General features: G+C 25.4%; 64 protein-coding genes (1 of these 64 running past the window's edge). 42 read left to right on the top strand and 22 right to left on the bottom strand.

All coding sequences use genetic code 4. From position 1 onward, the window contains the following. The 7 genes from LT335_RS00310 to deoC all read left to right on the top strand — a co-directional run. A protein-coding gene (locus tag LT335_RS00310; protein ID WP_249727721.1) for a thymidine phosphorylase crosses the window boundary here: on the top strand, positions 1 to 755 show its 3' portion. It extends 553 nt beyond the left edge of the window; only the last 755 of its 1,308 coding nucleotides appear in the window; the start codon falls outside the window, past its left edge; its stop codon occupies positions 753 to 755. Between the two features lie 63 nt (positions 756 to 818). Further along, a complete protein-coding gene (locus LT335_RS00305) occupies positions 819 to 2,171 on the top strand; it encodes a hypothetical protein (protein ID WP_249727715.1) in 1,353 nt (450 codons plus the stop codon). Between the two features lie 132 nt (positions 2,172 to 2,303). After that, complete coding sequence (locus tag LT335_RS00300) at positions 2,304 to 3,050, top strand: segregation/condensation protein A (RefSeq protein ID WP_249727713.1); 747 nt, start codon at positions 2,304 to 2,306, stop codon at positions 3,048 to 3,050. Positions 3,051 to 3,089: 39 nt separating this feature from the next. Beyond that, on the top strand, positions 3,090 to 3,692 hold the full coding sequence (gene scpB / locus LT335_RS00295; RefSeq protein ID WP_249727711.1) for an SMC-Scp complex subunit ScpB: 603 nt from the start codon (positions 3,090 to 3,092) through the stop codon (positions 3,690 to 3,692). Then, complete coding sequence (locus LT335_RS00290) at positions 3,679 to 4,419, top strand: pseudouridine synthase (RefSeq protein WP_249727710.1); 741 nt, start codon at positions 3,679 to 3,681, stop codon at positions 4,417 to 4,419. Before scpB ends, LT335_RS00290 begins: the two co-directional genes overlap by 14 nt. Before the next feature lie 54 nt (positions 4,420 to 4,473). Further along, on the top strand, positions 4,474 to 5,190 hold the full coding sequence (locus LT335_RS00285) for an RsmE family RNA methyltransferase (protein WP_249727708.1): 717 nt from the start codon (positions 4,474 to 4,476) through the stop codon (positions 5,188 to 5,190). Between the two features lie 20 nt (positions 5,191 to 5,210). Then, positions 5,211 to 5,888, top strand: a complete 678-nt coding sequence (gene deoC, locus LT335_RS00280) for a deoxyribose-phosphate aldolase (protein WP_249727706.1) — start codon at positions 5,211 to 5,213, stop codon at positions 5,886 to 5,888. Positions 5,889 to 5,924: 36 nt separating this feature from the next. Here deoC and LT335_RS00275 read toward each other — a convergent pair whose 3' ends face one another. Next, entirely contained in the window at positions 5,925 to 6,668 is a 744-nt protein-coding gene (locus LT335_RS00275) for a hypothetical protein (protein WP_249727699.1), read from the bottom strand. Next, positions 6,661 to 7,536 (bottom strand): ABC transporter ATP-binding protein, encoded by an 876-nt coding sequence (locus LT335_RS00270; RefSeq protein ID WP_249727697.1) that lies wholly within the window; start codon positions 7,534 to 7,536, stop codon positions 6,661 to 6,663. The genes LT335_RS00275 and LT335_RS00270 overlap by 8 nt, the downstream gene beginning before the upstream one ends. 269 nt (positions 7,537 to 7,805) lie before the next feature. Here LT335_RS00270 and LT335_RS00265 point away from each other — a divergent pair, with 269 nt between their 5' ends. Beyond that, complete coding sequence (locus tag LT335_RS00265) at positions 7,806 to 8,480, top strand: phosphotransferase (RefSeq protein WP_249727692.1); 675 nt, start codon at positions 7,806 to 7,808, stop codon at positions 8,478 to 8,480. A 287-nt stretch (positions 8,481 to 8,767) separates the two neighbouring features. Here the strand turns inward: LT335_RS00265 and LT335_RS00260 are convergent, their stop codons facing one another. The 3 genes from LT335_RS00260 to LT335_RS00250 are packed head-to-tail and all read right to left on the bottom strand — an operon-like array spanning position 8,768 to position 9,905. Further along, positions 8,768 to 9,058, bottom strand: a complete 291-nt coding sequence (locus LT335_RS00260; RefSeq protein ID WP_249727690.1) for a PQ-loop domain-containing transporter — start codon at positions 9,056 to 9,058, stop codon at positions 8,768 to 8,770. Between the two features lie 6 nt (positions 9,059 to 9,064). After that, entirely contained in the window at positions 9,065 to 9,508 is a 444-nt protein-coding gene (locus tag LT335_RS00255; RefSeq protein WP_249727688.1) for an SWEET family sugar transporter, read from the bottom strand. Continuing rightward, positions 9,498 to 9,905, bottom strand: coding sequence for an SWEET family sugar transporter (locus tag LT335_RS00250; RefSeq protein WP_249727683.1), 408 nt, complete (start codon positions 9,903 to 9,905; stop codon positions 9,498 to 9,500). The genes LT335_RS00255 and LT335_RS00250 overlap by 11 nt, the downstream gene beginning before the upstream one ends. 310 nt (positions 9,906 to 10,215) lie before the next feature. Between LT335_RS00250 and LT335_RS00245 the strand changes: the two genes are divergently transcribed. The 30 genes from LT335_RS00245 to LT335_RS00110 all read left to right on the top strand — a co-directional run bounded on the left by LT335_RS00245 (position 10,216) and on the right by LT335_RS00110 (position 36,312). Next, entirely contained in the window at positions 10,216 to 11,337 is a 1,122-nt protein-coding gene (locus tag LT335_RS00245; RefSeq protein WP_249727672.1) for a rod shape-determining protein, read from the top strand. Between the two features lie 19 nt (positions 11,338 to 11,356). Next, a complete protein-coding gene (locus tag LT335_RS00240; protein ID WP_249727670.1) occupies positions 11,357 to 12,574 on the top strand; it encodes a rod shape-determining protein in 1,218 nt (405 codons plus the stop codon). A gap of 168 nt (positions 12,575 to 12,742) precedes the next feature. Further along, the gene (locus tag LT335_RS00235) at positions 12,743 to 13,492 is read left to right on the top strand and encodes a PP2C family protein-serine/threonine phosphatase (protein ID WP_249727668.1); all 750 of its coding nucleotides are present in this window, start codon (positions 12,743 to 12,745) and stop codon (positions 13,490 to 13,492) included. A 100-nt stretch (positions 13,493 to 13,592) separates the two neighbouring features. Continuing rightward, positions 13,593 to 13,841: a hypothetical protein gene (locus LT335_RS00230; protein ID WP_249727666.1), complete on the top strand. Its 249-nt coding sequence runs from the start codon at positions 13,593 to 13,595 to the stop codon at positions 13,839 to 13,841. A gap of 10 nt (positions 13,842 to 13,851) precedes the next feature. Continuing rightward, complete coding sequence (locus LT335_RS00225) at positions 13,852 to 14,862, top strand: serine/threonine-protein kinase (RefSeq protein WP_249727665.1); 1,011 nt, start codon at positions 13,852 to 13,854, stop codon at positions 14,860 to 14,862. 30 nt (positions 14,863 to 14,892) lie between these two features. After that, the gene (gene rsgA, locus LT335_RS00220) at positions 14,893 to 15,759 is read left to right on the top strand and encodes a ribosome small subunit-dependent GTPase A (protein ID WP_249727663.1); all 867 of its coding nucleotides are present in this window, start codon (positions 14,893 to 14,895) and stop codon (positions 15,757 to 15,759) included. Between the two features lie 23 nt (positions 15,760 to 15,782). Continuing rightward, complete coding sequence (locus LT335_RS00215; protein WP_249727656.1) at positions 15,783 to 16,469, top strand: ribulose-phosphate 3-epimerase; 687 nt, start codon at positions 15,783 to 15,785, stop codon at positions 16,467 to 16,469. Then, positions 16,469 to 17,134, top strand: coding sequence for a thiamine diphosphokinase (locus LT335_RS00210; RefSeq protein ID WP_249727654.1), 666 nt, complete (start codon positions 16,469 to 16,471; stop codon positions 17,132 to 17,134). Before LT335_RS00215 ends, LT335_RS00210 begins: the two co-directional genes overlap by 1 nt. A 57-nt stretch (positions 17,135 to 17,191) precedes the next feature. Further along, positions 17,192 to 18,250 carry a MupG family TIM beta-alpha barrel fold protein gene (locus tag LT335_RS00205; protein WP_249727646.1) on the top strand — a complete coding sequence of 353 codons (1,059 nt, stop codon included), beginning with the start codon at positions 17,192 to 17,194 and terminating at the stop codon, positions 18,248 to 18,250. A 20-nt stretch (positions 18,251 to 18,270) separates the two neighbouring features. Further along, the gene (locus LT335_RS00200) at positions 18,271 to 18,618 is read left to right on the top strand and encodes a hypothetical protein (protein WP_249727644.1); all 348 of its coding nucleotides are present in this window, start codon (positions 18,271 to 18,273) and stop codon (positions 18,616 to 18,618) included. After that, a complete protein-coding gene (locus LT335_RS00195) occupies positions 18,545 to 18,958 on the top strand; it encodes a hypothetical protein (protein WP_249727642.1) in 414 nt (137 codons plus the stop codon). The genes LT335_RS00200 and LT335_RS00195 overlap by 74 nt, the downstream gene beginning before the upstream one ends. A gap of 292 nt (positions 18,959 to 19,250) precedes the next feature. Beyond that, complete coding sequence (locus tag LT335_RS00190; protein ID WP_249727640.1) at positions 19,251 to 19,571, top strand: hypothetical protein; 321 nt, start codon at positions 19,251 to 19,253, stop codon at positions 19,569 to 19,571. 97 nt (positions 19,572 to 19,668) lie between these two features. Continuing rightward, complete coding sequence (locus LT335_RS04665; RefSeq protein WP_374982210.1) at positions 19,669 to 19,866, top strand: plasmid recombination protein; 198 nt, start codon at positions 19,669 to 19,671, stop codon at positions 19,864 to 19,866. A 19-nt stretch (positions 19,867 to 19,885) separates the two neighbouring features. Further along, complete coding sequence (locus LT335_RS00185) at positions 19,886 to 20,140, top strand: hypothetical protein (RefSeq protein WP_249727638.1); 255 nt, start codon at positions 19,886 to 19,888, stop codon at positions 20,138 to 20,140. Between the two features lie 302 nt (positions 20,141 to 20,442). Beyond that, positions 20,443 to 21,636 (top strand): DUF262 domain-containing protein, encoded by a 1,194-nt coding sequence (locus LT335_RS00180; protein ID WP_249727635.1) that lies wholly within the window; start codon positions 20,443 to 20,445, stop codon positions 21,634 to 21,636. A gap of 32 nt (positions 21,637 to 21,668) precedes the next feature. Then, complete coding sequence (locus LT335_RS00175) at positions 21,669 to 22,523, top strand: hypothetical protein (RefSeq protein WP_249727633.1); 855 nt, start codon at positions 21,669 to 21,671, stop codon at positions 22,521 to 22,523. An 805-nt stretch (positions 22,524 to 23,328) separates the two neighbouring features. Beyond that, positions 23,329 to 23,589, top strand: a complete 261-nt coding sequence (locus tag LT335_RS00170) for a hypothetical protein (protein ID WP_249727631.1) — start codon at positions 23,329 to 23,331, stop codon at positions 23,587 to 23,589. A gap of 280 nt (positions 23,590 to 23,869) precedes the next feature. Next, positions 23,870 to 24,088: a hypothetical protein gene (locus LT335_RS00165; protein ID WP_249727625.1), complete on the top strand. Its 219-nt coding sequence runs from the start codon at positions 23,870 to 23,872 to the stop codon at positions 24,086 to 24,088. Positions 24,089 to 24,210: 122 nt separating this feature from the next. Beyond that, positions 24,211 to 24,672 (top strand): rRNA maturation RNase YbeY, encoded by a 462-nt coding sequence (gene ybeY / locus LT335_RS00160; protein ID WP_249727623.1) that lies wholly within the window; start codon positions 24,211 to 24,213, stop codon positions 24,670 to 24,672. A 39-nt stretch (positions 24,673 to 24,711) separates the two neighbouring features. After that, positions 24,712 to 25,137 carry a cytidine deaminase gene (gene cdd, locus LT335_RS00155; RefSeq protein ID WP_249727607.1) on the top strand — a complete coding sequence of 142 codons (426 nt, stop codon included), beginning with the start codon at positions 24,712 to 24,714 and terminating at the stop codon, positions 25,135 to 25,137. A gap of 1 nt (position 25,138) precedes the next feature. Further along, a complete protein-coding gene (gene era, locus LT335_RS00150; RefSeq protein WP_249727599.1) occupies positions 25,139 to 26,026 on the top strand; it encodes a GTPase Era in 888 nt (295 codons plus the stop codon). Between the two features lie 39 nt (positions 26,027 to 26,065). Next, positions 26,066 to 26,191 (top strand): hypothetical protein, encoded by a 126-nt coding sequence (locus LT335_RS04005; protein WP_283778538.1) that lies wholly within the window; start codon positions 26,066 to 26,068, stop codon positions 26,189 to 26,191. Between the two features lie 173 nt (positions 26,192 to 26,364). After that, entirely contained in the window at positions 26,365 to 27,756 is a 1,392-nt protein-coding gene (locus LT335_RS00145; RefSeq protein ID WP_249727593.1) for a glycine--tRNA ligase, read from the top strand. 24 nt (positions 27,757 to 27,780) lie between these two features. Further along, the gene (dnaG, locus tag LT335_RS00140; RefSeq protein ID WP_249727591.1) at positions 27,781 to 29,589 is read left to right on the top strand and encodes a DNA primase; all 1,809 of its coding nucleotides are present in this window, start codon (positions 27,781 to 27,783) and stop codon (positions 29,587 to 29,589) included. 23 nt (positions 29,590 to 29,612) lie between these two features. Next, complete coding sequence (locus LT335_RS00135) at positions 29,613 to 30,932, top strand: sigma-70 family RNA polymerase sigma factor (RefSeq protein ID WP_308699462.1); 1,320 nt, start codon at positions 29,613 to 29,615, stop codon at positions 30,930 to 30,932. 2 nt (positions 30,933 to 30,934) lie between these two features. Beyond that, positions 30,935 to 31,714, top strand: coding sequence for a Nif3-like dinuclear metal center hexameric protein (locus LT335_RS00130; RefSeq protein ID WP_249727587.1), 780 nt, complete (start codon positions 30,935 to 30,937; stop codon positions 31,712 to 31,714). A 175-nt stretch (positions 31,715 to 31,889) separates the two neighbouring features. Next, the gene (gene radC, locus LT335_RS00125) at positions 31,890 to 32,579 is read left to right on the top strand and encodes a RadC family protein (RefSeq protein WP_249727569.1); all 690 of its coding nucleotides are present in this window, start codon (positions 31,890 to 31,892) and stop codon (positions 32,577 to 32,579) included. A gap of 190 nt (positions 32,580 to 32,769) precedes the next feature. Then, on the top strand, positions 32,770 to 34,503 hold the full coding sequence (ptsP, locus tag LT335_RS00120) for a phosphoenolpyruvate--protein phosphotransferase (RefSeq protein ID WP_249727561.1): 1,734 nt from the start codon (positions 32,770 to 32,772) through the stop codon (positions 34,501 to 34,503). 78 nt (positions 34,504 to 34,581) lie between these two features. Continuing rightward, the gene (locus LT335_RS00115) at positions 34,582 to 35,112 is read left to right on the top strand and encodes a PTS sugar transporter subunit IIA (RefSeq protein WP_249727560.1); all 531 of its coding nucleotides are present in this window, start codon (positions 34,582 to 34,584) and stop codon (positions 35,110 to 35,112) included. 126 nt (positions 35,113 to 35,238) lie between these two features. Then, positions 35,239 to 36,312 carry an alpha/beta fold hydrolase gene (locus LT335_RS00110; protein WP_249727558.1) on the top strand — a complete coding sequence of 358 codons (1,074 nt, stop codon included), beginning with the start codon at positions 35,239 to 35,241 and terminating at the stop codon, positions 36,310 to 36,312. Positions 36,313 to 36,461: 149 nt separating this feature from the next. On the opposite strand, the gene LT335_RS00105 is transcribed toward LT335_RS00110, so the two are convergent. The 5 genes from LT335_RS00105 to LT335_RS00085 form a co-directional block, all read right to left on the bottom strand. After that, positions 36,462 to 37,538, bottom strand: coding sequence for a hypothetical protein (locus LT335_RS00105; RefSeq protein ID WP_249727557.1), 1,077 nt, complete (start codon positions 37,536 to 37,538; stop codon positions 36,462 to 36,464). 216 nt (positions 37,539 to 37,754) lie between these two features. Continuing rightward, on the bottom strand, positions 37,755 to 39,557 hold the full coding sequence (locus tag LT335_RS04430) for an ABC transporter ATP-binding protein (RefSeq protein ID WP_249727555.1): 1,803 nt from the start codon (positions 39,555 to 39,557) through the stop codon (positions 37,755 to 37,757). 23 nt (positions 39,558 to 39,580) lie between these two features. Next, positions 39,581 to 40,687 (bottom strand): nicotinate-nucleotide adenylyltransferase, encoded by a 1,107-nt coding sequence (locus LT335_RS00095; RefSeq protein ID WP_249727553.1) that lies wholly within the window; start codon positions 40,685 to 40,687, stop codon positions 39,581 to 39,583. A 14-nt stretch (positions 40,688 to 40,701) separates the two neighbouring features. Next, positions 40,702 to 41,592: a deoxyribonuclease IV gene (locus LT335_RS00090; protein ID WP_249727551.1), complete on the bottom strand. Its 891-nt coding sequence runs from the start codon at positions 41,590 to 41,592 to the stop codon at positions 40,702 to 40,704. A gap of 22 nt (positions 41,593 to 41,614) precedes the next feature. Next, positions 41,615 to 42,922 carry a DEAD/DEAH box helicase gene (locus tag LT335_RS00085; RefSeq protein WP_249727549.1) on the bottom strand — a complete coding sequence of 436 codons (1,308 nt, stop codon included), beginning with the start codon at positions 42,920 to 42,922 and terminating at the stop codon, positions 41,615 to 41,617. 111 nt (positions 42,923 to 43,033) lie between these two features. On the opposite strand from LT335_RS00085, the gene LT335_RS04425 reads away from it, so the two are divergent. From LT335_RS04425 to glpK, 4 genes are all read left to right on the top strand, one after another. Beyond that, a complete protein-coding gene (locus LT335_RS04425; protein ID WP_249727542.1) occupies positions 43,034 to 44,536 on the top strand; it encodes a DUF2130 domain-containing protein in 1,503 nt (500 codons plus the stop codon). A 180-nt stretch (positions 44,537 to 44,716) separates the two neighbouring features. Next, positions 44,717 to 45,811 (top strand): type 2 glycerol-3-phosphate oxidase, encoded by a 1,095-nt coding sequence (glpO, locus tag LT335_RS00075; RefSeq protein WP_249727540.1) that lies wholly within the window; start codon positions 44,717 to 44,719, stop codon positions 45,809 to 45,811. Beyond that, positions 45,812 to 46,576, top strand: coding sequence for an MIP/aquaporin family protein (locus LT335_RS00070; RefSeq protein ID WP_249727538.1), 765 nt, complete (start codon positions 45,812 to 45,814; stop codon positions 46,574 to 46,576). A 39-nt stretch (positions 46,577 to 46,615) separates the two neighbouring features. Next, complete coding sequence (gene glpK, locus LT335_RS00065) at positions 46,616 to 48,181, top strand: glycerol kinase GlpK (RefSeq protein WP_249727537.1); 1,566 nt, start codon at positions 46,616 to 46,618, stop codon at positions 48,179 to 48,181. Positions 48,182 to 48,221: 40 nt separating this feature from the next. On the opposite strand, the gene LT335_RS00060 is transcribed toward glpK, so the two are convergent. The 12 genes from LT335_RS00060 to LT335_RS00005 all read right to left on the bottom strand — a co-directional run. Beyond that, on the bottom strand, positions 48,222 to 49,391 hold the full coding sequence (locus LT335_RS00060; protein WP_249727535.1) for a DMT family transporter: 1,170 nt from the start codon (positions 49,389 to 49,391) through the stop codon (positions 48,222 to 48,224). A 16-nt stretch (positions 49,392 to 49,407) separates the two neighbouring features. Further along, a complete protein-coding gene (locus LT335_RS00055; RefSeq protein WP_249727534.1) occupies positions 49,408 to 50,151 on the bottom strand; it encodes a lysophospholipid acyltransferase family protein in 744 nt (247 codons plus the stop codon). A 12-nt stretch (positions 50,152 to 50,163) separates the two neighbouring features. Next, positions 50,164 to 50,655 carry a dihydrofolate reductase gene (locus LT335_RS00050; protein WP_249727532.1) on the bottom strand — a complete coding sequence of 164 codons (492 nt, stop codon included), beginning with the start codon at positions 50,653 to 50,655 and terminating at the stop codon, positions 50,164 to 50,166. A gap of 13 nt (positions 50,656 to 50,668) precedes the next feature. Beyond that, positions 50,669 to 51,538, bottom strand: a complete 870-nt coding sequence (thyA, locus tag LT335_RS00045; RefSeq protein ID WP_249727530.1) for a thymidylate synthase — start codon at positions 51,536 to 51,538, stop codon at positions 50,669 to 50,671. A gap of 120 nt (positions 51,539 to 51,658) precedes the next feature. Beyond that, positions 51,659 to 52,405, bottom strand: coding sequence for a hypothetical protein (locus LT335_RS00040; RefSeq protein WP_249727528.1), 747 nt, complete (start codon positions 52,403 to 52,405; stop codon positions 51,659 to 51,661). Positions 52,406 to 52,450: 45 nt separating this feature from the next. Then, the gene (gene nusB, locus LT335_RS00035; RefSeq protein ID WP_249727526.1) at positions 52,451 to 52,858 is read right to left on the bottom strand and encodes a transcription antitermination factor NusB; all 408 of its coding nucleotides are present in this window, start codon (positions 52,856 to 52,858) and stop codon (positions 52,451 to 52,453) included. A 17-nt stretch (positions 52,859 to 52,875) separates the two neighbouring features. Beyond that, positions 52,876 to 53,433, bottom strand: a complete 558-nt coding sequence (gene efp / locus LT335_RS00030) for an elongation factor P (RefSeq protein WP_249727524.1) — start codon at positions 53,431 to 53,433, stop codon at positions 52,876 to 52,878. A 13-nt stretch (positions 53,434 to 53,446) separates the two neighbouring features. After that, a complete protein-coding gene (locus LT335_RS00025; protein WP_249727523.1) occupies positions 53,447 to 54,508 on the bottom strand; it encodes a M24 family metallopeptidase in 1,062 nt (353 codons plus the stop codon). Positions 54,509 to 54,577: 69 nt separating this feature from the next. After that, positions 54,578 to 54,727, bottom strand: coding sequence for a 50S ribosomal protein L33 (gene rpmG, locus LT335_RS00020; protein ID WP_249727521.1), 150 nt, complete (start codon positions 54,725 to 54,727; stop codon positions 54,578 to 54,580). Between the two features lie 92 nt (positions 54,728 to 54,819). Continuing rightward, complete coding sequence (locus LT335_RS00015; protein WP_249727516.1) at positions 54,820 to 56,061, bottom strand: YitT family protein; 1,242 nt, start codon at positions 56,059 to 56,061, stop codon at positions 54,820 to 54,822. 45 nt (positions 56,062 to 56,106) lie between these two features. Further along, a complete protein-coding gene (locus LT335_RS00010; RefSeq protein WP_249727515.1) occupies positions 56,107 to 56,907 on the bottom strand; it encodes a hypothetical protein in 801 nt (266 codons plus the stop codon). A gap of 153 nt (positions 56,908 to 57,060) precedes the next feature. After that, positions 57,061 to 57,671 (bottom strand): hypothetical protein (locus tag LT335_RS00005; RefSeq protein ID WP_249727514.1); only part of this gene is annotated, 611 nt, incomplete at its 5' end.

The raw sequence follows: 57,671 nt of genomic DNA, 5'->3' as shown, positions 1-57,671 counted from the left end.
TGAGTAAAAAAATTGCGCTTGGTACTGATTTAATTTTGTTAGATGTTAAATGTGGAACCGGTGCTTTTGCTCAAGATTTAGCAGCAGCAAGAAAACTAGCTAATTTAATGATTGATATTGGTCAAGGTTTTCACAAACAAGTTATTGTTGTTATTAGTGATATGAATCGACCTTTGGGTCGAGCAATTGGTAATGCTTTAGAATTAAAAGAAGTGGTTGCGAGTTTAGAAAATCAAGGTCCTGATGACTTAAAAGAATTAGTTGTTAACTTAACAGGTTTAGCATTAGCAGCAAGTAATAAAAAATTAACTTTAGCAGCAGCAAAAAATCAAGTAATTAAGACTTTTAACTCACCAAAACCTTTAAAACTTTTTTATGATTTTGTTGTTGCTCAAGGTGGTGATTTGAATTACATTAAAAATCTTAATAAGTTACCAGCAACAAAACATATTTTGTTAGTTAAAGCAAATAATGAAGGTTATTTAGATTTTAATAATATTTATTTTTTGGGTGAACTTTCAGTTTTATTAGGAGCAGGTCGAATCGTTAAAGATGATATTATTGATCCTTTGGCGGGAATTATTTTAAAACAAGTTCATGGTGATCAAGTTAAAAAAAATCAAGTTATTATGGAATTACATACTAATAAAGAAATTACTAGGGAAAAGGAATTTCAAGAATTAGCTTTAAAGACTTTTACTATTAAAGGAGAAAAACCAAAATTATCAAAATTAATTTTGGAAATAATAATGTAATTTAATAAAATCATTAGTATAATAATAATAAATTTTGCTTTAATAAGTATGAGGTGTTTTTTAGTGAAACGATATTTAAAGTTTTTATTATTATCAACATTGACAACAATGCCAATTGTTAGTGTTGTTGCTTGTTCATCTAGTGATTCAAGTAATTTTTCAGATCGTGATGTTTTAAATTCAGCTGAAGGTGTCGTAATGGCAAACCAAACCTTTAAGATGAATGCAGATTTAAGTTTAATTAATATTCCTAATGATGGAAGTAATTATAATGCTATTAATGCTAGTGTCAGAACTATCATTAGTAATCATTATAGTGGTTTAATAAAATCTGGTAATTTAAGTTGACCTTATGAAACAGTTTCAGTCAATATTCGTAATGTTAAAACTACTTATGAACTTGATGATACAACTGGTACAAATAAACCAGTAGAATCTGACACAGCATTTTCTGCTAAATATGGAGCAGATGTTGAAGCAAAAATTGATTTAACAGCTGATTTATCATTTAAAAATTTGACTAGTTCTGTGCCAATTGTTGTTATCATTACTAATGATACAGTATCACCACAAACAAGAATTGATGCGATTGGAACTTATTTAACAACTTATTTAAATAGTCGAACAGAGTCTTTTGAATTTCAAACTTTATTTAAAAATAATTTATCAAGTGATGACAATGAAGCAAAGAATGTTTACGGTAAAATTGCTACTAGTTTAAAAGATGCTTTATTTAGTTCAGATGACCCAATAATTGATGTTGAAGGATTAGAGTTTACTGTTTTACCGATTACTGCAGGTCAAAATCAAACTATTTATAATTTAACTGATGTTTCAGAAATTACTGATCCAGATGATAGTACAGCAACAATTGGTGTCATTAATGGTACTTTACAAAATTTAACTTTGGAAATATCTGATAAAAATGCTTTTTCACATGATATTGCTTTAAGTAGTTTGACAAGTACAAGTCTTAAAATTAGACAAAGATTTAGTGATGCTACTAATCAAATTTCAGGGATTTTAAATCAAGGACCAGATGCTTTATGATTTATTAATAGTGATCTTCCAAATAGTACCTTGCCAAATCCTGGTGATACTTTAAGTACTTATGATGGTGATGGTAAAACCTTTACTGCAAAAGTAGCGCAAAAGCTTTTTGATCTTATTAGTCAGATTTATCCAAGTGCAACAATGGGTAGTGCTTGAACAGTAGATGCAATTACATTTCCTAATGCAAATTCAAGTCAATTTGTCCTTGAAACAGATCCAGATGATCCTAATAGTGATGGAACTAATAATGGTTATTTTACTATTAATGTTCAGTTTTCTTGTACCATTGGTAATGACAGTATTTTGTCATCAATTGGTGATTTAAGATTAAACCTTAAAACAACTACAACAACTTCAAATTAATAATTAATTAAAAATAAAAGTCATTATTGTTAATAATGACTTTTTTAAAATTTAAATTTCAAAATTGTCAGCTTTATTTATTATATAATTAGTAAGGAGAATCTAAATTATTTTCAGAAAAGGTAGTAACAAATGAAAGAATTAATGATTGATATTGAATCATTTCAAGGGCCAATTGATTTATTATTACATTTAATTAAAGAAAAACAATTAGATATTTTAAATTTAGATTTACAAGTTGTAACAGAACAATATCTTGCTTTTATTTTTCAAGATAAAAATCTTAATCTTGAAATTATTAGTGAATATTTACCAGTTGCTTCATATTTATTAGAATTACAATCAAAGCAATTATTACCAGTTCCAAAAGATGATGAAATTGATAGTGATTATGAAGCAGAAATTAATCGCCAAAAATTAATTGCTCGGATTTTGGAGTATAAAAAATTTAAAGAGATAACTGGCTATTTTGTTAAGCAAGCTCAAGATCGACAAAAAATCTTTTTGAAAGATGCTAGTGATTTAGATCAATACTTTACTGATGAACAAAAAGTTCCAATTTTAGCAAAAAATAATATTAATCAATTAAGTCAAGCAATGCTAAATTTATGAAAGCAATTACAAGCAGAAAATAAATTATCAGTTAATTTAAATTTGAATTTAATTTCAACTGAAGACCGAGCTTTGGAAATCAAAAATATTCTTAAAAAACATAAAGGCGAATTTATTAAGTTAGAATCATTATTTTTAGTAGCGGAATTAAATTTACACTATTTTATTATTACCTTTATTGCTATTTTAGATTTAGCAAAACATCAATTTTTAATAATTGAACAAAAAGATAATTTTGGTTCAATTATGGTTAAGTATAAAGGTTAATTATCAAGTTCGTAAAAACTAAAGGAGAGAAAGAAATTAATGCAAGAAACCAAAGAACTTAAAAAAGAGAAGTTATCTGATTTACAATTAATGGCGATTATTCAAGGATTATTATTTATTGCTGGTAATGAAGGGTTGGATATTGATGCAATTGCTTTTTATTTAAGTTTAGTTAAGAAAAAAAATAAGGTTATCGCCTTAGTTGAACAATTACAAGTAAAATTAGATATTGATGAAACTTCAGGTTTAACAATTATTAAGTTAGGTAATTTATATAAATTAACAACTAAGCCAGAACATCATCAGTATTATCAAGTTTTAAAAGCTCAGCCAATTACGCGTTTATCACAAGCTGCTTTAGAAACTTTGGCAATTATTGCTTATAATCAGCCAGTAACAAAGACTAAAATTGAAGAAATTAGAGGTGTTAATTGCGATAGTATCATTAATAAATTAAAAAGTTTAAATTTTATTAATGAATCTGAAAGAAGTGAATTACCAGGAAGACCATATCTTTATGTTATTACTGATGAATTTATGGATCACTTTCAACTTGAATCTTTGGCACAATTACCTGAATTACCAAACTTTAATTTAGAGATTGAACAGGAGATTTATAATTACTCTAATGACAAAAAATAATCAAGGTCAAAGATTACAAAAGGTTATTGCTAATGCTGGTTATATTGCTCGTCGAAAAGCAGAATTGTTAATTACTTCTGGTAAGGTTAAAGTTAATGACCAAGTTGTGACAACACTAGGTACTAGAGTTTTACCAAATGATGTTATTAAAATTAATAATAAAATTTTAGAGTTTAATGATTATCTTTATTTCATTTTTTATAAACCAGTTAATTGTTTAACTACTTTAAATGATCCAAGAAATCGCCCAACAATTATGCCATATTTTTCAAAAATTAAAGTTCGGATTTATCCCGTTGGTCGCTTAGATTTTGATACTTCTGGCTTATTATTAATGACTAATGATGGTGATTTTAGTAATCAAATTTTACATCCAAAATATAAAATTGATAAAGTATATCAAGTTACTTGTCAAGGATTATTAAGTCAGGAACAAATTAAGCAATTAACAAAAGGTGTTCAAATTGAAGCAATGATTATTACTGCACCTGCAAAAGTAAAAGTTATTAAAACTGATTTCCAAACTGAAACAACAATAATTAATTTAACAATTCATCAAGGTTATAAAAATCAAGTAAAAAGAATGTTAAAAGGTGTTGGCAGCAAGGTTTTAACATTAAAACGAATTGCAATTGGCAATCTTAATCTAACAGGTTTAAAACCAGGTGATTATCGTATTTTGACAACAAAAGAAAGACAAGATTTATTGTCTTTAGTATCACAATAAAGATTTAGTTTTTTTAAATTCTAAATTTACAATTATAATTAATTGAGGTGAATAATGGAATCTTATTTTGCGACAATTAAAAATAAAAAAGGACAATTAGTATTAGATCTTGATGATAGTAAACATATTATTAAAGTTTTACGACATCAAATTAATGATGAAATAATTGTCAATTTTCAAGCAGAAAAATATTTAACAAAAATTGTTGCCTTAATGCCTAATGTTATTTGTCAAATTATTGAACCATTAAAAGAAAATAATGAGTTACCAATTAAAGTAACTTTAGTAATGGCTTTGTTAAAAGAACAAAAATTTGATTTAGTAATTCAAAAAGCTGTTGAATTAGGCGTTAATAAGATTGTGCCAATTCAATTAAAATATTGTGTTAGTATTGTTAATAATAAAATTACGCAAAAAGTTGCACGCTGACAAAAAATTGCTAAAGCAGCAGCAAAGCAAGCTAATCGTAATATCATTCCTGAAGTTACTTCAGTAGTTAAAAATATTGAAGATTTAAAACAATATCAAAGTGAAGTTAATTTTCTTGCTTATGAAAATGAAAATTTTCAAGATTGAACTCAAAACTTAACAAATATTAATAGTATTACAATTGTTGTTGGTCCAGAAGGTGGTATTAGCCCTGATGAATTAACTAGTTTTAAAACTTTAAATTTTACTAATATTAGTTTAGGTTTGACGATTTTACGAGCTGAAACAGCACCACTTTATTTTTTATCGGTTGTTAATTATCACTCATTATTAAAGAAATAAAAATTTAAGGAAGAATAAAAATGATTAATAATTTAAATCAATATATTGATCAAACAATATTAAAGGCAGATGCAAAAATTCAAGAAATTGAAACTTTAATTGCCGAAGCTAAAACTTATAAATTTAAAGCAGTTTGCATTAATCCATATTATGTTAAATACTGTGCTGAAAAATTAAAAAATACTAAGATTAAAATTTGTACCGTAATTGGTTTTCCTTTAGGTGCTAATGCAACAACAACAAAAGTTTTTGAAACTAAGACAGCAATTGCTAATGGTGCTAATGAAATTGATGTTGTTATTAATATTGGTGCTTTAAAAGATCAAGAAACTAATTATGTTTTACAAGAATTACAAGCAATTCGGCAAGTTTGTTCTAAAGATATTATCTTAAAAGTTATTATTGAAACAGCATTATTAACAGAACAAGAAAAAATTATTGCTTGTAAGTTAGTGAGTGAAGCAAAAGCAGATTTCATTAAAACTTCAACTGGCTTTGTTGCCAATGGTGGAGCAACTGTTGCTGATGTTAAGTTATTGAAACAGCATATTGCCAAAAACATTGCTATTAAGGCTTCTGGTGGCATTAGAACTCAAGCACAAGCGTTAGCAATGATTGCTGCTGGAGCAACAAGAATTGGCACTTCAAATGGCATTAATATTGTTACTAATCAAGTAAAAAATAGTAATAGTTATTAAAAAAAGAACTTCCGATTTTGGAAGTTCTTTTAGTTCTTATTCATATCATTTTAAGTATTTTCAGGCGATATAATAAAGTAAAACACTAATTAAACTAACACCAATAAAAATACCAAAGAAAATTGCTAGTAAGATTGGTAAACTAACTTGCACAAATAAACCATTGTCAGAATTAGTAATTGAATTTAAGAAAAAGATTAAAATAAATAAAGGAATCGTAATTAAGAAAGTAACAATTAGTGAAGAAATGGTATGACCTGTTCTAGTTTTAATAAATACTGCCATAACTAAAGCAATGCTAGTAAATAAAACTAAAAAAGCAAGTGTTACTAAAATTACTAAAACCAATTGTCAAATGAAGATTGAATTGATAATTGCAGTTTTATGAAAAGCCAATAATAAAATTATTGCAACTAAAAAGATAAATATATTAGAAATTATCATTAAAATTAAATTAAATAGTGATGACATAATTAAGAAATTGATTTTTTTTATTCTTGTTAAACCAATTCTGCGAAAAATAATTGATTGTTTAAAATCTAATAGAATTGCTAAAAAACTTTGTAAGGCAAATGATGATGACTGAATTAATCATAAAATTAAAATTGTCATGATGCCATTTGCTTGGGAAAGAATACTTTTATAGTTAAGAGCAAGAATAAGAATAAAAAGTAATGGTAAAACAAACATTGAAACAATAACGGCTTTATTTCGTTTTAAAAAACTCATAAAGAAACCTAAAAGTGATCAGCTATTAATTTGATTTGCTTGATTATTCATCGTTAGAACCTTTTTCTTTTGATTTATTATCATTTTTTTTATTATTTTTATTTGCTTTATTTTTTGTTTTACTTAAATGTTTTTCTCATGCTTGTGCTCATTTTCCAGTATTTACTTTTTGTAATTTTTGTGTCACAACTGCTTTATCATACATGCCAATTTTGTAAGCTTTAAATTTTTCTTTGACAAATGTTTCAACACTATGATATTGCTTAATAATATCTTTTATTTCAAAAATCCCAATAATTTCACCATTTAACATAAAAATTAATTGTTGACAAAATTTTTCAATTTCATTCATATTATGTGAAACAATTAGTAATGATAAATCTTTTCGTTTTAATACTTCTTTTTCTAATAATTGATAAATTCTTTCTCGTGCTTCTAAATCTAGACCAGTTGCTAGTTCATCTAAAATTAATAAATCAGGTTGAATAATTAAAGCTAAGAGAATATTAATTTTTTGTTGTTGACCACCAGATAAATTGCTAATTGGTTTTTCAATAATTGTTTCAGCGTCAAGAAAATATAATAATTTTTGAATCTCGGCAACTGATGTTGTTAAACGATAAGTTTTTAAATAATAATTAACAATATCTCAAGCAGTCATTCCACGAGGATATTTTGCTTCTTGGATTTGCATGCCAATTTTTAAATTTTCTTTTAAAGTAATTTCACCACTAGTTGGTACTCTTAATTGAGCAATCATTTCACAAAGTGTTGTTTTACCAGAACCATTTGGTCCAACAATTGCAATCCGAGCATGATTAGGAATTGTTAAATTAAGATTTTTTATTACTAAATTATCTTTATATTTTTTAGTAACATTAGTAATTTTTACGACATCCGTTTGTAAACTCTTTTCCATTTTCGTTCCTTTCTTTTAAGGTAATTTTAACATTAATTATTTTTTTATATAAATTAATTATCAATGTTTTAAAAACTATAAATTGCAATTACAAGTCCAGTTATATCTTTAAAAGAAACAAAAACATAATTTCAAGAGAAATTAAAAATATCATAAAATTAATTTATTTTTAATTTTCTCAAATTTTATCTTATTTAAATCAACTTCGCATGTAAAATAATTAGAAAGTTTATTTTATCTTTATTTTTGATGTTTGGAGAAGAATAAAAATGTTAGAAAATGTATCAAAAAACTTTAAAAGTAATGGTTTATCAAATAACAAAATATTAATTAGTGATAATAAAGTTTTTAAATATGTAAAACTAAATCGTAAAACCCAAAATATTCTTAATTGATTACAAACTAATAATAATCAATACTTACCAATTTTAACTATTACACGAGATTGACTTTGTTATGATGTGATTAATGGTTATACTTTTGTAAAAATTGGATTAACTAATACTAAACATCTAATTCAAATTTTAATAACAATTCAAAATATTCAAAAAATAAAATATAAAAGAAAATATATTGTTCATGGTGATCTAAGTCCTGTTAATGTTATTTTTGATCAAAATTTACATGTTAAAAAGATTATTGATTGAGATAATGTTAGTATTGGTTCAAAGTATCAAGACCCAGCATATGTTTTTTGACTATGAATCAATTTTGGTTCAGAAAAGAAAACATTACAACAAATAAAGTATGAAGCTAATATCTTTAAAAAGATAATGAATTATAATAATAATGATTTGAATAAAATTAAAAAGTGAATTTATAAAGTTATTAAAAAAGAAATGAAAAAGCATTATAATCAAATTAAAAATGACAAAATTTTATTAAATTGATATTTTGAATGCATCAGATGAGTCAAGCAGCAATGGAATATGCTATGAAATTAAAAAAATTTTGAAAAAACTACAATTAACTTTTTATTTTTACTGTCTATTTTATAGCTATCATCTCATGTTGCTAAAGAAACTAATTTTGATATTTTCAAAGAAAGAGAAGTACAAAATATTTTTAATGAAATAAATAAAAATGCCTCGTGAAATCTTTCGATATTTATCTTCCAAAAATCGATACGAAGCATTTATTTAAACTTTAAGGTAAGTGTTGCACTTATAACTTATAGTTTTTAAAACATTGATTAGGATAATTTTAACTTTTAAAATAAAAAGACTTATTGCTATTTTCCTTTCTTATTATGTAATAATTTTAATGTTAATAGAATAACAGCACAAGTTAAACTAATTGAATTAACAACAATTAGTGCTGGTTGCAATTCATTAAATCCAGTTGCAATTTGCATACTAGTTGCCACAATTCAAAAAATACAACTTGAAATATTAATCGTAATCATAATTGTTGATATGTCTTTGGCACTATTTGTTTTAATAACTTTCACAATTTGTGGAATTAAAATACTTGCTGTTAATAAACAACCAATGCCACTTAAAATATAAATTGCTATTTGCATATTAAATTAATCCTTTCTATCTTTCATGATCTCATAAATGTTTGATTGAGAAATATCATTTTGATTTTTTTTGCCTTTTCATTTTTTACAATCTTCACCATAATAATAAATATTATGAATTTTAATTGCTAGAATAATTGCTGCTCATAAAGCACAAGGGACATTAGCAGCAATAACAATTGAATCTTTTAAAATTGTAATTAAATCTTGATTACCATTAAAAACTAAATCTAAAATTCCTCAAATAAATCAGAGACTATTAGCTAAAGTATAAAAACTAAAAGTAAGCACTGATACACCATTAGTTTTTTTACTTTTAAGAGTTTTTAGTGATTGTGGTAAAAAAGCAATAATAGCAATGCCTGTACCAAAGAAACCAATTCCCATTACTAATCAAAAGAGACTTGAATTGATTTTTTCTTGATTATTTAAGATGCTATTAAATCACATTATTTATTTCCTCAATTTCTTGGTTTAATTCTAGTTCAATTTGATTAATTTGTTTTTTACTTTTATTAGCATATTCACCAAATTTACGAATATTTTGAACTTTAATGAAAATAATACAAGAAACACCAATCATAGTAACAGTATACGGAAGAATTATTGTAATACTTCAAATAATGATTTGACTTATTGCAGCATTTTCTGGATGCATAATTGGTAAAACAATCGAAAGAATTGCTAATAATAAAAATAAAAAATTAGCTAAATTATAAATAATATAAGCTTTTAAAGAAATTTCTTTAGTATTTTTTGTTTTAATAGTTTTAATTGTTTGAGGAATAAAAGCAATTACTCCAAAAAAACCTGCTAAATATCCAATAATTGCAATAAAAATTGTCATGATTTGTTTCCTTTATTATATTTTTCTTAATTATAATCATTCTTTATTTAAAAAAATTAATTTAATTAAAAAATTTTAAAAAATTTTTTTAAATGAATTTACAAACTCAAGCAATTTTACTAAATTGTTTTTTTATTTAATTTGAGATTAAATAATTATTGATAATTTTAATAATTAATGTAATTAAAATATAGTGTTAGGGTAATAAATTATACTCTGATTTTTTTTAAATAAAAGACTTGTTACAGTATTTTTTTAAAAGTAATATATTAAAAACATTCTATGAAATTTTTAGAAAGGAGAATGTCTGATGAAAAATGTTAATATGGTTTCTATTGATTTAGGAACAAAAAATTTGATTGTTAAAGTTAATGATCAAATTGTTTATGACCAACCTTCTATTATTGTTTTCGATAATGAAAGTGGTCAAGTATTTATTGGTGAAGAAGCATTAACTATGCGTGATAAAACACCAGTTAACAAACTTGTTAGAGAACCATTAGCAAACGGAGTAATTTCTGATGTTAATGCTTTGATTGCATTGTTAACAGAAATTTTTGTTAATATTGTTCAAGTTAATAACAAGAAAATTTGAAAACGAGGTAGTTTCTGAAAGAATTCAGTTGTTTTAGTAGCAGTTCCATCTAAAATTTATCGTTTAGATGAAGATGTATTAAGACAAGCATTACACGGAAAGCAACCTGCTAGAATTCCTAGTTTTAGTGAAAAGTTTAGAAGATACGAATACTTTAGTAAAGTTATGAATGCTGAAAAAATTGTTATTATGCCAGCTGTTAAGTTAGCAACAATTGGAGCTGGAGTTTCAATTTGAGATTCACAAGGCGCATTTTTACTTGATATTGGAGCTGGAACTTCTGACTGTTCAATCGTTGCTACTGGTGACATTATTGTTCAAGATTCAGTTAATGTGGCTGGTAATACAATTGATAGTGCAATTCAAAAGTATTTAGAAGATATGCATTATGTTTCAGTTACTAGAGAACAAGCAGAAAATATTAAAATTGAAGTTGGAATTAATATTGAAGGTCGTGATGACTTAAAAGAAATTGATAAACAAATTACTATTTATGGTAAAAGTTTAAAAACTGGTACTCCAACAAAAATTATTTTACAAAAGGCAGAAATTCAAAAAATTATTATTGAATCAATTGAACCAATTGTTGATCTTTGTAAATCAATTATTCTTCGTTCTGCAGCAAGTTTTGCTAAAGTTATTCAAGAAAATGGTTTAATTTTAACAGGTGGTACTTCTTTATTAAAGAACATTGATGTGTATTTAAGTCAAAGATTAAACCTTGAAAAAGTTATCATTGCTCCTGAACCAAAGCATTCTGTAATTAAAGGAACAGAGATTTACGAAATGTATAAAAATGATTTATATGATAAAGAATTTATTAGACCAAGTAGATAGGGAAGGAGAATTTTAAAAAATGACACAATTTAAAAAATGACAAATTAAAAAAAGCCGTACTTTTAATGATTCCATTGCAGGATATGAATGATTATGTATGGATGTTGGTACGGAAAATATGAAAGCTCGTTATGTTAATACTGGGTTAAGATTTGATGAACCTTCTTATATTGCTGAAGATTATGAAAAAAATCGTGTTTATTTTGGTGAAGAAGCTAAAGCTTTAGTTGATAAGACTAATGAAAATATTATTATTAAGCGACCAGTTCGTGATGGTAATATTGCCGATCCACAAGCTTTAGAAAGAATTCTTATTAGAATTTTTGATCATTTCAAAATTTCAAAAGCAACAAAGAAAAAGTTAATTGTAATTATGGCAACACCAAGTGATATTAATCCTGTACAAAGAGCAGCATTAGAAAGTATTGTAACAAAATTAGGAGCTAGTCGTGGTTTTGTTCAAGAAGAAGTAAAAATGTCAGCTTTAGGTGCCGGACAAGATATTTTTGGAACTTCAATTATGTCTGTTGACATGGGTGGAGGATCAACTGATATTGCAGTAATTAGTAAAGATTCAATTTTACATTCAACTTCAAGTTATTGTGCCGGTGATTACTTAACAGAAAAAATCCGTGAACATATTCTTAGAACTAAAGCTGTTCATATTGGATTGAAAGAAACTGAAGAATTAAAGAAAGCAATTGCTTCTTTAGTTCCTGGACCAAATGAACAACCTTATCGTGTTAGTGGATTATTAATTCCTAAAGATAGTGCAAAATCAGGAGAAGTGTTAGCAATTTCTAAAACAATTTATGTTACACCAGAAGAAATTCGTGAAGTAATGCAACGTGAATTCCGTGAACATATTATTCCAGCAATTAGAAAAGTATTAAGAATTTCTACTGAAAAAGCACTTGGATCAGTTGCTGATTTGAAAAAATTAGGTAAAGGAATCACAATTTCAGGTGGTGGAGCTTACATCAGAGGAATTGATAAATTCATTCAAGATGAACTTTCAAAAGAATATCATTTAGAAGCTTATGACGAACACGGAAACATTGTTTCTGATGAAGTTTATGAAGGTGATGAATTTGAAGTTCGTTGTTCAGCAGAGCCATTATATGATGTAATTAATGGTTGTGTAAAATATCGTGATGAAATTTATCGTGAAATTTTAGAAGAAAAGAAATTTAATCTGTTTAGAAAATCAAAAAGTAGTATTTATCGTTTAAGATAGTAATACTTTAAAACAAGAAACTCTTATTATAAACGATAAGAGTTTTTTTATTTTAATTAGAAATTTTTTTCTTTGTCTGATGCTAAAAAGCAAATTATTATTTAAATTACTATATAATTAAAAATAGTTAAAAAACTGAAAAAAAGATAATGGGAGTTTTAAAAAAATATGAATATCATAGCTAGTTATAAAACAGATACTGGTACTTTTAGAAAAAATAATCAAGATTCTTTATTATTTTTAAAAAATAAAACTGGTCAAGTTTTAGCTGTTGTTTGCGATGGTTTAGGTGGTCATAGTTGTGGTGATATTGCGAGTTCAATGGCAGTGTCTTTATTAAAAGAATTTTTTAATGAAACAAAATGATTAAGATTACAAACTGATGAACAAGTACATCAATGATTAAATACCAGTGTTCTTAAAATTCAGTCAGCTATGAATCAATATAGTCTTAATAATGAAGAAGCAAATGATATGGGTACAACAATGGTAATTACCTTAATTACTAATCGTAAAGCCTATTTAGTTAATATTGGTGATTCAAGAATATACTTATTTAATAATCAAGGTTTAAAACAATTAACTTCAGATCACAATATTTTAAATTTATATTTAAAAAATAACCCAAAACAAGTAGCAGATGTTGATGTTAATCAAACTTATTGAAAAGCATTAACAAGTGCCTTAGGACCAATTAAAAATTTAACAATTGATATTTTTGATTTATCATTTGAAACTCCATCGTATTTTTTATTAACAAGTGATGGTGTTCATGACTTTTTAGAAGAAACAGAAATTACTCACATTTTAGAAAAAAATAATAGTTTAAAAGCAAAAGTTAAAATGTTAATTAAACAAGCAATAAATAATGTTTCAACTGATAATTTATCGGCAATATTAATGTTAGTTAAAGATTAAGAATGAAATAATTACTTTTTAAGCAAAAATAAACTTGTTAATAAAATTTATATTAATATAAGTAGTATATTAGTAATATTTTAAAGAAGGTTTGATTTTTATGTTTAAAAGATTACAAAAAAAGCAAATAAAAAATTTAAAACGCAAATATCATAAGTTGTTGAGACGAGGCAAAAAAATTTTTGCAACTTGAGATCAAAAAAGTAAACCACCAGATAAGTTAATTGTAATTCAAAAACAATTAAGGCAATTATATCAAGAAATTGAACAGCAAAAAATTGATGATGAATTACAATTTTTTGCTGAAAATCCGGAAGTTTATCAATTTTTACCTAGTGAATGAACATAATTGGTGCATTATGAAAACAAAAGAAATAACTAAAAAATTAAATAATCGTTATCAAATTGTTAATCAAATTGGCGCAGGTGGAATGGCAAAGGTTTATCAAGCGGAAGACTTATATTTAAATCGTAGTGTTGCAATTAAAATTATTAACCTAGATACTAATAAGATTGATGATTTGAATAAAGAACGCTTTTTACAAGAAATTAAAGCCGTATCACGAATTAGACATCCTAATGTTATTTTAGTTTATGATATTTTTATTGACCAAAAAAATTGATGTTTAGTATTGGAATTATTAAAAGGCAAAACTTTAAAAGAATATTTAAGTAATATTGGAGTTTTAAGTGTCAATGAAACATTAAATATTATGCAAAAGATTTTATTAGGTGTTAATGCTTGTCATCAAGTTGGAATTATTCATCGTGATTTAAAGCCCGATAATATTTTATTAACTGATAATGGCGCAATTAAAGTTTTGGATTTTGGAATTGCCATGATTGATGGTAAGGAAGTTAAAAAACATGCTCATCAAGTTGTTGGAACAATGAAATATATTGCTCCAGAAGTTGTTAAATTTGAACCAGCAACAGTCCAAAGTGATATTTATTCTTTAGGAATTATTTTATATGAATTATTAACAGGTCGACCACCATTTTTTCATAAAAATCCTCAACTACTAGCGAACAAACATATTAAAGAACCAATGCCATTAATTCGTGATTATAATCAAAAAATTCCTCAAAGTTTAGAAAATGTTATTATTAAAGCTACTAGCAAAAATCCTAAAAATCGTTATCAAACCATTAATGAAATGGCACAAGATTTATTATCTTGTTTAAATTCTAATCGTCGAAGTGAAAAACCTTTATCTAATAAACAAAAAGTAATAATTAAAAATAAAGGAATCAAAATTAATAATTTAAATTTCTTTTTACCTTTCTTTTTAAAAAAATGATTTTTAGTTTTCATAAGTTCATTAATTTTTTTAATTCTTATTGCTGCGATATTAATTATTGTGCTTTAATCATATTATAAAACTTTAAAGGAGTGATTTATGAAGTTAAAACAAGGTATTGTCATTGCTGTTGCTAATAATTATGCTGATGTTAAAGTTAATGATAAATTCTATCAAGCGCATATTAGACAAAAAATTAAGACGAATGGTGCTTTATTAGTTGGTGATCAAGTTGGTTTAACGATGATTGATGATAATCAAGCAGTTATTGAAAAAATTTTTCCAAGAACCAATGAATTGTATCGTCCAAGAATTACTAATATTAATCAAGTTGTTATTGTCAATGCTTTAACAAATCCAACTTTTAATACTTTGATTTTAAATAAATTATTAACATTGTTTAATTTTTATCAAATTGATGTTATTTTAGTATTTACTAAAACTGATTTAGTTAAAAAAACTGATTCAGTTTGAAAGAAAATTGAATATTATCAAGCATTAAAATATCCTTGTTATTTTGTTTCCAATAATAATCAAGTTGGGATTAAAGAATTAAGAACAATTTTTAAAAACAAATTTTCATTGTTAACAGGAGTTTCAGGTGTTGGTAAGAGTTCTTTGTTGAATAGTTTAGAACCAGGTTTGAATTTAACAACTAATGAAATTTCTCTTACTTTAAAACATGGTAAACATACAACAACAACAACGAAACTTTATTTCTTACTAGATGGAATTATTGCCGATAGTCCTGGGTTTATGGTTTTAAAATTACAAGGTTTAACAAAGTTTGATTTAGCATTAAATTTTCCTGTTATTAAAGAATATGTTAATAAGTGTAAGTTTAATAATTGTTTACATCAAAATGAACCTGGATGTGCCGTTATTAAAAATTTAAATGATAAATTAAATAAATATTTTTACCAAGATTATTGTAAAATCTTATTAGAATTTATTAATTTACATTAGTAATAAAAGATGAAAGGTAAAATATGGAAAAAGATACGACAATTGCTGTTAGTATTTTGACAGCTGATTTTTTAAATTTAAAAAATGAACTTGATCGAATTATTGCTGCTAAAATTCCTGCTTTGCATTTTGATGTTATGGATAATAATTTCGTTCCTAATTTATCTTTTGGCCCAAAAATTCTTGCTGATGTTAGTAATTATTTAAAAGATAAAGCAGTTATGATTGATTGTCATTTAATGATGCAATTAAAGCCAAAAGTTAAAGTTAAAGACTTTTTAAAACCTTTTATTATTTCAGGAGTTAATAGTATTACTTTACATTATGAAGCAATGAATAAAAAACAATTATTAGAGTTTATTAATTGAAAGAATGCTGGTTTTAAAAAAGGTTTAGCAATAAAACCAAAAACACCAATTAAAGTTCTTTTTTCTTATTTAGCAAATTTAGATTATGTTTTAATTATGAGTGTTGAACCAGGTTTTGGTAATCAAAAATTTATTACTGGCTCTTATCAAAAAATTAAAACTTTAAAACAATATTTAGTCACAAAAAATTTCAAAGCACCAATCATTGCTGTTGATGGTGGTATTAATGATAGTACTGCTGCTTTATGTATTGAAGCGGGTGCTGATTATTTAGTTTCAGGTAGTTATTTACTTAATAATCAAACATCAATTACTGAACAATTAGAAAAAATGTGAAAATAATGCATAAAAATTCGCAATTGGTTATTGTTTGTCGTGATATTTTAGTTGATTGAAAACAATTTTTTCAACCAGTTTATGTTGGTGTTGAATCAGGAACAATTGCTTTAATTAAAAATAAGTTACCAATTAATTTTGTTTGTGGTGATTTTGATAGTATTAATGACAAAGATTGACAATTAATTAATCAAGCACAAGAAAAAGCTAAGTTTAAGATTTTCAAAGTTAATCAAGCAAAAGATTATCTTGATAGTGAATTAGCAATTACGACAGCACTTGAATTAAAATTACCATTTCAACAAATTATCATTATATCTAATGGTAATCGTTGAGATATGTTATTGGCACAAATTAATTTTTTACGAAAATATCAACAATACCAACCAATTTTAATTGATCAAGAAAATTATCTTTTTACTTTAAAAGCAAAGAGTAAATTTATTTTTTCAAAAAATCTTTTGAAATATCATTATATTTCTTTTTTTTGTCTTAACAATCAAAAAGTTATTTATAACTTTACGGGTTGCAAATACTACTCAGGAACTGATATTATTATTAATAATCAAGATGTTTTAGCTATTAGTAATGAATTTGATTTAAAAATGAATCAACAGCCAACAATTGAAATTAAATCAGGTGATTGTATTGTTGTTTTATCAAAAAAATAATTGATTAATTTACAAATACTTTTAACAAAATCATATTAAGTAATAAGGAGCAAAGTTATGAGTCTTTTTGGTTTTTCAGTTGATTTACATTCAGCAACAAAAGCACAATTAACTAATTATATTGAATTATTAGCAAAATATCAAAAACAATTAATTTTTACTAGTTTAGTTGGTTTTGCTAATAATCAAGAACTATGAGAAAAATTAGCTCAAGTAACACAATTAGCAAAAAAATATCAAATGTTTGTTTATGCGACAATTGATCAAAAGTTTTTAGAAAATTACAATTTAACTTATAAAAAAACAAAGGAATTAATTAATTTCTTTAAAAACAAAGGTTTAGCAGGAATTAAATGTGATCAGGCATTTGATTTAACAACCCAAACTAAATTAACTTATAATAACCAAGAATTTAAAATAATTATTAATGGCAGTCATAATTTAATTAATTTAGATAAATTAGTTTTAGAATATCGAATTAATAATAAGAATGTTATTAGTTGTTATAATTTTTATCAACAAAGATATACTGCAGCTAGTGTTGATCAGTATTTAATTAATCAATATGAAAGTCATATTAATAATATTCCTTTTGCTGGATTTGTTAGCGATAAACAAGGGTGTAGCCTTGAAATTCATCGTGATTGACCTTTAAGTGCTCAAATTCATCATCTAATTGCTTTAGGAACAGATGTTATTATTGTTAATCAATTTGTTTCCGAAACAGAATTAAAGTTAATTACTAATATTGCCCAAAAAAAAGTAACTTTAGCAGTAGATATAATTGAAGATATTTCTGAAGTAGAGCGGAAAATTTTGTTTGATGATAAAAATCATTTTGTTCGTCCTGATTTAGCACAAGATTTGTTTATTAGTCCTATTAGAAATGAAGTTGACAAGATTAAGGTTAGAGCAACAAACCAAGAATATTTTGAAGTTGGTGATGTTATCATTTGTAATGAAAACGCTCTTATTGATTGTGGTCAATTACAAATTGTTACAAAACGAATTAAGAATGATGGAATTAGAAATTTAGTTGCTAAAATTAAAGAACCTTATCGTTCTCATTTTCTTTCTGAATTAAAAGCAACAAGAAGTTTTAAGTTTATTGCATAAAAAATAATTGAAAGGCAAAAATGAAAAAATTTATTATTGAAAAAGATTTTTGAGATGTTTTTCCTGAAGCTAAAATTGGTGTTGTTATTTGTTATGACATCAATAACTCATTATTAAATCAAGAAAAGTATCAAAGTATGATTGATGAAGCACAGAAGCAAGCAAAGAAGTTTTTAACTAAAGAAAATTTTAGTGATAATGAAGTTATTAGAATTTGAAGAGATGCTTATCAAAAATTTAAAACTAAAAAGGATGCTCGATCATCAATTGAAGCATTATTAAAAAGAGTAAATAATGATAATAAAATTAACTCTATTAATCTCAATATTAATTCAAATTGATGAAAACAAAGCAGTATGAATTGCTAAGAAATATATTCATCCACAATTATTTAGATTAACACCAGCTGAAAAATCAAAAGGTATTAAAATCGATGTTAATAATCATGATTATATTCTCAAGAGGCTATATACTTTAGGTCTTGTTGAAGATTATATGTATGAGATTATGACTAGCATTAAAGATGCCATTGGGAAATATGTTAAAACACAAGAAGTTTTAAGTGGTAAGACATTAACTTTACAAGTAGAAAAATATAGCGATCAATGTTATAAAAAATATCTTGCTGAAAAACAAAAAATCAATAAACCTAAAGCTAGTAATTCCATTCAACGTAATCAACGACAGCATTTAAATATCAAGAGATAGAGTTACTTTTAACCTAATATCTTTATGTGATTTATCACAAAGAAAATGTTTTAGATTTTTCTATAGTAAGTATTGAAAACTGTTAGGTACTAAAAGTTTGCTGAAAGCAAACTGCTTGTTTTTCCATTGTGACAGAACTCCCACCGCCCTTTTGATTGCGTAGCAGTTAAAGTTTTAAAAGGGTGACTTTAGGGATAGAAATGTGATCAATATTTTATAGCCCGAACAACAATTTTAAGGTATGTCAAATATGCTGGTACAAGAAATGCTGTAACTAATAAAACAATTATTCATGGATTTCGGTTACATCAAAGTAAATGGTATTGGCGTTGATACAACAAAAAGTTCAAGTAACCTTTATTTTGTTTTTAACAATGAGCAAAAAATGTTTGATTATATAAATCATTATAATCGTAAAGAAGTTTTAATAAAATTAAATTTGATGTACAATACTTTGCAAAAAGAACATAACAATAATCCTTGATTAATTGGATTTGAAAAGAAACATCTAAAAACACCTTGATTAGTTGAAACTGTTAAAACTTATAGTCCAATCTTATTCCAAGAATGAGGGATTGCTAGTATTGGGAAAGTTAAAGAAGAAACCCCCTAATGATGACTTGGCGTTACATTTTAACATTAAAAACGAAGGCTATTATTTAAAAGAAATTTTTGATTAAGATAAACTTAATCAATGAGCTAATAAAGTTATTAATGAAGAAGTTATTTGGCAAAAATCACAATTAGGAAATGATTCTGGGATTATTGGTGCTGTTGTTCACTTGGATGAAAGAAATATTCATATTCATTTTTATTCATTTTCTTTATACTCAAAGTCAAAAATACAGCACACAAAGTTATTTGATAATAAAAGAGATTTAAGTAATCAACAAAAATCTTTTTGATAATGATCAAAAGACAATATTGATGAAACAATTGAGAAATATAAACCTAAAGCAAAAAACTGGTGTTAGTAACAAAAACTTTAAACAATGACACCAAGAACAAAGAGTTTTAATGAACTTGGAAACTTTAAAATTGCGAAATCAAAATCTTGTTAATAAAGGAATTTATGATAATTTGCAACAACAAAAGGAACAAGTTTTAAAATATCCTTGCTATGGATTTTACTCATGAAGAACGTATGTTATTACTACAGTCATTATTAAATACTTTAGATAACATTCAGCATTATCATTTCTTATTCTCTTTAGTTAAAGATAATCAGTAAAAAATTAACTATCAAGAACAAATTACTTTATGACAAAATAAGACCAAAGATTTGTAGTTATTAATTGCTCCTATAATTTTTAACATCCATTAGTTATTTTAATTTTGAAGTAGATAATTTAAAGTTTTTAGATATTTTTATTAATTTAAATTGCGTTAATTGTTGACTTATTTTTAAAAATATGTTAGATTCTATATATAAAAATATAAATATAAAATAGAATCTATTATATATTTTGAAAAAGGAGAAAATAATGAATTACCAAAAACCAACAAGTAAAACTTTGGGAACAATATTACATGAAAAAAAAGCTGGAATTATAGTTGTTAATGACAAATATCAAAGAAAAATAGTTTGAATCGAAAAAAGTATTAAAAGAGATTTAATTAGAAGTATTTTTTTAGATATGCCCATAGGAACAATTATTATTTGAAGTACATTTAAAGATGGTTTACCACAGGAACAGATTATTGATGGTCAACAAAGAATTAGTACGATAGAAAGTTTCATTAAAAATGAATTTGAACTAGATAATGAAACTCTATTAAGCATAGTAAAAAATAAGTTAATAGGAAATACAATAAGAGTGGCTGCTAACAGTGATTCTAAAGCTTCAAAACTTTTAGAATCTAAATTTAAAAAAGCATACTTTAAGGATTTACCTGATTTTTTGCAAAAAAGAATACTAGATTATACTTTAAATATTACTTTAGTATATAGTGAAGATGAACAATACATTAGAGATTATTTTAGAGTGTTACAAAATCAAGAAAAATTAAAAGCCGGAGAAATTTTGCATTCAATTCCAAATGTTTTTATTCATAATTATTTAGATAGTGGCGACATTACAAAGTTTTGTGAAGTTATTAATTTTAATGATATAAGAAGAGGGTTTGTTAAACATTTTACTGTTTTTACAGGTATAGTTCTTGATAAAACTAGAATAGGTCAACCTGATAAAGAAATTATTAAATTAACTAGTAAAATAAAATTAGAAGATTTAGAGAATAATGAAGAGTTTAATAATGTTATTCAAAAAATTAGATTGGATCTAAATAATTCAACATTAGAAAATATTAATAAAAATAATGATGGACTTTTGAATGTGTTGGGTTTTAAAATATTATTATTATCTTATTTATTCAATGATAATGATGATTTTTTAAATTTATCTTTAGATAATAAAGCGAAATTAATTAAAAAAATCACAACAGTTGCTGGATACTGAAATTCTAAAGATGCTAGTCAAAAAATACAAAAATTAGCAACAAAATTAGAAGAAATTAAAAGTCACGACAAAGACACCATGCTAGAGGCAGTAAAAGAATCCTGATTATTATCAAAAACAACTCATAACAAAACAGAAATTAAGAATAAGTTTGAAAAAATTAACTATTTAATAGACTTTTTAACACAAAATCCAAATTTTGATTTAAAAATAATTTAACTAATGAATGTTAAGAATTACAGGAGTTCAAAATGCATAGCGAGTTTTACCTAAATAATAAATTTATAAGTATTGAAGAAATTAATCAGTTATTTTCTGATGGAGAAAAGATTAAAGATTATTTATCAAAAAATAATTTAAAATGTGGCTATCATTTAGATTGTCAAGCAATATTAGTTTCTGCTATTTTGAGTAAAAATAATCTTGTTTATTTAAGGTCAAAAAGAAAAAGTGATCATTTAAATAATTGTCCTTTTCATGATTTAGCTAGACTAAAACAAAAATTAATTAAAAATCGAACTCTTAATTTTTTAATTAAAGGATTACCAAAAAGAACTGTAAATATAGATGAAGAAGAGTTTAATAAACTGATTGCTAGTAAATACACAGGACCTTACTTAAAACTAGCTGAATTATTTGATTTATTAAAAAATGATCCTGAATTAGGTTTTCTAAAAGAAACTAGTTTTATTAATCCTGATTATTGTAAAGAATGATATGAAAAAAGTCATAGTATAGAAAATAATGCTGTTCTTTTAACAGGTATATTAAATAGGAAATTTTATTCTTGCATTCTTGGAAAAAAATGCGAATCAAATTATGATTGTCAATTAAATCATGAACCAAAAGATTACAAAATTGAAATACTTGAAAAGGATATAGAATTTCATATATCAGTATCAAAGGAAATATATGACTTAATTAACTGTGGAAATAGCAGAAAGAGGTTATTTAATTCAGAAAATCTTAAAACATATCATGTTCTTGCTAAAATTAATGAAATGAAAAATTCTAATTTATCAAATAAAAGATTTTATACGAAGCATAGTAAAAAAGTTAATCATGTTGTAAAAAACAAAAAGTTTGTTGAGTTAATTGAAGAATAATTGTTTTTATAATATAATATCTTGTTTTAAAAAAACAAGATATTATAATTAATTTATGGTCTACATCTTTCACATTTATGTGATTGCTTAATGTATGTTAAACATAGTGAGATAGTATAAACTATCTCTTTTTTATTTTAGAAAGGAAAATAATATGAAAAAAAGAATATACAATCCAGGATGTTTGAATTATTAATTATATTGTACCTTATAAAACTAAAGAAAAATTTTTTTGCCCTTTTATTATTACAGATATTATTAATGGAACTGTTTATAGTATACCCTTAACATCTTATAATAATAATCGTTATCGGCCAGATTTAGGTGATAGTCTTATTAAAACTAACTTTTTAGAAAAACAATCAATTATCAAGTTATATCAAGTAACATATCTTAAAGAAAATTTTTTATACGAAAAATAGCACTGTTGAATTAGAAATTGTTAAAGATATTAATTAAAAGATAGATAGTAATACCAAACAATATTTAGCAATAAAAAATACTAATGCTATTTTTCGGGAATATGTTATTGAACGGCAAAACCAAAGAATTATTAGTTTACAACAAGAAATTACGCAAATAACAAATGAACTAGCAATAGTTAAAGCACAATTAATTTTAATTCAAAAAGATTGCGAACTATTATTTGAAACTGCTAATAACTTAATTAAAAACCTTGAGTTAAAACTTGAAAACTTACAGCAATAATTAACTTTGACCCAATAAATTTGAATAGCTAGAGGCTATTTTTTATTTTAGAAATAATAATATTGGCATTAGTGCTGAAGGTGATATTTCTCATATTGTGAAATGATTATTAGGTTATGGATCAAAAGCATTTCATTATCAAACTTTTAAAAATATGTTGTTATTACGAACTGCAGAAATTAATCAACTAGATATTATTAAATATTTAAAAAATGAATATCACTATGAAAAATCAAAAGAACAACGCTTTTATTGAAAAAGTTATTGAACTTTTAAAAAGCAACAATTATATGTCCCTCAAGGCAGTATTGTTAAGGCTGAAACTAAAAACTATTTTTCTTGATGGAATCATCGTTAGAAGATTAGGTAAATTAAATAAATTATTAAAGCAACTAATAAAGTTGATTTTTTGTTTTATTCAGAATAATTATTTTTTATGATTTTATTTTTGATTGATGTTATAATTTTAAAGAATTGAAAAGACGTTGCTTTTAATTAAATAAAGAAAAATAATATTTATTTAATTAAATCTTTAATCCGTAAAATAAATAATACAACCAAAAGATAAAATTAACTTGTAAAAACCAATTTAAGTAAGTATAATTTACTAGATAAAAAAGAAATAGGAGCTGATATAAATGCCATCAGTCAAGTTAAAGCCACAAGCAACACCTGATAATGACAAAGATAAAGATAAGAAAAGCAACGAAGAAGCTTTTAATAAAGCGTTAAAGTCTTTTCAAAAAATCTCACAAGAAACAAAACGACAAGTAAAGAAGAAAGAATATTTTGTTTCAAAACGAGTTGAAATGCGTGCTAAGCGAAATTCAGCAAAAAAAACAAAGCGACGTAAGTAATTTGTAACAGCAAATTTGGTAATCATCATCAGTATTAATTTATTGGTGGTGATTTTTTTATATAATTAAATAATATTTTCTTGTTATAATTAAAATTAGAGATTATAGGAGTCAAAAAACTAATGAGTAATCAAGTAAACATTTTTAACGAACAAGGTTTTAATCTTGAAGATTTTCCAAAACTAGCACTAGGAATTTTAAATCAAACTTTAAAAGCTAGTAAAACAAAAGTTAAGAATGCTGAAGTAGCCGTAGTTTTTGTTGATGAAGCTCAAAGCTTACTTTTAAATCGAACTTATCGTAATAAAGATTACATTGCCGATGTTTTATCGTTTGCTAATCAAGATGAAGTTTCTGTTAAAAGTAAAGATATTAGTGATTTAGGTGATGTTTATGTTTGTTATCCAAAAGCAGAACATCAAGCAATTGAGTATCAACATAGTTTAAATCGTGAGTTATCATTTTTATTTTTACATGGTTTGTTACATAATTTGGGTTATGATCATGAGACCAAAGAAGAAGAAAAAGTTATGTTTCAATTACAAAAAACAGTTTTAACAACTTTAAAAATTTTTCGTAATTAAATTCAAAACTAGAAGATAGAAGGATTAAAAGGGATAAATATGAATTTTCAAGAATTATTAAATAAAGCAAAAAAATTACAAACTAATGCTTATGTTCCGTACTCAAATTTTCGTGTTGCTGCGATTGTTATTCTTAAAGATAAAAAAGAAGTTACAGGTGTTAATGTTGAAAATGCTTCGTTTCCAGCAACTATTTGTGCTGAAAGAACAGCATTAACACAAGTAATTACTTTAGGTTATCAAAAGGATGATATTGAAGCTTTGTTTTTAATTACTGATAGTAATAGTTTAGGTTCACCTTGTGGTATTTGTCGCCAATTTATGGCTGAAGTTATGCCGATGACAGCTAAAGTTTATATTAGTAATATTAATAGTAAAGATGAAAAAGATATCAAAATTGTTAAGGTACAAGATTTATTGCCTTTTGCTTTTATATCAGAGTCATTGAAAGGAAATAGTAAATAATATGAGTAATACTTTTAAGGCTGGATTTGTAAGTTTTATTGGTAAACCTAATGTTGGGAAATCAACTTTATTAAATACAATTTTAAAAGAAAAAGTTGCAATTGTTAGTCCAAAACCACAAACAACAAGAGAGCAACTACAAGGGATTTATACTGATGATAGTATGCAAATTATTTTTTTAGATACACCAGGAATTCATAAATATCATAATCAATTGGGACGAATTATGAATAAACAAGCTACGAGTGCTACTAGAGATACTGATGTTATTTGTTTACTAGCACCGGCAAATGAAGCAATTTCGCCAAACGAAGAAAGAATTATTAAACTTTTAAAAGAACGAACAATGCCAATTTTTTTATTGTTAACTAAAGTTGATTTGGTTAATAAAGTTGAGCTTTTTAATAAAATAAATGAATGAAAAGATTTATTACCTTTTAAAGAAATTATTCCCATTTCAGCAATTAAAGAATTTAATTTAAATGTTTTATTAAAAAATATTTATCAATATTTACCGGAAGGCTCTAAGTTCTTTGATGTTGACATTAAAAGTAATAGTAGTGATCAACAAATTGCTAAAGAAGTAATTCGTGAAAAAATTATTTTTTTAACAAGACAAGAAATTCCTTATAGTGTGGCAGTTATGATTGAAGATATGATTTTTGATAGTGATTTATTAGAAATTTCAGCAGTAATTGTTGTCCAAAGAGAATCACAAAAAGCAATTTTAATTGGTAAAAAAGGTCAGATGATTAAAAGTATTGGGATTAGAGCTCGTGAAGAATTGGAACAAATTTTTAATATTAAAATTATGTTAAATCTTTTTGTTAAGGTAATTGATGAATGACCTAATAATCCGAAAAGTTTAAAAGAATTAGGTTATAGTTAATAATATTTATACTAAGTTTACGAAAAGGGGGTAAATTAGTTGACTTTGGAAATAATTACTAAAGAACAAATTGATATTAATTCAGTTATTAAAAATTCTAACACAGAAAAAATTAATGAATTACATTATTATAAAAGTAGTCAATCAATTGGAACGAATGTTTAATTTGTAATATCTTTTATTAGATGTTTTTGTCTTTTTTATTTCTAATAATAACACCTATAATATATTGACAAATATAGTATATAATAATAAAATAACTTAGTTTTTTCAAAAAATGAGATAAAATATTTAATATACTCTTATGAATGACATAAATTTTAATTTGGAGGAATAAAGTGCAAGCAAAAACTGTTTTTTCTATGAAGGAAATTATTAATCATTTAAAAGAATTTGGTTTTGTGTTTCAAGGATCAGAAATATATGGTGGCTTAGCAAATACTTGAGATTATGGTCATTTAGGAGTAATTTTAAAGCATAAAATTAAGTTATTATGATGAAATCATTTTATTAAAAATAATCAGTTTAATATTGCTTTAGATAGTTCAATTTTATTAAATTCTAAAGTTTGACAAGCTTCTGGACATTTAGATAATTTTAATGACCCTTTGGTTGATTGTAAAAATTGTAAATTTCGTTTTCGTGCTGATACATTAATCCAACATTATTTTCCTGATCTTGATTGTGATGGTTGAAGTAATGAAAAATTAGATCAATTTATTGTTGAAAAAAAGATTAAATGTTTAAATTGTCAGCATTCTGATTTTACTAAAGTTAAACAATTTCGTTTAATGTTTGAAACTTATCAAGGTTCAGTTGAAAATCAAGGTAACAAGTTATATCTTCGACCTGAAACAGCACAAGGAATTTTTATTAATTTCAATAATATGAAGAAATTTTATAATAAAAAACTTCCTTTTGGGATTGGTCAAATTGGTAAAAGTTTTCGTAATGAAATTACACCTGGAAATTTTATTTTTCGTACTTATGAATTTGAACAAATGGAATTAGAATTCTTTTACAGTCCAACAGATAGTATTAATTGATTTAATTATTGATTAAAATCAATGCAAGATTTTATTAAAAAGTTAGGAATTTCTGAGCATAATTGTCAATTACATCAACATGATAAAGATAAATTGTCGCATTATTCTTTAGCGACAACTGATATTTTGTATAAATTTCCATTTGGTTGAAAAGAATTATCTGGTATTGCTAATCGTGGTAATTATGATTTAATGCAGCATGCCAAAGCAAGCAAAGTTAATTTTTTAGCGCAAGATAGTACGACAAATAAACTTGTTAATCCATTAGTAATTGAACCATCAATTGGTGTTGAAAGATTATTTTTTGCTATTATTTGTGATAGTTTGATTCAAGAAAAAGTTAAGGATAAGAGTAGAACTGTTTTAAAGTTAAATTCATTTTTGTCACCATATCATGTTGCGATTGCTTCATTGAATAAGAAGAAATTGGGTTCAAAAGCTCAAGCAGTATTTGCGTTATTACAGCCAACTTTATTAGATGTAATTTTTGATCAAAAATCTGAAATTGGCAAAGTATATAATTATCATGACCAAATTGGAACATTATATTGTGTTACTGTTGATTATCAAACTTTAGAAGATGAAGCAGTAACAGTTAGAAATCGTGATGATATGGGTCAAGTTCGAGTGAAAATTACTGAATTAAAAAAGTATTTATATCAAAAATTGAATATTTCTTGTTAATAATAAATATAAGGAAGCGTGTCTATGGATCAAGACTTCAGTCAAAAAATTCAACAAATTAAAGAACAAGTTAATATCGTTGATATTGTTGGAGAATATTTAAAATTAACTCGTAAGGGTAATAATTTTTGAGCAATTTGTCCTTTTCATCAAGATTCTAACCCTTCTTTATCAGTGTCACAAGAAAAGCAAATTTATAAGTGTTTTTCTTGCGGCGAACAAGGAAATGTTTTTATTTTTTTACAAAAATACAAAAACATTGATTTTTTAAGTGCTGTTAGAGAAGTTGCAAAAATTGCTAAGATTGATTTAGAGAAATTACATTTAAATTTAACAGAATCACAAAAAATTAAACTTCATCCTTTTAAAATTTTAAATAATTTAGCATTAAATTTTTATCAATATCAAATGACAACTGATTTAGGAAAAGCAGCTTTTAATTATTTAAATGACCGAAAAGTTAGTGAAAAAAATATTAATGATTTTGCTCTTGGATTTGCACCAAGCAAAAATCAATTATTAGAATATTTACAATTACAAGGTTACCAAACTAATGAAATTATTGGTGCTGGTCTTGCTAAAATTACTGATAAAGATAAAGTTAAGGATATGTTTTTTAATCGCATTATTTTTCCGATTCTTGATTTAGATGGTGAATGTTTAGGTTTTAGTGCCAGAAGTTTTATTAAAAATCAAGATAATTTAGAAAAGGCAAATTTTAAGTATATTAATACTCCCGAAACAGAAATTTTTAAAAAAGGTCGAATTCTTTACAATTTGTATAAAGCTAAAAATAGTCTTAATCCGCATAATAAGAGCATTTATTTAGTTGAAGGTTATATGGATGTTATTAGTCTAAGCAGTCAAGAGATTAATAACTGTGTTGCTTTAATGGGTACTAATTTAACAAAAGAACATATTGCTACTTTAAAACAATTTACTAATGATATTATTATCTTTTTGGATGGTGATATTCCTGGTAAAGAAGCAGCAATTAAAATTGCAACTAATTTATTAGCACAAAATTTTAATGTTAAAGTAATTGATAATCAAACAAACCAAGATCCAGATGAATTGATTAAAAATAACCTTGAGCAGTTTAAAACGATTATTAATACTACTTTACATCCACTTGATTTTGCCATTAATTTTTATCAAATGAAATATGATTTTAAACAAGATAGTTATCAACTAAAGACATTTCTTAAGCAATTGCAAGATTTATGAAACGCAATTAAAGATCCAATTACAACTAAATTTTACTTGGAAAAGTTAAAAGTTCTTACTAATTTAACAGAAACGGAATTATTTTCTGTTCTTAAAGAATCACAACAAATTGTTGCTTCAAATGTTGTAAATCAAGTAAACTCAAAACAAAAGCAAAGTAAGTTTATCCCATTATCTTTAAAACAAAAATTTTTAGCATTACAAAAGCAATTATTCTTTTTTTCATTACTTGATTATCAGGTTTATCAAATTTTAGAAAAGGAAAAATTTATTTTTGATGACCAAAGATTAATGACTCTACACTTTTTGATTACAGAAAAATATCAAAGAGAAAAAATTCAACAAATTGATTTACAAGAACTTTTAAACTTATTAAAAGACAACGAACTTCTTCCTTTTTATCAAGAGATTATTAATCAACATCAAAATAAAAAATCTCAATTTACAGTATCAATTATTAAAGATGATATAAAAAATATTAAAAATTATCGGATTGAACTAAAAATTGCTAATTTAAGAAGTCAAATTACTAATACTAGCAACCCTGAAAAACAAATTGAATTACTACAGCAAATGTCAAATTTAAAGAAAAATTTAATAAAATAAAAAAATAACGAAGGAAATGATTTATGAGTCAAGATAAAAAGAAATTTAATTCAAAAGAAGATTTGAAGCACTTTTTAGCAGATGAAATGGCTGCTGGTAAAGAATTATCACAAGAAACAATTTTAACTGATTTACAAAACTTAAACTTAAATGATGAAGAAATTGAAGATTTTTTTGATTTTCTAGAATCAGAAGGTGCTATTTTCATTGATACAATTGATGAAGATGAAAAAGAAATTGAACTTGAAGAAGAAGATAATATTAATTTAGATGATATTACTGTTGATTTACAAGATTTAAATTTAAAAAATACTATGAGTATTTCTAATGATACAAGAAGAAAAGATGGAATTAAATCTTACTTTAATATTTTAGGAACTAGTCAAATTTTAACGCAAGAACAAGAAGTTGAATATGCAAAAATGCTAGAATCTGAAGATGAAGAAGAAAGAGATTTTGCTTTTAAGCAGTTATTTAATTCTAACTTAAAATTAGTTGTTTCAGTTGCTAGAAGACATTTAAATCGTGGTTTAGCATTTGAAGATTTAATTCAAGAAGGTAATATTGGTTTAGGTAAAGCAATTTTAAAATTTAATTATCATAAAGGTTTTAAATTTTCTACTTATGCAACTTGATGAATTAGACAAGCAATTACTAGAGCGATTGCCGATCAAGGAAGAACAATTAGAATTCCTGTTCATATGGTTGAAAGAATTAATAAATTAACAAGAATTGAACGACAATTAAATCAAGAATTGGGACGAGAACCAACTCCAGAAGAAATTGCTGAAGCAATGGGTCAAAATATGAATGCTAATCGAATTTTAGAAATTAAAAAATTAGCATCTGATCCAGTTCCGTTGGAAAAACCAATTGGTGATGAAGATGATACTCATTTTGGTGATTTTATTAAAGATAAAAATATGTTATCACCTGATGAAGCTGCTGAACGTCATTGATTACGAGAACAACTTGACCAAGTATTTTTTGAAGTTTTAACTAGACGAGAAGAAAAAGTTATTAGAATGCGTTTTGGAATTTTACCAACAAAGTTACGAAGAATTGTTGAACTTTGCGAAGATGAAACAGAACAAAATGAATTAAAAGAAGTAATGAGCGAATTGCATTTACATTATGATACTAGTTTAGATAAACCAGAAGTGATTCGTAATAAAGTAATTTACAAACAAATTAGTAAATATGATACATTAAAAACTTTAGAAGAAGTTGGACGAGAATTCTCTGTTACCAGAGAAAGAATTAGACAAATTGAAGCAAAAGCAATTAGAAAATTAAAACATCCATCAAAATCAAAATTAATTAAAGAGTTTTATAAAGGTTAAAAATGAAACTTTTAGATTTGATTAAGAAAATTGAAAATACTTTTCCATTAAAAGATGCGTGTGATTGAGATTTTATTGGTTGACAAGTTAAAGCAACTAAACAAAATATTGAGATTGAACAAGTTTTAATTGCTTTAGATGTTACGAGTGATGTGATTGACATAGCAATAAAAACAAAGATTAAATTAATTATTTGTCATCATCCATTTATTTTTGCTAATAATCTTAATGATAAAATAGTGAGTCAAGTAAAAAAATCATTGTATCAAAAATTAATTAAAAATGAGATTAATGTTTATGTTTTACATACAAATTTTGATAAACATCTTAATGGTATGAATTGATTAATTGCAAAGGATTTAAAATTTAGTAATATTAAATATTTTGATCAAGAAAAATTAACTGTGATTGGTCAATATTCAGACTTGACTTTATTTGAAATAATTAAAAATCTTAAAAATTATTTTGGTTTTGATCAAGTTAAAGTTATTACTAATGATTTAAAAACTAAAATTAATAATGTACTTTTATCTTCTGGTGCTGGTGGTAGTGTTATTGAAGCTATGCCAAATAATCAAAATATTGATCTTTTTATTACTGGTGAAATGAAGTGACATCAAGAATTAGAGGCACGAGATAAAAATATTAATGTTATTATTCTTGGTCATAATATGGAAGAAAAATTTGTTAATTTTATTAGTGAGTTTTTATTAAGTGATAATTTGATTAAGAAAAATCTAATAATTAACAAATATTTTTTTCCAAAAGCAAGGTTTGTTTAAGTATATTTGCAAGATAAGATGAGTGGAGCGTTAATAGAAATTTTAGTTATTAGTTGTTTCATCATTCTTATTATTAATATGAAAAATATCAAACCAAAAATTATTCTAAAGATAAATCCTTTTAAAAAGGATTTTTTTTATTTTTTAGTTAATTATTTAATAAGGAGTAATGAAAATGAAATTTAAAGATTGACAATCTGATAAAAAACCAAGAGAAAAAGCAGTGAAATATGGAATTGAGACTTTAAATAATGAAGAACTTTTAGCAATTCTTTTACGAACAGGTACCAAAGAAAAAGATGTTTTAACGTTATCAAAAGATATTATTACTTCTTATCAAGGAATTGAAAATTTTAGTAAAGTTAATTTTAATGATTTAATAAAAATTAAAGGAATTGGTAAAAGTAAAGCTTTAGAAATTGTTGCTTGTTTGGAGTTAGCAAAAAGAATTGAGTTAATTAATCAACAATTTCGGTATTTAAAGATTGTTTTCCCTGAAGATGTTTTTAATTTAGTTAAAAATTATTATGCTAACTTAAATCAAGAACATTTTTATTTATTATTATTGAATAATCAAAATAAACTAATTCATCAAAAGTTGTTATATAAAGGAACAAATGATAGTTTAAAAATTGATATTAAAGATATTTTATATTTAGCAATTACTTATCGAACTAATAAAATTATTTGTGTTCACAATCATCCTAGTGGTGATAGTGAACCATCTTTTGCTGATTTAAAAATTACTAGTAAAATTAAAGAACAATTAAAAAATTTTCAAATAACATTATTAGATCATATTATTATTGGATGAGAAAATTATTATAGTATTAACTTAAATAAGAAATACAACTTTTCTTTATAAAAAACATAATTTTTTTCTTTTTAATATTAAAATTGGAACTATTTTTTCCAAATTATATATACAATTATGTTATTTTTTATTATAATTTTACTAGAATGAGTAATCATTGAATAATGTAGAAGATTAAGTTATTAATAAAAATAAATATTATTAAAATAATCAAGATATAGAAAGAGATAATAAATATATAATGAAAATAAATGGCATCGGTGCTAGTAATGGTATTGCAGTAGGCAAAGTTTTACTATTAAAAGAAGCAAAAATTAAAATTAGTGATAATAAAATTGCTGAAAAAGATATTGCTTCAGAAATAAAAAGATTTGACAAAGCAATTCTAGAAACTAAAAATGATCTTAATGAATTAATTGTTAAAACACAAAAAAAGCTTGGCAGTGAACATGCTGAAATCTTTGAAGCTCATTTATCAATTTTAAAAGATCCAGAATTATCTAATCAAATTAAAGATTTAATTACTAATGAAAAATTTAATGTTGTTAAAGCAGTTGATGTTACTTGCAATAATTTTTATCAACTTTTTAGTGCTTTAGAAGATGAGTATTTACGAGAAAGAGCAGCTGATATTCTTGATATTAAAACAAAGATTATCAATCAACTTTTAGGAATTAAAGATAATGCTTTAAGTGATATTAAGCAAGAAGTAGTGATTGTTGCTAATGATTTAACACCATCACAAACAAGTCAATTAGATCCAAAATTTGTTAAAGGATTTTTATGTAATATTGGTGGTAGAACTTCACACTCTGCAATTATGGCCAGAAGTTTAGGAATTCCTGCTGTTGTTGGATTAAAAGATATTACAACTAAAGTTAAAGATAAAACAAATATTGCTTTAAATGGTAATTCCGGTGAAGTTGAATTTGATTTAGCTGATGAAAAAGTTACAGTTTGAAAAGAACAAGAAAAAAAATGAATTAATTTAAAAACTGAATTGCTTTCTTTTAAAGGAAAGAAAACTATTACTAAGGATGGTTATGAATTTAAATTAGAAGCTAATGTTGGTTCAGTAAGAGATTTGGATTCTGCTCTTGAAAATGATGCTCATGGAATTGGTTTATTTAGAACTGAATTTTTATATATGGAAAATGATAATTTTCCAACTGAAACAGAACAATTTACAGAATACAAAACTGTTTTAAAAACAATGTCAAAGTTTAAAGTTGTAATTAGAACTTTGGATATTGGTGGCGATAAGAAATTAACTTATTGAGATTTACCACACGAAATGAATCCTTTCTTAGGATACCGTGCAATTCGTTTGTGTTTAGATCAAAAAGATGTTTTTAAAACTCAAATTAGAGCATTATTACAAGCTTCAACTTCAGGAAATTTGGCAATTATGTTTCCAATGGTTGCTACTGTTGAAGAATTTAAAGAAGCAAAAGATTTTGTTTTAAAATGTAAGGCAGAATTAATTAAAGAAGGTAAAAAAGTTAGTGATAATATTTTAATTGGAATGATGATTGAAGTTCCTGCTTCAGCTGTTAATGCTGAAATCTTTGCAAAATATGCTGATTTCTTCTCAATTGGAACTAATGATTTAATTCAATATACATTAGCTGCTGACAGAATGTCAGAAAAGGTTTCTTATTTATATCAACCTTATCATCCAGCAGTTTTACGATTAATTAAAATGACAATTGATGGTGCTAAAGCACATGCTAAAAAAATTCCTGTTGGAATGTGTGGTGAAATGGCAGGAGATAAAATTGCGATACCATTATTAGTTGGTATGGGATTAGATGAGTTTTCAATGTCAGCATCAGATATTTTGGCAGCAAGAAAATTAATTAATAGTTTGAATAAAAAAGATATGGAATTATTAGTTGCTGAAGCATTGAAATGTGATAGTCACGATGAAGTTAAAGCATTGGTAACTAAAAAATTAGGTAATCTTTTAGATTAAATTTTACAATATTAAGTGCTATTATTGAAGTATTAAAGAATGTTTAAAAAATAAACTAAATTAAGGGAGAAAAAGTAAATGTTTTTTTTAAAAAAGAAACGAATTGAAGTATATGCGCCAATTTCAGGTGAAGTTATTAGTATTGAGAAAGTAGAAGATCCAGTATTTTCTAATAAAATGTTAGGTGATGGTTTTGCAATCATTCCTAAAAAAGGTAAGGAAACAAAAGAAGCAACATTTATTGCACCAATCTCAGGAGTTTTAACAACAATTTTAGATACAGGTCATGCTTATGGAATTACTGAAAAATCAACTAAAGTTGAATGTTTAATTCATATTGGTATGGATACAGTTGAATTAAATGGTAATGGTTTTAGTGCTAAAGTTCATAAGGAAGATAAAGTTGTTGCTAATGATACACCATTAGTAGCAGTTAATTTAGACACAATGAAAAAGAATAATAAAGATTTAACAACACCGGTAATCTTTACGAAAGAAACAATTGCTGAACAAGGTTATAAGATTAATATTTTAAAATTTGGCCAAGTTAAGGCAGGAGATGTTGTTGCTGAATTAGTAAAAGCCCCTGAACGAGCAGAAATTAGTTAATTTAGAAACTCTAATTTATTTAGTTATAAGTTAGAGTTTTTTAATTATTAAACATAAAAGTTATTTAATTTGATAAAATTATCCTAGATACTAAATTTAGTAATTGGGAGGATTTTAGATTAAAAAATGGGTTTTTGAAAAGATTACTGATGAGTAATATTAATAGTTGCAGTAATAATGATACTTTTCTTGTTTTTTTTATTGCGTTGATTTAAAGTTTATCATATTAGTTATAATTCAGAAAAAAAACGTCATTTTCCACAATGAAGTGATGTAGGGATTATTACCAGAGATAATTATTTACTGCATACTAACTATAATTTTGTTGAAGATAGTAACTCTATTGTGATTGGAATTCATAGTTTAAGATGTGCCAAAGAAGATTTTATTGCTGCAAAAAATTTTTTTGCCGAACAAAAAATTTCATTATTAGGTTTTGATCAACGAAATTGGGGTAAGAATAGTAAATGAAAATATCATAGTTTAGGAACAACTATTGCTGATTTGGAAGATATTGTTAGTGTTTTAAATGAAAAGTTTCCTAATCAAAAGATTTTTTTATTAGGTGAAGCATTAGGTTCAGCTTTTTGTGCTTTAGCGCTTAAACGCTTAGAAGATAAAATTGATGGTGTGATTTTAACTAATTTTATTACAAGTAAGAGGGTAATTAAAATGACACCTAATTTAATTTGTAGAAAAATAATTGGTTTTTTATTTAATAAACAATTAATTTTACCAATTGAATTTGATTTAAAAAAAATTTCTGATAATGAAATTTATATTGATTATTTTAATGAAAGAAATTATCGTCGTTCGAAACAACAAGGTGTTACTGTTGTTTATGGTTTACAAGGAGATAAAATTAGTAAAGCTGTACCAAAAAATATTAATCAATCTACTTGTCCGGCAATGATTATTCAAACAGGTAATGATATTTTTGCTGATTATGATAAAGTAAAAGTAAATGAAAAAAACTGACGTGATACAGTAACTTATCGTTTTTATGATCAAGGCAAACATGCGATTCTTAATGATTTACCAATTCAGACAATTTTACAAGATATTACTGCTTGAATTGTTAAAATTGAACAAGACACAGAAAATAAAAAATTAACAGAAAAAAACTTAAATATGGAACAAATAAAAACAATAACGGAATTAAATAAAAAGAATAAAGTTGATGAAACTGAATTTGAATAGTAAAAAAACTAGTAAATGAACTAGTCAATAACACTGGACAAGTAAAAAGTCTTATTAAAAGGAATAGTTTAGTCGATATTCGACTGGAATCATTCCTTTTAATTTTATTTGTGGTCTAAATTTATTATCGATGTTCATTTACTAGTTTTTTAATCTGCAATTACATATTGAATTTCAAATCTAAAATCTTTAAATCAATTAAAATTCATTCCCTCAACATTCAAATAATATATTTTTAATGCAATTTCACCGGTTGTTGTAATTGTTTCATTAGTAATATTAAAACTTGAATAGTTGATTTTAATTGTGTTTTCTCGATAACCTTTAGGAATATTTCAATTTTTTAATTCTGCCAATATGCTTGTTCTAAATTGATTAAATATTGTTTCTTGTATTTGAGAATTATCTTTTAATTGTTCATTAGTTAAAACATATGTAATTGAATTAACAGTTTCACTAAGTAATTCAAAATAATTTCTTCATGCTGGAATTCATCTATCATCATCATTATTTAGATATGCATTTCTTAATGTTTGTAATATTTGTTCTCGAATTCCTAACATTTCAATTGTAACATTTACTTGACCTGTATAGTCGCTGTTATCTGTTTTAACATTAATTATTGCTGAACCAGTATTAGTTGTTGTTGCAAGAGTGTATGATGTAACTTCAAGATCACTTTCTATTAATCCAGAAGTTGAATTAACAGCTAAAAAGGCAGTGATTATTTGAACATTATTATTAACAGAATGAATTTTTGTAGTTTTAATTAAATCAGCTAAATTTATTTTTCCTATTATATTAATAATTACTGAGATACTTCCTGTGTATTTAGTACTATTTGTTTTTGCTTTAACAATTAATTTACCGGTTAAAGTATGGCTTGATGCTATAAATGAACTGATTTCAATATTGCTTTCTAAGTCAGGATATTTTTCTTTATTATTATTTATGAATACATTAAAGGCATCATCTTGTATCATGTTTTCTTTGCCTGGAATGGCAGTTTGATTAAGAGTGTTTAAATTTATTGGTGTTATTGGAATTGTTGTATTTGGTGGTATTGTATTTCCATTATGATTTTTATTAATTCCATAGTAAATTCCTAATCCTGTACCTGTACCAATTAAAATAATTGCCAACATTATCATAAAGGTTTCACTTTTTGTATAGTTTTTTTTCTTACTTTTTTCTTTTGAATGAATTTCATTTTTTATATTTGCCATATTTTTTCCCCTTTGCAATTATTTTTATTAAAGGTGTTAATAATACAGCACGACATTATTTAATTTTTATGTAATTTTTTGAAAAGTCTCTTCTTATTTTTATTGTATCATTATTGAAAGTGAGGTAAAGTAATATTTTTGATTTTTTCGCTAAAAAAATGCACTTATAGTTAATTTATATGAAGTGCATTTAAAATTAGAATTTTAATTTATTATTTAATCCATCATTCCTGCTTGATATAAGTTTTTAAAGTGACCTTTTTGATCTTTTAATTCGTTGAAGGTTCCAATTTGAACGATGCCTTTATCTTTTTCTAAAACAAGAATTTGGTCAACATTTTTAATTGTTGATAAACGATGGGCGATAACAATACTTGTTCGGCCAATCATTAATTTATTAAATTGTGCTTGAATTTCTTTTTCAACAATATTATCTAAAGCACTAGTTGCTTCATCTAAAATTAATAGTTCTGGATTTTTTAAAAATACTCGAGCAATAGCAATTCTTTGTTTTTGGCCACCAGATAAGGTAATTCCTCTTTCTCCTAAAATTGTTTTATATTTGTGTGGTAGTTCTTGAATAAAATCATTTAGATTAGCTTTTTTTGCTGCTGCTTCAATATCTGGAAAAGTTACTCCTTTAACACTATAACTAATATTTTCAGTAAAATCACCATATAAAATTTGTGGATCTTGTTCAATATAACCAATATGGCCTAGATAAGTTTTTAAATTAAGATTTTTTAGATTATTATTATTAATTAAAATTTCTCCAAGTTCAGGATCATAGTAACGTAATAGCAATTTGCTAATGGTACTTTTACCGACTCCTGTTGCGCCAACAATCGCATATTTTTTTCCTTTTTCAAAAGTATAAGAAAAGTTTTTTAAAATTCATGGTCCATCAGATTTATAACGAAAACTAACATCATTAAAGATAATATCACCTTTAATTGAGTCAATTTTAATTGCATGTTGAACTTCAGTAATTTTTGGTTCAGCATTAGTAATTTCATTAACACGAATAATGGCGGTTGAAGTCCGAGCTCAGTTACCAATAAATTGAATGCTTTGAATAATTGGAAAGATTAAAGTATTGACAGAGAGCATAAAGGAAATAATTATTTGTGGTTTAATAATTCCTTTACTGGCAAAGATTAAACCAGTTACTAATCCAACAGTATTAATTCCTGTTAGTAATGTTACTAATAAAGCACGAGTGAAACCATCAAAATTAATAGTTCTTTTGGCTGAATTGTAATATCGTTTGTGGCCATCAATTACACGTTTCATTTCATAATCTTTGGTTCCATTACTTTTAATTAATTGCATTGTTCCAATTCGGTCAGTAACATCAGCATTAACTTCAGTATAAACTTTTCTTCATCGGTAGTTTAATAAACGAATGATTTGAACATTTAAAACAGCTAAAATTAAAATCACAATAATGATTCCTAAAACAATTAATGACATTTGTCAGTTAATTGAAAAAGTAACTATAATTCCCCCAATAAATGTCACAACTGAGCTTAAAAATGATAATGGGATTGCTTGCATATTATCACCAATAATTTCAGTATCACTAATTAGTTTTGTTAATGAATCACCAATTTTATTATCTTCGTAATATGACATATCAAGATCTAATAAATGTTTGATAACTTTATTACGATATTCAATTTCAATCTTAACACCAATAACACCACCAGCAACATTTCGTAAATACATTAAAATTCCTGATGCTACTTGTAAAGAAATTAAGATATAAGCTAATTGTAAAATTTTACTTTCAATAAATTCACCATCAATTAAATATTGATTAGTAATTTTTGGCATAACTACTGTCATTAAAGAAGAAAGGATTGTTGCTAAAATCGCAATTGTATAAAGTCAAGGATATTTTTTGAAATATTTAAAAATAGTTCGCAAGAAACCAGATTTTTTAACTTTAATTTCAGAATAGCCTTCTGTTAATTTTTCTCGTTTTTTCTTTTTAGGTCGTTGCTTTTTTTTACTCATATTATATAAATTCCTTTCACTATTTATTTTACTTGTTTTTTATGCCATGTTTGGTAAATTGAATTAAATTCTTCTGTTAAAGGAAGTTTTCTTGCTGCTAAACTTACTTTTAAAATTTCTAAATATTTGCTGAAAGCTAATGCTAAATTCTTTTGTGCTAACTTTCTTAATTCATTAACACCAGAATAATTTCTTTCAGGTGAAATTTTATCAGCTAAAAGAACAATTAATTCTAATTTAGTCATTTTTACTGCACCACTAGTATGATTAAAAATAGCACTAATAATTTCTTTATCTTGATATTTTAAATGATGTTGTAAATATAAAGCACCAGCATAACCATGATAAAGATTAAATGGCGCTGATAAACCTTTTGGATAATATTGTTTAAGATAATTAATTAATTTTTCTTTTGGTCATTGTTTAGCGATGTCGTGATAAGTTCCGGCAATTAAAGCTTTTTCTGGATTTTCATGGTGTTTAATTGCTAATTTTTTTGCAGTTTCGCCAACATTTAAACAATGTTGATATCGCTCATTAGTAAGATGAAATTTTAATCGTTCTTTGTAATAGACTAAATTATCATTAATATAATTAATGACATCTTGATTTAAAAGATCAATATTTTCTCCAGTACGAATTTTAGAAGAACTAATATTATTAGGTAACTCAAGAGTTAAATTTTGACAATGATATTTTTCCATTAAACTAATACTTGGTTGAAAATTAGGACGATTAATAACAATAAATTTTACTAAAGTAATTAGTTGATGAATATCTTTTCATTTATTTAATGAAAGTAAATTATCAGAGCCAATAATAAAGGAAAATTCAGTATCTGGATACTTTTTCTGAAATGCTTTAATTGTATCAATTGTATAGTTAACTTTTTCTTTTGTTGTTAATTCATATTGATTTAATTTTAGTCAAGAAAAATCTTGAATTGCTAATTTAATCATAGCAATTCTTTGTTCTGTTGTGGCACTAATATTAGTTTTTAAAGGATTTAATTTTGTTGGTAAAATTCATACTTCGTCTAGTTTTAATTTTTTATAGGCTGCTTTAGCAATTTCAATATGTTGATTATGAATTGGATCAAATGTTCCACCAAGAATCCCAATTTTTTTCACTGATACTTTCTCCTTTAATCTTTAAGTTTTAATAAACTTTCTTTATTAAAATCTTTATTATGAATCATAGTAATTTCTTCTTTATATGGTGGTTTATTATTAATTCATGGTGTTTCTAAAATTTTAGTTTTTTTAATAAGTAATGGGTGATAAATGATTTTCATTAAAGCATCAAAACCAATTTTGCCAAGTCCTAAATTTTCATGGCGATCTTTATGGCTATTTAATCCGAATTTTGAATCGTTAATATGTAATGCTAAAATTTTATCAATTCCAATTAATTGGTCAAATTCTTTAATGATATTTTCTAAATTATTAACAATATCATATCCTGCATCATATAAATGACAAGTATCTCAGCAAACGCCAATTAATGATTTATTTTTAACATTATTAATAATATATGCTAAATCTTGAAAGATACTACAAGTTTCAGAGCCTTTACCTGCCATTGTTTCTAAGGCAATTTTGACAGTTTGATTAGTAAAACAAGCAGCATCTAAGCCTTTAATAATTTGCTTTAAAGCAAGTGTCTTGTCAGCACCAACAGCACTTCCTGGGTGTAAAACTAAAGTACTAACACCAATTTCTTGACAGCGTTTTAATTCTTTTTGTAATAATTCAACAGAAAATTCGAAAGTACTTGGTTTAATAGTATTAGCTAAATTAATAATATAAGGGGCATGGACAATAATATTATTAATGTTAATTTTTGTTTTTGCTAATTCCTCGTGAAATTCTTTTAATAATAAATCTTTAATTGGTTTACGAACAGCATTTTGTGGTGCTCCTGTATAAATCATAAAAGCATTAGCTTGATAGTTAAGTGCTTCTTGTAAAGAACCAAGAAGATATTTTGGTGCTTTCATTGCCACATGACAACCAATAATCAGTTTATTATCCATTATTTTACTCCTATAATTTAATCTATATTTTCTTGTGTCTTGCTTTTTTTGCTTGTTGTTTTTTAGTGATTTTATCAATTTTTATCATTTTTGTTTTGAATTCTTTTTTATAACCTGGTTTTATGTTTTTATTTGTTTTTGTTGTTTTAAAACGATTAATTGTTTGAATTGCTAATTTGCTTTTAGCAATTTCTTTTGAATTATTAGCTAAACTAGTTTCTTTAACTAATTGATTGTTTTTAATTTTATAATACTCAATATTAATATTATACTTTTTAATTTCTTGAATTTGTTTTAAATCAGTATCATCATAAAATAAATAAGAAATTCCGGTTTGGTTGTTTCTTGCAGTTCTACCTGCTCGGTGTAAATAATAAGTTAAATCATAAGGTAATTGTCAAGAAATAATATGAGAGATACCAGGAATATCAATCCCTCTGGCACTAATATCAGTTGTGACAATATATTGATAATCAAGATTATTAATTCTTTTAAAAATTTGTTTCCGATTTCTTGGTGTTAAGTTACTATGTAATACAGCTGTTTTTTTATTATTGTCAATTAATAATTGACTAATTGTTGTGATTTGCTCTTTTTTATTAACAAAAATTAATACTAAGTAAGGATTAATTAAATTGACTAATTGTAATAATTGTTCCTTTCTTTTACTAATTGGGCAATTAATAAAAATATGTTCAATTTTTGGTGCATTATTTTTGTGATTTAGATTAACAATTTTTGGATTACTAAAATATTTTTTTAAAAATATTTCTAATTCTTGATTAATTGTTGCTGAGAATGCCAAACATTGAATTTTTTCATTACTTTTCTGCATTAGAAAATCTAAATCATTAATAAATCCGAGTTCAAATAACATATCACATTCATCTAAAACTAATATTTTTGCTGTTGTAATATTTAATCAACGCTCTTGATACAAAGTTTTTAATCGCGTAACTGTACCAATGACAATTTCTGGTTCGTTAGTAGTTGTTTTTTCTTTTGGTAATTCATTACCACCAACAAAACATGCTGCTTTGATTGCTTGATTTTTAATTAATGTTTTAGTAACAGTAAAAATTTGTTGTGCTAATTCTCTTGTTGGGACAATGATAACTGCTTGAACTTTTTTATTTGCTTCAATTTTATTTAAAATTGGAATTAAAAATGCATGAGTTTTACCTGTGCCAGTTGCACTTGAAACAATTAAATTGTCACCACGAGCAATTAATGGCATTACTTTTGTTTGAACTTCAGTTGGGTTAAGAAAATTATTATTAATTAATGTTTTAGTAATTCAAGGTTTAAGATTAAAATTATTTCATGACATTTTTTCACCCGTTTCATTTAATATTTTATCTTAAATTTGCTAAAAGTTTTCTTTTTTTATCTTATAATTATTCTTATAAAGTGTTAAAACAAAAAATATGGAGGGAAAGCGATGAGTTTCAAATTTAAATGCCCTAACTGTAACTATGTAATTACTGAAGCAGATTTTAATAAAAATGAACAAATTTTAAGTCACTTAAAAGAAAATTTTAAGGCTCATGAAAGTAATTATCTTAAAGAATTAGAAACAAAGTTAATTGCTCGGTACAAAATTGAAGAAGCTAAAGCAATAAAATCAGCTTTAATTACCAAAGAAAATGAATTATTAAAATCAAATCAAAAAGAATTAGATAAATTGAATCAAGTTATAGCTGATCAAAAATTAGATTTAGAAAAAAAATTGTCACAACAAGCAAATCAATTGCATCAAGTAAAAAATGATGAAGTTTTTATTTTAAAACAAGAAATTGATAAATTAAAAAATGATCGTGAAACGCAAAAGTTAGCATTAGAAAAATCTTTAGTAGCAAAAGAAAATGAAATCTTAAGAGCAAAGCAAAAGCAATTAGATGAATTAAATCAAATTATTGCTGATCAAAAAAATCAATTGAAAAATAGTGATCTTATTTTAAAGAAAACTTTAGCAGAATCTGAAAATCAGTTAAATCAGGCAAAAAATAATGAAATTTTTAATTTAAAACAAGAAATTAGTAAATTGAAACAAGAGCATGAAGCACAAAAAATAATGTTAGAAAAATCATTGGCAACAAAAGAAACTAATTTATTACAGTCACATCATGAACAATTAAATCAATTGCATCAAATTATTGCCGATCAAAAAAATAAACTTGAAACTAATCGTTTAGAATTAGCAAATAGTTTGTCACAACAAGAACTTAAATTTACACAATTAAAAGATAGTGAAGCTTTAAAATTAAAAAACCAAATTCAAGAATTAGAAAAAGCAAATTTACAATTTAGAGTAATTCAAAATAAAACTAAAGGTGAAAATTTTGAACATGAAGTTGAAAAAGAATTAAGAAAAATTTTTGAACCTGATGATGTTATTTCTAAAATTACTGATCAGGATAAAAAAGCAGATTATTTACAGGAAGTAAGACAAGATAATACAATTATTGGCAAAATTGTTTATGAAGTTAAAAATGCCGAATGAAGTAATAATTGAGAAAAAAAATTAGTTGATGACATGGCAAAACAAGGTTCTAAGTATGGAATTTTAATTGCAACTAGTTTTAATAATAAATATGCAGGAATTCCTTTTAAACGCTCAGATTATAATCCAAATATTTACCTAACTGATAGTGAAAGTTTTTATTTTGTTGGTCAAATTTTAAGAACTTTAATTAAAATTGAATATCGTTTAGATAGTAATCGTGATAAGACTAATTATAGTGAAAAAATTAGTCAGTTTAATGAATGAAAAGAACTTGAATTACCAAAGTTAGATACAAGTCTTAATGATAGTTTACAAAAAATTGATGACTTAGCAGATTCAATTAGTCGAAGTGCTGAAAAAATTAAAAAAGAAAAAGCAAAAGTTTATAAAAATTGAATTAAAAACATTAAAGATTATTTAGACAATTTTATTTTTTAATTTTAAAAGAAGTAATTCTGTTAAAGAATTACTTTTTATCTAATTAAAGTTCAAAGTTGGTTAGACAATCCTTGTTAAACCAAAAGCATGCTTTTTTATGTTAGTATAAAAATAGATTATTTTTTAATTTTCTAAAAGAAAAGGTGTAATAGATGGATAAGTATGATGTAATAATTATTGGTGGCAGGAATTATTGGTATTGCAATTTGTGATGAATTAGCAAATCAAGGTTATAAAGTAGCAGTTTTGGAAAGAAATCCGAATCTTGCTGAAGAAACTACTGCTGGTAATTCTGGAATTATTCATGGTGGCTTTGATCCAGAACCTGGAAAAGTCAATGCTTTTTTAAATTTACAAGGAAGAAAATTATATGAAACAAAATGATTTAAAGAGTTGGATTTTCAATGAAAGAAAACTGATTCTTTAGTACTTGCTTTTAATCAAGAAGAAGATCAAGCAATCAAAAACCTTTATCTTCGTGGACTTAAAAATGGTTTATTAAAGTCAGAATTAAAAATTTTGAAACCAAAAGAATTATTAAATTTAGAACCAAATCTTAATCCAAAGATTACTTCAGGTTTATTATGTACTAGTTCTTATATTGTTGACCCAGTTATGTTAACATATAGTTTATGAGCACGAGCAAAAGCAAACAAAGCGCAGTTATTTTTAAATCATCAGGTTATTGCTATTAAGAAAATTGAGCAAGGATTTAGTGTGCAGGCATTAATAAATAATAAAGAAGTAACATTTTTTGCTAATCAAGTTATTAATGCTGCTGGCCATTATGCTGATCAAGTTGCACAAATGATTGATGCTCAAAATTTCCATTTAAAAACAAGAAGAGGACAATATTGTATTCTTGAAAAAACTGAAGCAAAAATGATTAATAATCATGTTATTTTTTTGATTCCATCAAAAGTTGGTAAAGGTGTAATTGTTGCGCCAATGCCTGATGGTCACATTTTAGTTGGACCAACAGCTGAAGATAATGTTGCCAAAGAAGACACACGACTAGTTGATTTAAGTTTGATTCCAAAAATTCAAGCATTAGGTCAAAAGATTATTCCCAAATTAAATATCAACCGAATTAGTAAAATTCAAAGTGGTTCCAGACCAATTTCTCAAGAAACTGATGATTTTGTTATTGAATATGCTAATAATAATCAAAATTTTATTAATATTGCTGGTATTAAATCGCCAGGGTTAAGTTCAGCTCCAGCAATTGCTTTAAAAGTAGCAGATATGATTAAAAAATTAAATGAGGTGAAATAAATGCCAGAAGTAGCGCAAGTCATTGTTGGTGAATTAGTTGGAACATTTTTGTTAATTTTATTAGGTAATGGCGTTGTCGCTAATGTTGCTTTAAGAAGAACTCTTGGTAATAATGGTGGTTGAGTTGCTGTTAGCTTTGGTTGAGGTTTTGCCGTTGGTATTGCCGCTTTATTAAGTGGTATTTCGGGGGCACACTTAAATCCCGCTGTAACAATTGGTTTATTAATTGCTAATAAACATGGTGCTTTTGTTGCTGGTAAATTTGTTTATGCACCACTTTACATTGTAATGCAATTTTTAGGAGCAATGTTAGGGCAATTACTTGTCTATTTAGCATATTTTAAACAATATCAAACCACGATTGAAAAGGATAAAATTTTAGCAACATTTTCAACAAAACCAGTTAATCGTAGTTATGGTTGAAATATTGTCACAGAAATTATTGCTACTTTTGTTCTAATGTTAATTGTCGCAGGAACGATGGTGATTAAGAACTTGATGAGTATACCATTTACTGGGTTTAATAATGTAACAACAGCAATTATTTTAGCAATTGGTGTCACAGTAATAGGTTTAGGGTTGGGTGGACCAACAGGTTTTGCGATTAATCCTGCTCGTGATTTAGGACCAAGAATTATTCATGCAATTTTACCAATTAAAAGTAAAGGTAGTTCAGATTGACAATATTCATGAGTTCCTTGCGTTGGACCAATTATTGGTGCTGCCCTTGCTGGTGGATTAGTTCGTCTACTTAACATTTTTTAATTAAAAAATTAGAATTTAAAAAACTAGGAGAAATAAAATATGGCTGATACTGAAAAATATATTATGGCTTTAGATGAAGGAACATCAAGTTGTCGCACTTTAATTATTGATAAAAAAGGCGCAATTAAAGGTCTTAATAAGATTGAAATTTTGCAACAATATCCCCAAGGTCAATCAGGTTGAGTGGAGCACGATCCAATTGAAATTTGAAATAGTCAACTAACAACAATGATTCAAGCTTTGAATAAAAGTAAGATTAATTCTAATCAAATTACGGCAATTGGTATTACTAATCAAAGAGAAACAACGGTAGTTTGAAATCGTGAAACAGGATTACCAGTTTATAATGCTATTGTTTGACAAGATCGACGCACAGCACAATATTGTGAAAGTTTAATTAAAAAAGGTTGAAAAGAAAAAATTCGTAAAAAAACTGGTTTATTACTTGATGCTTATTTTTCGGCAACTAAAATTAAATGAATTTTAGATAATGTTCCCGAAGCAAAACAATTAGCACAAGAAGGTAAATTAGCTTTTGGAACAATTGATTCATGATTAATTTATAAAATGACTGCAGGAATTAATACTGAAGAAGCTGTTCATGTGATTGATATTACTAATGCTTCAAGAACAATGTTATTTAATATTAATACTAATTCATGAGATCAAGAATTATTAACATTATTTGAAATTCCAGAAACTATTTTGCCAAAAGTAGTTCCAAGTTCGGGATTGATTGGAAAAACTTATCCTGGAATGTTATTTAAAAATGATGGAACTAGTATTCCAATTTGTTCAGCAATTGGTGATCAACATGCCGCTTTATTTGGTCAATTATGTTTAACTCCTGGTGAAATTAAAACGACTTATGGTACAGGTTGTTTTATTATGATGAATATTGGTAAAAAACCAATATTATCAGATAATAATTTACTAACAACAGTTGCTTATCAATTAGAAAATCAAGCACCAGTTTATGCTATTGAAGGTTCAGTTTTTATTGCTGGGGCAGCAATTCAATTTTTACGAGATTCATGACGAATGTTATATCGTTCTGATGAAAGTCTTTGATATGCTGATATTATTGATCCACATGATCAACAACGAGTTTATTTTGTTCCTGCTTTTGTTGGTTTAGGTGCTCCTTACTGAGACTCAACAGCCAGAGGAGCAATCTTTGGTTTAGAACGAGCAACGAAACGAGAACATATTGTAAAAGCAACATTGGAATCTTTAGCTTATCAAACTTATGATATTATTCGAGTTATGAAAGAAGATATTAAAAAATTAGTGAAAAAGAACTTTAAAATTAGAATGAAAGTTGATGGCGGAGCAAGTAATAATAGTTATGTGATGCAATTTCAAAGTGATATTAGTAATACAAGTTTAATTAAACCAAAAAATATTGAAACTACAGCAATGGGTGCAGCTTATCTTGCTGGTCTTGCAATTGGCTTTTGAAAAAATCTTGATGAAATTAAGAAGATTTATCAATTGGAAAAAGAATATCATCCAATTATGGAAGCAGCAAAAGCTAAAATTCTTTATAAAGGCTGACAAGAAGCAGTAAAGCGAACAAGAAATTGAACAACAGCAATTGAATAATAAAAAAACTAGTTCAATAACTAGTTTTTTTATGATGTTTTTACTTTTTTGGTTTCTTTCGTTTGCTAAATCAAGCATTAATTTCTTCATTGAATGTCATTAAAACTAAGCCGATTAAGATTAAAGCAGTCCATAATCAATAAAATCAAGGTAAATCAGCAGTATTAATTCTTGGAATTAATAAGTTACCAAGAATTTGTAATACTGGTGTTCAAATTAGCATTGTTAATTGTGTTGCTAGAGCATAAGTACCTGATGATAATTGAATGGTTCTAAAGTAAATTAATCGCCCTAATCCCATAATAATCCCTGAAGCATAAATTAATAATGCTAGTCAATGATAAGAATCAAAAGTCGTTTTAAACATTGCTCAGCCACTATATCATGGTTGTTGATCAATAACAGTTGCGATTGGTAAAGCAATAATTAACATTGCTCAGAAGCTAATAAATGATTTAACACTGACAATTTCATAGTTTGTTAGTTTTATTTTATTACTATGGAGAAAGTAATCACTAATTAAACTTTCAAAAGCATAAATAAAGGCGCCAACAAAAGCAAGACAAACACCAACAATTGATTTTCAAGTAATATTTGGTGCAATAAAGAAATAATTTATTAGCATTCCAAACGTAAATAATGTTGTAATAATCAAAGAAACTAAACCAACATGATTGATTTTTTGTTTTAAAATAAAGTGACTTAAAATCATACAATAAATTGGAGCAGTATTTAAAATAATATTCCCAATTGTTCCATCATTTAAGAATAGTGAGGTAATCATTAATAATGCCATTGTAAATGGACCAGCAAGAACTCCAACTAAAGCAACAATTCATACTTGGAGGTTTTTTAATTTATTAAAAATATCAGCAATACTTAATGAAATTCCAACGAAAAGGGCATAAAAAAAAGGTGCAATTAAAGTAAAATTTAATCAGATAATTTCCTGTTTTTGAATTGCTTTTCATTTTTCAAAACCATTTCTAACTGATACAACAATAAAAGACATTAATTCTTGAATTGTGGCAATAAAGATTGGATAAAGAATTACTAACGGATTATCATCAAAGAAAAAAATGAATAAAGGTGCTAACGAGTAAAAGACAGCTGAACTTACTCCTAAGCCACCAGCAAGGACTAATTTACTTGTCTTTTTTTTAGTAGTTAAATCATGTTTTTTTGATTGTGATTTCTGCTTTGTTGGCATATTTTTTCCTTGGATTTTAGTTTTCTTTATTATTATCTCATTTTTCAATCCCTTGCGTGATTTTTGACTGAATTTGCTTTGCTAAATTAACTGAAGCAATTTGCATAAATTGTTGTGGTTCTAAAGGTTTATGAAAAACAACATGAATTGTTTTTCTTCCTTTAAATTTTTTGTCAAAAATTTGATAAGAGTTAATAATTGAAACGGGCAAGATTGGCACATATGCTTGATATGCTAATTTTAAAGCACCTGGCTTAAATTCTTGCATTGTTTGAGCGTGACTTCTTGTTCCTTCTGGGAAAATTACCATTGTTCTTCCAGGGTTACGAATTAATTCTTTTGCTTCTTTAAAAACTTCAAGCGCATTTCGCGGGTCTTTACGATCAATAAATAGAACATCAATTAAGAAAATGAATCTTCTAGCAATGTGATTTTGTTTTAATTCTTCTTTTGCAATGAAACCTAAAGGAGCAAACTGACTGTAATCATTTAATGATAATAAAATTATAAAATCAAAATTAGATTGATGATTAGCTACTAGAACACAACCTTTATGTTTTGGTCAATTTTCAATATCATGACTAACAATTTTAACATTATAAAGTCAACGAATATATTTTGTTTTCTTTTTTAATCAAACATATCGTTTTGATTCAGGAACAATTGTTGGATCTTTTAAGACTTTCTTTGTCATTGAACCCATTTTTAAATAAATTAATAATAAATAAGGTCATGTTAATAATACTTTTCATCAATTCATACTTAAAATCCTTTATTCCTTTCGTTGATAAATATAAGCAATGAATTCTGGATAATCAGTTTTTTTAATTTCTTTAAATTTTGAAAAGTCAAGAATCGGAAATTTTAAATTTCCCAGAAATTTTTCTTGCTGTTCTTTAATAATAGAAACATATAAAAAATCGGCATCTTTGAAAGTTTGCTGGTAAATTTTAGCTCCACCAATTACTCATAATTCATTTTTGGGATTTTTATGATATTTTTTAATAATTTCAGATAAATTATTACTAATGATACAATTTTGATTAGCAAATTTTTGGTATTTGTCTGGTTCAGAAGTAATAATAATATTATAACGATTTTTTAATGGTTTTCCAATACTCAAAAAAGTTTTTGAACCCATCAATACGGTTTTATTAATTGTTAAAGTTTGAAAATAGTGCATTTCACTTTTAATATTTCACGGCATTTTATCATTATTAGCAATAATTCCTGATTTAGTCATTGCTCAAAGTAAGTAAATCATTTCTTTTACCACTCTAAACTGCTACAGGTGCTTTAATTGTTTCATCAGGATAATAGTCAACAATTTCAAAATCTTCAAACTTAAAATCAAAAAGATTTTTAATTTTAGGATTAATAATAATTTTTGGTAATGGTTTTGGTTTTCTTGTTAATTGGGTATTAATTTGTTCTAAATGATTTAAATAAATATGAGCATCTCCTAAAGTATGGACAAATTCTCCTACTTGATAACCAAGAACTTGGGCAATCATCATTGTTAACAAAGCATAAGAAGCAATATTAAATGGTACACCTAAGAATATGTCGCCACTTCTTTGATAAAGTTGACAAGATAATTTTTTATTTTCACTAACATAAAATTGAATTAAAGTATGACAAGGTGGTAATGCCATATTATTAATTTCTTGTGGATTTCAGGCTGATAAAATATGTCTACGAGAAAAGGGGTTTGTTTTTAAATTAGTCATTAATTCTTGTAATTGATCAATGCCATTAAAATTTCTTCATTGTTTGCCATAAACAGGACCTAAATCACCATATTTTAAAGCAAATTCATGATCATTACTAATGCGATAATTAAATTCTTTTAAAGTTTCTTGATGATAAGACTTTATTTTTGTATATTTTTTATAAGGTCAAGCACTTCAAATGTAAACTTTATTTTTTACTAGATATTCAATGTTAGTATCGCCAGAAATAAATCATAATAATTCATGAATAATTGCTGGTCAATGGATTTTTTTTGTTGTTAATAATGGAAAGCCTTGATTTAAATCAAAACGCATTTGATAACCAAATGAAGAAATTGTTCCTGTATTAGTACGATCTTGTTTTTTTTGACCATTTTTTAAAACATAACGACATAATTCTAAATATTGTTCCATATTGTTATTACTCCATTTCTTAATATTCATTTGCTTTTAAATTATTATACTAGTTTTTTTGTTTTGCTTTTTAAAAGTACTTATTAATAAAAAAATTATTACCATTTAAACTAGTAATAATTAATCGGAATTTTTATTAATAAAAGTATTAATAACTCTTAAATATAAGTTGAAATTCTTCCCTTTATTATTCATTAAAATTTGACTAAATTTTTCAATAATCATTAATTTATAAGTGAAAAAATCTTCGGGTGAAAAGTAAAACTTTAGATTTCAATTAGTATCTGATTTACGAATTAAGGTTTGTTTTGTTTCTAAAGTAATTAAATAAAATAACATAAAATAATAGCCTAATTGATAATCAGGATTTTTTAAGGTTTCAAATAATCTGCCACTAATGTGAGTTAAAGCAAGTAGCCTAGTTTTAGTTGTTTGAGCAATTTTATCATTTTTTAATAAAAAATCTAAATCAGAATTAAGGTTATTTGCATCTTTAATTTGACTTTCTTGGTATCACTTATTAATATCAGAATTTAATAAAGCATGAGTTTGTAAAGTTTTTTGAATTTCATCATATTTTTTATAAGATAATTTTTGATATTCAAAAATTGGCATAAACCCAGCAAGAAAAAAAATAAAATCAATAATATTTGCATAATAACCATCTAATTGATAATCATTTAAATACCCATCGAGACTAATAAAATGGTAAAAAACACTAGTTTCATTAAGGTTAGAAGTAAAACTATAAAGTTTCTTTTTCTTTTTATAATCAATTGATTTACTTGCATTTTTAATTGCGTGTTTTATTTCTTTATTGGTATGAAGATTTATTAATGAATTAAGTAGTCGTCGCTCAGGAATCATAATTTCTCCGGTTTTTAATAATATTATAATAAAAATTAATAATTTTTATGATTTATTAATTTTGTCTAATACACCATTAATATATTTATAAACATTTTTATCACAATATTGTTTAGCAAGAATAATCGCTTCATTAATAATAATTGCTTTATCAGTTTTAGTATAAAGAATTTCATATGCTGCTAAAATTAGAATTGCTCTTTCGGTTGGTTTTAAACTATTAAAAGTTCAATTAGTTTTCAAATATTTTTCAATTTCTTTAATTAAATCTGATTGATATCAAATAATATCTTTTACTACGGTAATTTGACTTTGATTTTCTTCACTTGCAATTGTGGCTAAAAATTTTTCAAAATCTTTTTGATTATTTTGCTCTAAAAAATATTGATAAAGGATTTCGATAATGATAATTCTTTTTTGATGTTGTGACACATTTTGTTTAGTTTTTTCCATATTTTAATCCTTTAGTTTTAGGCACGTGATTTATAAGTGCCATCAATAGTATTAATAATGATTTTATCATTATTGTTAATAAATAATGGTACTTGTGCTGTATAACCTGTTTCTAATGTTGCTGGTTTTGTTGTATTTGTAGCACTATTACCTTTAACACCTGGTTCAGTATAAGTTACTGTTAAAATAACACTTGCTTTTAACTCAATACCAATTACTTTTTCTTCATATACTTTTAACTTAATACTTTCACCTTCAAGTAAAAAGTTTTTTTCTCATACTAAAGTTTTTTCAGGAATAATAATTTGATCAAAAGTTTCTTCATCCATAAAGATGAAATCTTGATTATCACGATAAAGATATTGTGCTTTTCTTGTTTCAATAATTGCAGGATAAACAATATCACCACCTGTAAAAGTAATTGTTTTGATTGTTCCTGTGTTTAAATTTCTCACTTTAGCTTTAACATGAGCTTGTCCACGACCTGACTTGCTGTGATTTGCTTCAAGTACTAGAAAAATTTCTTTTTCATATAAAAATGTCATTCCTGATCTTAAATCATTTACATTAATCATTATTTACCTCAATTTATTTTTTTAAAACATTAACTTCTCGTGGTGATTTAGTTAGAATTTCATAGCCAGTTGCAGTAACTAAAATGTCATCTTCAATTCTAACACCACCAATATTAGGAAGATAAATTCCTGGTTCAACAGTAATAACCATACCTGGTTTTAAAATTGTTGGTTGGTTTTTTGTTACTCATGGTGCTTCATGAATTTCAATTCCTAAACCATGACCTGTACCATGTGTGAAGTATTCACCATAACCTTTTTTGCTAATATAATCACGACAAATGTTATCAATTGTACTAATATTAATTCCTGGTTTAACAGCTTTAATGCCATTCATTTGAGCATCTTTAACAATTTGATGAATTTCAAGTAATTTTTTATCAATTTGTCCTAAAGCAAAAGTTCTTGTCATATCGGAACAAAAACCTTGATAAATACATCCAAAGTCACAAGTAATAATTTCATTGTTATTAATAATTTTATCACTTGCTTTACCATGTGGCATTGAACTTCTAATTCCTGAAGCAACAATTGTATCAAATGATTGTTTTGTTGCTCCGTTTTTGTTAAAAGAATTTAAGATAATTGCTTCAATATCTTTTTCTTTCATTCCTGGTTTAATATGTTTTAAAACATCTTGATAAGCTAAATCACCAATTTCACAAGCTTTTTTAATCCGATTAATTTCATCTTGATCTTTAATCATTCGTAGTTCTTTTAAATCCAATGGTACTAAAGTAGTTTTTGCTAATTGTTCTTCTCATTCTTGCAATTGGCCAACAGTAACAAAATCTGCTTCAAAACCAACTTTTTTGATATTAGTATCTTCAAAAAGATTGGCTAACGATTGGTAAATATTAGTAAAGTTTTCAACAATGACATTTTCGGCATCGATTTTTGCTTCAGTAATATAACGACCATCAACAAATAATTTAGCAAAATTTTTAGTAACTATTAGATATCCTAAAGATGAAATAAAATTACTATATCAAAAACGATTTTCAAAACTATATAATAAAATTGCATCTAGTTTATTTTTAATTAAAATTTCTTTAATTTTGTTTATTTTATCCATAATTTTACCTTGTTTCTAATGTTTCTTATAAATATTCTATAATAAAAAAAGAAAAAAAATAAATTTGACTTATTTTTTTTCTTTATGTAAAGTATGAGAATTACATCTAGCACAATATTTTTTAGTAGCTAATTTTTCTAATTGTTTTTTCTTATTTCTATCTGCAATATAATTTTCTTCTTTACATTGATCACAACGTAAAGTTACACCATCACGCATTAATAATTCCTCCTATATAATTTACCAATAAAGTAAACATACTATAATATTATGCCATAAATTAATAATAAGAGCAATGGTTATTTTGATTATTAACTAGTGATTTTTTTAACATCAACTGGTTTTTCTTGTGGTGGTTTACCGGCATTACCACCTTGCATACTACGAGTTGGAATAGCAATCATGAATAACTTTGGATCAATATTGGAAATTTTCCATTTAAAAAAGTTATATTCTAGTAATGACATTGTTGTCATCATCATGTTATATTCATTTCCTGAATATAAACCTTTAACACTTCAAGTATTACCACCTCGTAGGTAATTGTTTGAATAAATGTATTTTCGAATGTCTTCAATTTCAGTTGAAATAATAAAGACAGTCATCATCATGAATTTTGGATAAACTCGATTCATTACTAAAGAACCAATATAAATGTAAACAATTGTCGCAAAGAAAAACTGGTCGCCAAAATAATTATCAATAAAGTTTCTATTATGGAGGACAGTTCCATCAAGAAACACGGCAATAACAACAATAATGATATTAGTATTTTTAATAATATTAGCAACTGAATATTTTCTTTTCATAGAAATATAAGTACTAATAAAGTCCATACCACCACTAGAACCGCCACTTTTAAAGAGTAATCCTAAACCAGCACCATTAATTAAACCACCTAAAATAGCAAAGATAAAAGTTTTACTCAAATCAGTATCTCCAAGATTAAGATTTCTAAAAATTTGATAATCTTTTAAATATGGTGTTAGCGAAAATAAAGATAATAAACCAATATTTAGTCCCATATAAACAATTGTGTATATTGAAAAGCGTCATCCCACTTTAAAAATTCCTCAAATAATAATTGGAATGTTCATAGCAAAAAAGATTGGGTAGTAATATAAAGCTCGCATTTCATCAAAATATGATGAGTTAGCAGTTTCATACTTTAAGAATATTACTTTAGTAATCAATTGGGCAAAAGCAGATAGACCGTTAGTATATAATTTAGCAGGATTAATGAAATAGTAAAATGAAACTGATGTTAACAAAGAACCAATTAAAATTCATCATAAATTTTTGCTTGTTTCTTTTCAACTAAAATTTTTAAATGAACTATAAAATTCTTTTTTAAAATCTGAATCTTTAAAATTAAAAGCTTCAAGCAATAAAGATTTTTTTCGATGTCGGGCACGCTTTTCTTGTGCTTTTTTCGTTTTTTTTGCTAGTTTAGCTTGCTTTTTAGCTTCTTTTATTTGTAATTTTGCTGCTTTTTTAGCAGTTTTATCATTTTTTTTAGTTGATGATTTTTTTTTGCCATCAGTTTTCTTCATTGTTATCCTCAAAATTTAGTATTTTACTTTTGTTTTCTTATTTAATTATACAAATTTAATATAAAAATCTTCGGTATTTGCTTTTGATTGACCTAAATTGACGATAAGTTGTAACTTCAATAAGTCATTATTAATTTTGTCATTAGTATTTTGAATTTGAATGCTTGGATTTAAAGCGCCAGGTCAGATTAGCTGTTTTTTAATTGCTTGGTAAGTTTCAGTTATTACTTCTTGCTTAACATTTGATCAATCAATATTATTTACTGGTTTAGTGATATTTTTACTTGATAAATTAATTTCAATTGGATTTGTTTGATTTCAATTTTTGTTATTAAAATTATTAATTCATTCCTTAAGTTTTTTATCACTTTCGCTAGTGCCAACTTTAATATAAAAAACTGTTTTGATTCTTTGTTTTGCCTCAAAGGATTTATCTTGTTTAGCAGTGCCAACTAAATAACTAATGTTAATTTGAAATCTTTGAGTATCAGATTGAACTTTTCAAGTTAAATCAGTACCTGATTTATTTTCACCATTAGTAATTTTAAAGTCATAACATTGTTGATTAATTGGAGTATTTTCATTAAATCAAGAAATATTATTATTGAAGATTTTTTCAGCAATTGATTTTGCTAACACTTGAGATTGTTCTTGTGTTAAAGTTTTAGTTTCAATTGTTGCTTCAGTTGATTCATTTTTTAGAAAGTCTGTAATATTATAGCTAGTATTGCCATTTTGAATTATATTTAGAGTATGATCTAAATTTTGCTGATTACAAGCTGTAACTGAAAGTGGTATTATTGTGGCGGTTGATAAAGTAAATAATAATTTCAATAATTTTTGCATTGACTCACCCTTTCTATTAAAAAAGTATTTTTCAATTTAGGTAAAATGTTTTTTAATCATTGTATCATTAGGGGGGGGGCAAGACAATAACTTGTTTAAAATTAAATTAAAAAAATAGCGGCATGATTTAAATGCCGCTTAAGTAATAATTTATTATTCTTGTTTGAACGATAGAGCAAAATCAATGTATTGATTTTGTACTTCACCATAATTGAAATTAATTTGAAAGATAATAGTTTCACCTGCTCTTGAGTTAGTATTAAGATAATCATCAGTTAATGGTGTATGATTACTATCTTTAAGACAAAATTGAATGAATTCATATTTATTAACATCAGCAAATTCTAAAATTGGATAAGAACGTATATATTTTTTAAGTTGTCCCTTAATGTATCAAAGTGGATCGTTATCTGGATTACTTGGATTATCTTGTCCATGAAGAACTGAACTAATAAAATGTTCTAAAGTTTCATTAACTGATTTTACAGCATCAAAAGTTATATCAGAATTTATAATTTCATCAACTATATCTTGATCTGTTGGTACTATACCATTAATAGTTATTGTAAGAGTTCCAGTATATTTATTTGTACCATTAATTACTAATGAACCATCTCGACCATAATTTGGTGGATTGAATGAACCAATTGTAACATTGGATTTTAACTCAGGATATTGTTCATTGTTAGCATTTAAAAATGCTTCTAATGCTGTTCGCCCTGTATTATCATTTATCATTGCGCTAGTTCCAGTAATTTCTTCTA

Source organism: Spiroplasma attinicola (assembly GCF_023509825.1).
Taxonomy (GTDB): domain Bacteria; phylum Bacillota_I; class Bacilli_A; order Mycoplasmatales; family VBWQ01; genus Spiroplasma_D; species Spiroplasma_D attinicola.
The sequence above is the reverse complement of the archived record's forward strand: the minus strand, read 5'-3'. Positions and strand labels throughout refer to the sequence as shown.